General features: G+C 69.9%; 55 protein-coding genes, 1 tRNA gene and 1 pseudogene. 42 read left to right on the top strand and 15 right to left on the bottom strand.

The genetic code is table 11. The features are described 5' to 3' along the window. Positions 1-256: 256 nt before the first annotated feature. The 11 genes from GSE44_RS17530 (at position 257) to cysE (ending at position 9,294) form a co-directional block, all read left to right on the top strand. Complete coding sequence (locus tag GSE44_RS17530; protein ID WP_159350128.1) at positions 257-730, top strand: Rrf2 family transcriptional regulator; 474 nt, start codon at positions 257-259, stop codon at positions 728-730. Then, positions 727-1,812 (top strand): cysteine desulfurase family protein, encoded by a 1,086-nt coding sequence (locus GSE44_RS17525; protein ID WP_159350127.1) that lies wholly within the window; start codon positions 727-729, stop codon positions 1,810-1,812. Before GSE44_RS17530 ends, GSE44_RS17525 begins: the two co-directional genes overlap by 4 nt. Positions 1,813-1,880: 68 nt before the next feature. Continuing rightward, positions 1,881-3,068 (top strand): cysteine desulfurase family protein, encoded by a 1,188-nt coding sequence (locus GSE44_RS17520; protein WP_159350126.1) that lies wholly within the window; start codon positions 1,881-1,883, stop codon positions 3,066-3,068. An 8-nt stretch (positions 3,069-3,076) separates the two neighbouring features. Continuing rightward, entirely contained in the window at positions 3,077-3,403 is a 327-nt protein-coding gene (locus GSE44_RS17515; RefSeq protein WP_159350125.1) for a ferredoxin family 2Fe-2S iron-sulfur cluster binding protein, read from the top strand. Then, entirely contained in the window at positions 3,403-4,113 is a 711-nt protein-coding gene (gene tenA / locus GSE44_RS17510) for a thiaminase II (RefSeq protein WP_159350124.1), read from the top strand. The genes GSE44_RS17515 and tenA overlap by 1 nt, the downstream gene beginning before the upstream one ends. After that, positions 4,110-5,210, top strand: coding sequence for a tRNA 2-thiouridine(34) synthase MnmA (mnmA, locus tag GSE44_RS17505; RefSeq protein WP_159350123.1), 1,101 nt, complete (start codon positions 4,110-4,112; stop codon positions 5,208-5,210). The genes tenA and mnmA overlap by 4 nt, the downstream gene beginning before the upstream one ends. Positions 5,211-5,239: 29 nt before the next feature. Next, positions 5,240-5,316: transfer RNA gene (locus GSE44_RS17500), tRNA-Met, on the top strand. A 284-nt stretch (positions 5,317-5,600) separates the two neighbouring features. Next, positions 5,601-6,854, top strand: a complete 1,254-nt coding sequence (locus tag GSE44_RS17495) for a D-amino acid dehydrogenase (RefSeq protein ID WP_159350122.1) — start codon at positions 5,601-5,603, stop codon at positions 6,852-6,854. 145 nt (positions 6,855-6,999) lie between these two features. Next, complete coding sequence (locus GSE44_RS17490; protein WP_159350121.1) at positions 7,000-7,641, top strand: peroxiredoxin; 642 nt, start codon at positions 7,000-7,002, stop codon at positions 7,639-7,641. Positions 7,642-7,645: 4 nt separating this feature from the next. Continuing rightward, complete coding sequence (locus GSE44_RS17485; protein ID WP_235924910.1) at positions 7,646-8,635, top strand: cysteine synthase A; 990 nt, start codon at positions 7,646-7,648, stop codon at positions 8,633-8,635. A 23-nt stretch (positions 8,636-8,658) separates the two neighbouring features. Beyond that, a complete protein-coding gene (gene cysE / locus GSE44_RS17480) occupies positions 8,659-9,294 on the top strand; it encodes a serine O-acetyltransferase (RefSeq protein ID WP_159350119.1) in 636 nt (211 codons plus the stop codon). Between the two features lie 45 nt (positions 9,295-9,339). On the opposite strand, the gene GSE44_RS17475 is transcribed toward cysE, so the two are convergent. Together GSE44_RS17475 and GSE44_RS17470 are read right to left on the bottom strand one after the other, a co-directional pair. Next, a complete protein-coding gene (locus GSE44_RS17475; protein ID WP_159350118.1) occupies positions 9,340-10,215 on the bottom strand; it encodes an alpha/beta hydrolase in 876 nt (291 codons plus the stop codon). Between the two features lie 141 nt (positions 10,216-10,356). Next, positions 10,357-12,504: a malate synthase G gene (locus GSE44_RS17470; RefSeq protein WP_159350117.1), complete on the bottom strand. Its 2,148-nt coding sequence runs from the start codon at positions 12,502-12,504 to the stop codon at positions 10,357-10,359. A 144-nt stretch (positions 12,505-12,648) separates the two neighbouring features. Between GSE44_RS17470 and GSE44_RS17465 the strand changes: the two genes are divergently transcribed. The 7 genes from GSE44_RS17465 (at position 12,649) to GSE44_RS17435 (ending at position 20,695) form a co-directional block, all read left to right on the top strand. Then, positions 12,649-14,280 carry a gamma-glutamyltransferase gene (locus GSE44_RS17465; RefSeq protein WP_159350116.1) on the top strand — a complete coding sequence of 544 codons (1,632 nt, stop codon included), beginning with the start codon at positions 12,649-12,651 and terminating at the stop codon, positions 14,278-14,280. Between the two features lie 67 nt (positions 14,281-14,347). Then, positions 14,348-15,328 (top strand): Bug family tripartite tricarboxylate transporter substrate binding protein, encoded by a 981-nt coding sequence (locus tag GSE44_RS17460; protein ID WP_159350115.1) that lies wholly within the window; start codon positions 14,348-14,350, stop codon positions 15,326-15,328. A gap of 129 nt (positions 15,329-15,457) precedes the next feature. Beyond that, positions 15,458-16,858, top strand: coding sequence for an amidase (locus GSE44_RS17455; protein ID WP_159350114.1), 1,401 nt, complete (start codon positions 15,458-15,460; stop codon positions 16,856-16,858). An 82-nt stretch (positions 16,859-16,940) separates the two neighbouring features. Next, a complete protein-coding gene (locus GSE44_RS17450; RefSeq protein ID WP_159350113.1) occupies positions 16,941-18,128 on the top strand; it encodes a M20 family metallopeptidase in 1,188 nt (395 codons plus the stop codon). Positions 18,129-18,144: 16 nt separating this feature from the next. Next, complete coding sequence (locus tag GSE44_RS17445; RefSeq protein ID WP_159350112.1) at positions 18,145-18,429, top strand: hypothetical protein; 285 nt, start codon at positions 18,145-18,147, stop codon at positions 18,427-18,429. A 38-nt stretch (positions 18,430-18,467) separates the two neighbouring features. Further along, positions 18,468-19,664 carry a diaminopropionate ammonia-lyase gene (locus GSE44_RS17440; protein ID WP_159350111.1) on the top strand — a complete coding sequence of 399 codons (1,197 nt, stop codon included), beginning with the start codon at positions 18,468-18,470 and terminating at the stop codon, positions 19,662-19,664. A 32-nt stretch (positions 19,665-19,696) separates the two neighbouring features. Further along, a complete protein-coding gene (locus tag GSE44_RS17435; protein WP_159350110.1) occupies positions 19,697-20,695 on the top strand; it encodes a Bug family tripartite tricarboxylate transporter substrate binding protein in 999 nt (332 codons plus the stop codon). Positions 20,696-20,774: 79 nt separating this feature from the next. Here GSE44_RS17435 and GSE44_RS17430 read toward each other — a convergent pair whose 3' ends face one another. Further along, positions 20,775-22,202: a M20 family metallopeptidase gene (locus GSE44_RS17430; RefSeq protein WP_159350109.1), complete on the bottom strand. Its 1,428-nt coding sequence runs from the start codon at positions 22,200-22,202 to the stop codon at positions 20,775-20,777. A gap of 14 nt (positions 22,203-22,216) precedes the next feature. After that, positions 22,217-23,476 carry an ABC transporter substrate-binding protein gene (locus GSE44_RS17425; RefSeq protein WP_159350108.1) on the bottom strand — a complete coding sequence of 420 codons (1,260 nt, stop codon included), beginning with the start codon at positions 23,474-23,476 and terminating at the stop codon, positions 22,217-22,219. Between the two features lie 157 nt (positions 23,477-23,633). Here GSE44_RS17425 and GSE44_RS17420 point away from each other — a divergent pair, with 157 nt between their 5' ends. From GSE44_RS17420 to GSE44_RS17410, 3 genes are read left to right on the top strand one after another with little or no spacing between them, the layout of a single operon-like run. Continuing rightward, entirely contained in the window at positions 23,634-24,638 is a 1,005-nt protein-coding gene (locus GSE44_RS17420) for an NAD(P)H-quinone oxidoreductase (RefSeq protein ID WP_159350107.1), read from the top strand. A gap of 10 nt (positions 24,639-24,648) precedes the next feature. After that, positions 24,649-25,509 carry a DMT family transporter gene (locus GSE44_RS17415; RefSeq protein ID WP_159350106.1) on the top strand — a complete coding sequence of 287 codons (861 nt, stop codon included), beginning with the start codon at positions 24,649-24,651 and terminating at the stop codon, positions 25,507-25,509. 10 nt (positions 25,510-25,519) lie between these two features. Further along, positions 25,520-26,272: an alpha/beta fold hydrolase gene (locus tag GSE44_RS17410; protein ID WP_159350105.1), complete on the top strand. Its 753-nt coding sequence runs from the start codon at positions 25,520-25,522 to the stop codon at positions 26,270-26,272. 10 nt (positions 26,273-26,282) lie between these two features. On the opposite strand, the gene GSE44_RS17405 is transcribed toward GSE44_RS17410, so the two are convergent. Beyond that, positions 26,283-26,927: a DNA-3-methyladenine glycosylase family protein gene (locus tag GSE44_RS17405; RefSeq protein ID WP_159350104.1), complete on the bottom strand. Its 645-nt coding sequence runs from the start codon at positions 26,925-26,927 to the stop codon at positions 26,283-26,285. A 9-nt stretch (positions 26,928-26,936) separates the two neighbouring features. Then, positions 26,937-28,340: an L-lactate permease gene (locus tag GSE44_RS17400; RefSeq protein WP_159350103.1), complete on the bottom strand. Its 1,404-nt coding sequence runs from the start codon at positions 28,338-28,340 to the stop codon at positions 26,937-26,939. Positions 28,341-28,479: 139 nt separating this feature from the next. Between GSE44_RS17400 and GSE44_RS17395 the strand changes: the two genes are divergently transcribed. Genes GSE44_RS17395 through GSE44_RS17385 form a run of 3 tightly spaced genes read left to right on the top strand, consistent with a single transcriptional unit; the run spans position 28,480 to position 32,676 of the window. Further along, positions 28,480-30,021, top strand: coding sequence for a glucan biosynthesis protein (locus GSE44_RS17395; RefSeq protein ID WP_235924908.1), 1,542 nt, complete (start codon positions 28,480-28,482; stop codon positions 30,019-30,021). Next, complete coding sequence (gene mdoH, locus GSE44_RS17390; RefSeq protein WP_159350102.1) at positions 29,997-32,159, top strand: glucans biosynthesis glucosyltransferase MdoH; 2,163 nt, start codon at positions 29,997-29,999, stop codon at positions 32,157-32,159. Before GSE44_RS17395 ends, mdoH begins: the two co-directional genes overlap by 25 nt. A 7-nt stretch (positions 32,160-32,166) precedes the next feature. Then, on the top strand, positions 32,167-32,676 hold the full coding sequence (locus GSE44_RS17385) for a 2'-5' RNA ligase family protein (RefSeq protein ID WP_159350101.1): 510 nt from the start codon (positions 32,167-32,169) through the stop codon (positions 32,674-32,676). Between the two features lie 6 nt (positions 32,677-32,682). Here GSE44_RS17385 and GSE44_RS17380 read toward each other — a convergent pair whose 3' ends face one another. Together GSE44_RS17380 and GSE44_RS17375 are read right to left on the bottom strand one after the other, a co-directional pair. Further along, positions 32,683-32,940, bottom strand: a complete 258-nt coding sequence (locus GSE44_RS17380) for a hypothetical protein (RefSeq protein WP_159350100.1) — start codon at positions 32,938-32,940, stop codon at positions 32,683-32,685. Positions 32,941-33,016: 76 nt separating this feature from the next. After that, the gene (locus GSE44_RS17375) at positions 33,017-34,180 is read right to left on the bottom strand and encodes a M20/M25/M40 family metallo-hydrolase (RefSeq protein WP_159350099.1); all 1,164 of its coding nucleotides are present in this window, start codon (positions 34,178-34,180) and stop codon (positions 33,017-33,019) included. Positions 34,181-34,290: 110 nt separating this feature from the next. Between GSE44_RS17375 and GSE44_RS17370 the strand changes: the two genes are divergently transcribed. Further along, entirely contained in the window at positions 34,291-35,028 is a 738-nt protein-coding gene (locus tag GSE44_RS17370; RefSeq protein ID WP_159350098.1) for a hypothetical protein, read from the top strand. Between the two features lie 5 nt (positions 35,029-35,033). Further along, positions 35,034-35,768 (top strand): aspartate/glutamate racemase family protein, encoded by a 735-nt coding sequence (locus GSE44_RS17365; protein WP_159350097.1) that lies wholly within the window; start codon positions 35,034-35,036, stop codon positions 35,766-35,768. Here GSE44_RS17365 and GSE44_RS17360 read toward each other — a convergent pair. Further along, entirely contained in the window at positions 35,765-36,514 is a 750-nt protein-coding gene (locus GSE44_RS17360) for an alpha/beta hydrolase (protein ID WP_159350096.1), read from the bottom strand. The genes GSE44_RS17365 and GSE44_RS17360 overlap by 4 nt on opposite strands. Positions 36,515-36,610: 96 nt before the next feature. Here GSE44_RS17360 and GSE44_RS17355 point away from each other — a divergent pair, with 96 nt between their 5' ends. The 5 genes from GSE44_RS17355 to GSE44_RS17335 all read left to right on the top strand — a co-directional run bounded on the left by GSE44_RS17355 (position 36,611) and on the right by GSE44_RS17335 (position 41,609). Beyond that, complete coding sequence (locus GSE44_RS17355) at positions 36,611-37,738, top strand: glycosyltransferase family 4 protein (protein ID WP_159350095.1); 1,128 nt, start codon at positions 36,611-36,613, stop codon at positions 37,736-37,738. Beyond that, complete coding sequence (locus GSE44_RS17350) at positions 37,735-38,649, top strand: glycosyltransferase family 9 protein (RefSeq protein WP_159350094.1); 915 nt, start codon at positions 37,735-37,737, stop codon at positions 38,647-38,649. Before GSE44_RS17355 ends, GSE44_RS17350 begins: the two co-directional genes overlap by 4 nt. A 113-nt stretch (positions 38,650-38,762) precedes the next feature. After that, on the top strand, positions 38,763-39,755 hold the full coding sequence (locus tag GSE44_RS17345) for a TRAP transporter substrate-binding protein (protein ID WP_159350093.1): 993 nt from the start codon (positions 38,763-38,765) through the stop codon (positions 39,753-39,755). Positions 39,756-39,764: 9 nt separating this feature from the next. Then, positions 39,765-40,301 (top strand): TRAP transporter small permease, encoded by a 537-nt coding sequence (locus GSE44_RS17340; protein WP_159350092.1) that lies wholly within the window; start codon positions 39,765-39,767, stop codon positions 40,299-40,301. A gap of 6 nt (positions 40,302-40,307) precedes the next feature. Next, complete coding sequence (locus GSE44_RS17335) at positions 40,308-41,609, top strand: TRAP transporter large permease (RefSeq protein WP_159350091.1); 1,302 nt, start codon at positions 40,308-40,310, stop codon at positions 41,607-41,609. Positions 41,610-41,696: 87 nt separating this feature from the next. Here GSE44_RS17335 and GSE44_RS17330 read toward each other — a convergent pair whose 3' ends face one another. Then, entirely contained in the window at positions 41,697-42,017 is a 321-nt protein-coding gene (locus GSE44_RS17330) for a hypothetical protein (protein ID WP_159350090.1), read from the bottom strand. 147 nt (positions 42,018-42,164) lie between these two features. Here GSE44_RS17330 and GSE44_RS17325 point away from each other — a divergent pair, with 147 nt between their 5' ends. Together GSE44_RS17325 and mscL are read left to right on the top strand one after the other, a co-directional pair. Continuing rightward, entirely contained in the window at positions 42,165-43,448 is a 1,284-nt protein-coding gene (locus tag GSE44_RS17325; RefSeq protein WP_159350089.1) for a TAXI family TRAP transporter solute-binding subunit, read from the top strand. Next, the gene (gene mscL, locus GSE44_RS17320; protein WP_159350088.1) at positions 43,445-43,915 is read left to right on the top strand and encodes a large conductance mechanosensitive channel protein MscL; all 471 of its coding nucleotides are present in this window, start codon (positions 43,445-43,447) and stop codon (positions 43,913-43,915) included. The genes GSE44_RS17325 and mscL overlap by 4 nt, the downstream gene beginning before the upstream one ends. Before the next feature lie 6 nt (positions 43,916-43,921). On the opposite strand, the gene GSE44_RS17315 is transcribed toward mscL, so the two are convergent. Then, complete coding sequence (locus GSE44_RS17315; RefSeq protein ID WP_159350087.1) at positions 43,922-45,214, bottom strand: DUF445 domain-containing protein; 1,293 nt, start codon at positions 45,212-45,214, stop codon at positions 43,922-43,924. Positions 45,215-45,303: 89 nt separating this feature from the next. Between GSE44_RS17315 and GSE44_RS17310 the strand changes: the two genes are divergently transcribed. The 8 genes from GSE44_RS17310 to GSE44_RS17275 all read left to right on the top strand — a co-directional run bounded on the left by GSE44_RS17310 (position 45,304) and on the right by GSE44_RS17275 (position 51,092). Further along, on the top strand, positions 45,304-45,453 hold the full coding sequence (locus tag GSE44_RS17310) for a hypothetical protein (protein WP_159350086.1): 150 nt from the start codon (positions 45,304-45,306) through the stop codon (positions 45,451-45,453). Further along, positions 45,450-46,181, top strand: coding sequence for a metal ABC transporter ATP-binding protein (locus GSE44_RS17305; RefSeq protein ID WP_159350085.1), 732 nt, complete (start codon positions 45,450-45,452; stop codon positions 46,179-46,181). Before GSE44_RS17310 ends, GSE44_RS17305 begins: the two co-directional genes overlap by 4 nt. 4 nt (positions 46,182-46,185) lie before the next feature. After that, on the top strand, positions 46,186-47,055 hold the full coding sequence (locus tag GSE44_RS17300) for a metal ABC transporter permease (RefSeq protein WP_201306119.1): 870 nt from the start codon (positions 46,186-46,188) through the stop codon (positions 47,053-47,055). Positions 47,056-47,125: 70 nt separating this feature from the next. Then, a complete protein-coding gene (locus tag GSE44_RS17295; RefSeq protein WP_159350084.1) occupies positions 47,126-47,344 on the top strand; it encodes a hypothetical protein in 219 nt (72 codons plus the stop codon). Between the two features lie 158 nt (positions 47,345-47,502). Next, a complete protein-coding gene (locus GSE44_RS17290) occupies positions 47,503-47,862 on the top strand; it encodes a RidA family protein (RefSeq protein ID WP_159350083.1) in 360 nt (119 codons plus the stop codon). A 2-nt stretch (positions 47,863-47,864) separates the two neighbouring features. Next, entirely contained in the window at positions 47,865-48,671 is an 807-nt protein-coding gene (locus tag GSE44_RS17285) for a hypothetical protein (RefSeq protein WP_159350082.1), read from the top strand. A 261-nt stretch (positions 48,672-48,932) separates the two neighbouring features. Continuing rightward, entirely contained in the window at positions 48,933-49,931 is a 999-nt protein-coding gene (locus GSE44_RS17280; protein ID WP_159350081.1) for an NAD-dependent epimerase/dehydratase family protein, read from the top strand. A gap of 15 nt (positions 49,932-49,946) precedes the next feature. Then, positions 49,947-51,092 carry a DegT/DnrJ/EryC1/StrS family aminotransferase gene (locus tag GSE44_RS17275; RefSeq protein ID WP_159350080.1) on the top strand — a complete coding sequence of 382 codons (1,146 nt, stop codon included), beginning with the start codon at positions 49,947-49,949 and terminating at the stop codon, positions 51,090-51,092. Positions 51,093-51,469: 377 nt separating this feature from the next. Here the strand turns inward: GSE44_RS17275 and GSE44_RS17270 are convergent, their stop codons facing one another. From GSE44_RS17270 to GSE44_RS17265, 3 genes and pseudogenes are all read right to left on the bottom strand, one after another. Then, complete coding sequence (locus tag GSE44_RS17270) at positions 51,470-52,303, bottom strand: putative bifunctional diguanylate cyclase/phosphodiesterase (RefSeq protein ID WP_268893663.1); 834 nt, start codon at positions 52,301-52,303, stop codon at positions 51,470-51,472. Positions 52,304-52,336: 33 nt separating this feature from the next. Then, positions 52,337-52,642 (bottom strand): annotated as a pseudogene (locus GSE44_RS26790) (diguanylate cyclase domain-containing protein); the annotation flags it as partial. 42 nt (positions 52,643-52,684) lie between these two features. Next, positions 52,685-53,317 (bottom strand): ISAzo13 family transposase, encoded by a 633-nt coding sequence (locus GSE44_RS17265; protein ID WP_159350079.1) that lies wholly within the window; start codon positions 53,315-53,317, stop codon positions 52,685-52,687. Between the two features lie 167 nt (positions 53,318-53,484). Here GSE44_RS17265 and GSE44_RS17260 point away from each other — a divergent pair. Beyond that, positions 53,485-54,995 (top strand): ISNCY family transposase gene (locus GSE44_RS17260; protein ID WP_159350078.1). Its coding sequence is split into 2 segments (ribosomal slippage): positions 53,485-54,370 and positions 54,370-54,995, totalling 1,512 coding nucleotides; the frame shifts between segments, so codons are not numbered across the junction. Here GSE44_RS17260 and GSE44_RS17255 read toward each other — a convergent pair. After that, the coding region (locus GSE44_RS17255; protein WP_408015119.1) for an ISAzo13-like element transposase-related protein at positions 54,992-55,122 on the bottom strand (131 nt) is incomplete at its 5' end. The genes GSE44_RS17260 and GSE44_RS17255 overlap by 4 nt on opposite strands.

Genomic DNA, 55,122 nt, shown 5'->3' with positions numbered 1-55,122 from the left:
GGAAGCGGCCGGGAAACATCGGGTGTCGGGAGTTGCCGTACGAGGCGAATGCCTCGCACTGGCCACGGGGTTCCGAACCGAGCTCCGGGGATGCCATCTGCCCCGTGCGGCCTTACGGTGCGCGGGACGAGCCCAATATAGGGAGCGCAATGCGAGATTCATAACCAAATCATGGCACGGGCTCACCTTTCAGTGCGCATGGCTGCCCGCCATGCCACACCGGCATCCCCCCGCCCTATGCGGCGGAGGGGCTGAGATGCGGCTTTCCACCCGCGGCCGCTATGCCGTCATGGCACTGACAGAGATCGCCCGGCGCGATGCGGGCGGTCAGAACGGGGTGCCCGTGACGCTCGCCGAGATCGCGGCGGCGCAGCTGCTCTCGGCCGCCTATCTGGAACAGATCTTCGGTCGGCTGCGCCGGGCGGGGCTGGTTGACTCGGTCAGGGGCCCAGGTGGCGGCTACCGCCTGGCCAAGCCTCCCGCCTCCATTTCGGTGGCCGAGGTGGTGGATGCCGTCGACGACACGATTACCGGCGGTGATGCCCTTTCGGACGCCCCGCCGGACCAGCGCGACCTCTGGCGCGAGCTGGGCGAGCAGGTGCGCCTCTTCCTCGCCGCCATCACCCTGGCGGATGTGGTCCAGGGGCGGACTTTGGGCCGGGCGGTGCCGGTGCCCGGCGCCCTTTCCGACTTCGAGGATGACGAGCCCCGCCGGCGGGAGGCGGGATGAGCCTCTATCTCGATGCCAATGCGACCGAGCCCCTGCGGCCGGAAGCGCGCGCCGTCGCCCTGGCGGCAATGGAGCTGGTGGGGAACCCTTCCTCGGTCCATGCCGACGGGCGCGCGGCGCGGCGCGTGCTGGAGGAGGCGCGAAGCCGGGTCGCCGCCCGATTCGGGGGCTCGGCCCGGGATGTCGTCTTCACCTCGGGCGGAACGGAGGCAAATGCGCTGGCCATCATCTCCCTGCGGCAGGGCCGGCGGGTGCTGGTTGGGGCGACCGAGCATCCGGCGGTTCTGCGCGCAGCCGAGGGGGCTGGGATGCTTCCTGTCCTGCCCGATGGCACGCTTGACCTGGCGGCGCTGGAGGCCGCGCTGGCGAGTGGCGGACCGGCCCTGGTCTGCCTGATGGTGGCGAATAATGAGACGGGGGTGATCCACCCGGTCGCCGAGGCCGCGGCGATCTGCCGCCGCCATGGCGCGGCGCTCCATCTGGACGCGGTGCAGGCAGCAGGGCGCATGCCACTGGATTTCGCCTCCTCCGGCGCGGAGAGCATGGCGTTGTCGGGCCACAAACTCGGCGGCCCCAAGGGTGCAGGGGCACTGCTGCTGCGTCCGGGGCTCGATCTCGCGCCCCTGATTGCCGGTGGTGGCCAGGAACGCGGGCGCCGTGGCGGGACGGAGGCGCTGCCCGCCATCGCCGGGCTGGGCGCCGCTGCCGAGGCGGCCGATCCGGCGGCGGCGGCGCGGCTCACCCTGCTGCGGGACGCCATTGAAGCCGGGCTGGGTCTTCCGGTGGCCGGATCGGGGGCGCCGCGCCTGCCGAACACCAGCTGCGTCATTCTGCCCGGCGCCCCGGCCGAAACCCAGGTGATCGCGCTGGACCTTGCAGGCATGCGGGTCTCGGCGGGCTCGGCCTGCTCCTCCGGGAAGGTGGCACGCAGCCCTGGGCTGGCCGCCATGGGACTCGGCGATGCGGCGGGCGAGGCAATCCGGATTTCACTTCCCTGGAACGCGCCGGCAGATGCGGCGGCGCGTTTCGTCGAGGCCCATGCGGCGATGCGCGAGCGGCTGGCGTTGCGCCGCGCGGGCTGAGCGGCGCGCGGACCGGACCTGCGCATCCGGCCCTCGTCCCGGCGCCCCGGATCGCCCATCTTGACCTCATGAGGGATGCCGCGAACCACCCTGCCTATCTCGATAACCAGGCCACCACGCCGGTCGACCCGCGCGTGCTCGCCGTCATGAGGCCATGGTGGGAAGCGAATTTCGCTAACCCTGCCAGCATCGAGCACGCCATGGGCCGCGAGGCGGAAGCAGCCGTGGAGCAGGCCCGGGCCCATGTCGCGGCGCTGATCGGGGCCGAGGCGCGAGAGGTGGTCTTCACCTCCGGCGCCACCGAGGCGAACAACCTCGCCATCAAGGGCGCCGCGCGCTTTGCCGCAGCCCAGGGCACGGAACGCCGCCGGATCGTCACGGTCGAAACCGAGCATAAATGCGTGCTGGAAAGCACCCGCGACCTGGCGGCCGAGGGCTTCGAGCCGGTGGTGCTAACGGTCCGCCCGGGCGGCCTGCTGGACCCGGAGGCGCTGCGCGAGGCGCTGGCCGTGCCCACGCTTCTCGTCAGCGTCATGGCCGTGAACAATGAGATCGGCGTGGTGCAGGACATCGCCGCGCTGGCCACGATGGCGCGTGAGACCGGGGCGCTGTTCCACACCGACGCTGCCCAGGCGGCCGGGCGCATCCCGCTGGACGTGAATGCCCTCAGGCTCGATCTTCTCTCGCTCTCGGCCCACAAAATCTATGGGCCCAAGGGGATCGGTGCCCTTTATGTCCGTCGCCGGCCGCGGGTGCGGCTGTCACCGCTGCTGTCGGGCGGCGGGCAGGAGAGGGGGCTGCGCTCCGGCACCCTGCCGACGCCCCTGATCGTCGGCTTCGGCGAGGCGGCGCGGATCGCGCGGCTGGAGGCAGCGCTGGACGAAGGCCGCATTGCCAGCCAGCGCGAGCGCTTCCTGGCGGCGCTGGAGGCCGGCATCCCGGGGCTCCGGGTCAATGGCGACCGGACCCGCCGTGTCGCGGGCAACCTCAATCTCACCCTGCCCGGCGGGGTGGATGCGCAGGCGGTGATGAAGGCCGCACCGGGGGTTTGTGTCTCCACCGGCAGCGCCTGTTCTTCCGCCAGCGTCGAGCCCTCCTATGTCCTCCGGGCGCTGGGCCTGCCCGAGGCGGAAGCACGCGCGACCTTGCGGATTGGCATCGGCCGCTTTACCTCGCCCGCCGAGGTGGATCGGGCCGCGGCTGAACTGGCCCGTGCCTGGCAGGGCCTGCGCCGGCAGGCGGCGGCGGCGGAGTAGGAGAGACCATGCCGAAGATGACCTTCGTCGAGCGGGACGGCACGCGCCGCGAGGTGGAGGCGCCGCTCGGCCTTTCCGTGCTGGAGATCGCGCATAAGCACGGGGTGGACATCGAGGGTGCCTGCGAGGGAAGCCTCGCCTGCTCGACCTGCCATGTGATCGTGGACGGGGACTGGTTCAGCAGGCTGGAGAGCCCGACCGAGGACGAGGAGGACATGCTCGACCTCGCCTTCGACCTGCAGGAGACCAGCCGGCTGGGCTGCCAGCTCATCATGACTGACAAGCTGGACGGGCTGGTGGTGAAGCTTCCCTCCGGCAGCCGCAACGCCGGCTGATGGCATTCTTGTCCTCAGGCCCCTATGGGCGCGAGGGCGGACTGTTCCGCGCGCTGCGTTCGGCGGCGGTGCGGGAGTGGGATGCCTATTGCTGGCACCCTTTCGTGCAGGGCCTGGCTGATGGTTCCCTGCCGCTTCAGGCGTTCCGGCACTATCTCGTGCAGGATTACCTGTTCCTGGTCCAATTCGCCCGCGCTCAGGCGCTGGCCGTGGTGAAGGCCGAGAGCCTGGAGGCCATGCGCGCAAAGGGCGCCGTGGTGCAGGCCATCCTGGCCGAGACGAAGCTGCACCTCGTCTATTGTGCCGAATGGGGACTGGACGAGGCGGCCGTGCTGGCTGAGCCCGAGGCGCCGGAGACGGTCTGCTACACCCGCTGGGTCATGGACCAGGGCTATCGCGGCGACATCCTTGATCTGGAAGTCGCCCTGGCGCCCTGCACCATCGGCTATGGCGAGGTCGCCGCGCGGATCGAGGCGCATCCCGCCCGTCGGCGTGACGGCAATCCCTATGAGAATTGGATCGTCCAATATGCCAGCGCCGAATATCAGGCCGTGGCGCGCGGGGCGGCGGAGCGGCTGGACCGATTGGGCGAAACGCATGGCGGCGCAGCCCGGCTTGCCCCGCTGACGCGGCTTTTTGCCGAAGCATCGCGGCTGGAAGCTGAGTTCTGGCAGATGGGCCTGAATGCCGCGCGGAACGAAGCCCCATGAGAATCCTGGTCGCCATGTCCGGCGGCGTGGACAGCAGCGTCGTGGCCGGCCTCCTGGCCGAGCAGGGCCATGACGTCATCGGCGCCACGCTCCAGCTCTATGACCACGGCGCCGCCGTGCAGAAGAAGGGCGCCTGCTGCGCCGGCCAGGACATCCATGACGCGCGCGACGTGGCCGACCGGCTGGGCATCCCGCATTACGTACTCGATCGCGAGAGCCGCTTCCGCGACGCCGTGATCGGCGATTTCGCCGACAGCTACGCGCGCGGCGAGACCCCCATCCCCTGCGTCCGCTGCAATCAGACGGTGAAGTTCCAGGACTTGGTGGCCCTAGCGAAGGACCTCGGTTGCGAGGCCCTGGCCACCGGCCATTACGCCCGCCGCGTCGAGGGGCCGGATGGCCCGGAACTGCGCCGCGCCGCCGATCCGGCGCGCGACCAGTCCTATTTCCTGTTTGCCACCACGCGCGAGCAGCTGGCCTTCGCCCGCTTCCCGCTTGGCGACATGCCGGACAAGGCGGCTGTGCGGCGCGAGGCCGTGCGGCTCGGGCTGGCGGTCGCCGAGAAGCCGGACAGCCAGGACATCTGCTTCGTCCCGAGCGGCCGCTACCACGATCTCGTCGCGAAGCTGCGGCCTGAGGCGGCCGAGTCGGGGGAGATCGTGGACCGCGAGGGTCATGTGCTCGGCCGGCACCAGGGCATGGCGCGCTACACGGTCGGGCAGGCGAGGGGCCTCGGCCTGCCGGGCGAGGCCGGGCTGCGCGTGGCCGCGCTTGACCCGGCGCGCCGGCGGGTCGTGGTGGCTCCGGCCGCCTCGATCCCAGTGACGAGCGTGCCGGTGGGCGAGGTCAACTGGCTCTCCGAGCCGCCCGCCGTGGCCTTCCGCGCGGAGGCGAAGTTCCGTGCCCGCGAGGTTCCGCAGCCGGTGACGGCGGTCTGGGACGCCGAGGCCCGTCGCCTGATCGTGACGCCGGATCAGCCTGTGATTTCGGCACCAGGGCAGGGCTGCGTGTTGTATGATGGCGACCGGGTGCTGGGCGGTGGTTTCATCCGGCCCGGGCGCGTTGCGCCGGTTGACGCCAGCGCGCCGGCAGCCTAATTCGCGCCTCCCGGCAGGTGGCGATCTGCGGCGGGGTAGCTCAGCTGGTTAGAGCACGGCACTCATAATGCCGGGGTCACCGGTTCAAGTCCGGTTCCCGCTACCAGAATTTCCGCCACCTGCCGGTTCCCCTAAACCTCGGTTGCTCATCGCCTGCGCTTGCGCCTGCGGGGAGAGCAGCTTTGCCATGCCAGACGTGCGGGTGGCGAGCGGATCGAAGCGCCGCTGCCTGGACGAGGGCCAGCAAGGGCGGTCGGCCCATCGAATCACGGGATCGTCCAGCATCGATGTCCGCGGCGCCGGTCAGGGGTCGGACAGCCGGTCCCGGCGTTGGCCTTCAGCCGGGAATCACGCAAGGTCCCGCGGAGCATTCGTCCCCAGGAGTTCTGTATGAAGGTCCTCGTCCTCGGCAGCGGCGTGATCGGCGTGACCACCGCCTGGTACCTCGCCCGCGCAGGACATGAGGTGGTGGTGATCGATCGGCAGGACGGCGCCGGGAAGGAGACGAGCTTCGCAAATGCGGGGCAGCTCTCCTATGGCTATTCCTCGCCCTGGGCCGGGCCGGGCGTGCCGGCGAAGGCGGTGAAATGGCTGCTGATGCACCACCGCCCCTTCGTCTTCTGGCCTCGCCCGGATTGGGAGATGATCTCCTGGCTCTCCAGCATGGCGGCGAATTGCACGGAGCGCGCCTACCGCCGCAACAAGGGGCGGATGGTGCGCGTGGCCGAATACAGCCGCATTGCCCTGGCGGAGCTGCGCGCCGAGACGGGAATCGAGTTCGACCACCGCGCGCGCGGCACCGTGCAGCTCTTCCGCACACAGAAGCAGCTCGACCATGTCGGGGACGACACCGCTGTGCTGGACCAGTACGGCGTTCCCTGGGAGTTGCTGGATCCCGCGGGCTGCATTGCGGCCGAGCCGGCACTGGCGCGGGTGAAGGATCGCTTCGTCGGCGGGCTGCGCCTGCCGCAGGACGAGACGGGGGACGCGTTTCTCTTTACCCAGCGGCTGGCGGAGCTGGCGCGCCAGGCCGGGGTGAAACTCCATCTCGCCGTCAGCATCGCCGGCATCCGCGCCGAAGGCGGCCGCGTGGCCGCCGTGGAAACGGATCACGGAGACTTCACCGCGGACGCCTATGTGGCCGCGCTGGGCAGCCACACCCCGGCCATGCTGCGGCCCCTCGGGCTGCGCCTGCCGGTCTATCCCATCAAGGGCTATTCCCTGACGCTGCCGGTTACGGAAGACGCCGCCGCCCCCGTCTCCACCGTGATGGACGAGACCTACAAGATCGCCATCACCCGGTTGGGCGACCGCATCCGCGTTGGCGGCACGGCGGAGATCGCTGGCTTCAGCACCAGCCTGCGCACGCCGCGGCGAGAGACCCTGGAGCATTCGGTTCGAGACCTGTTCCCGGAAGGCGGAGACATCAGCGCCGCCCGTTTCTGGACCGGCCTGCGGCCGATGACGCCCGACGGAACGCCGATCATCGGGAAGACACCGCTGCCGAACCTGTTCACCAACACCGGCCACGGCACGCTCGGCTGGACCATGGCCTGTGGGTCGGGCCGCGTTCTTGCGGATATCATCTCTGGACGACGGCCAGAGATCGACACCGTCGATCTCGGCCTCGCCCGTTACGGCTGACGCTTCCTCGCGCCCGGCCCTTGGAACCCGGGAGGCGACTGCCGACATGCCGCCCGGGTATTTCAAACCGCGGAAGCCGTGGGTGGAATACGTTCCGGTGCAGTGATAGCGTCGTGGAATAGTTTAAACTACGGAGGATTGTCGCATGGCGCTTCAACTCGGGCAGATCGCCCCCGATTTCGAGGCCGAGACCACCGAAGGTCGCATCCGCTTCCATGAATGGCTCGGCAATTCCTGGGGCGTGATCTTCAGCCATCCGAAGGACTACACCCCCGTCTGCACGACGGAGCTCGGCTACACCGCCAAGTTGAAGCCGGAATTTGACCGCCGTGGAGTGAAGGTGATCGGCCTTTCGGTCGATACGCTGGACCGTCACGAGGGCTGGAACGCCGACATCGCCGAAACCCAGGGTTCGGCGGTGAACTTCCCGATGATCTCGGATGCGGACAAGAAGGTCTCCACCCTTTACGGGATGATCCATCCGGAGGCCGACGCCGCCGTGACGGTGCGGACGGTCTTCGTGATCGACCCGAACAAGAAGATCCGCCTGATGATGGTCTATCCGCCCAGCACCGGCCGCAACTTCGACGAGGTGTTGCGGGTGATCGACAGCCTGCAAGCCACGGACGAGCACAAGGTGGCAACGCCGGTGAACTGGCGCCCCGGCGACAGGGCAATCGTGCTCGCCAGCCTCTCTGACGAGGATGCGAAGAAGCAGTTCCCGCAGGGCTTCACCACCGAGAAGCCCTATCTCCGTTACGTCGACATCAACCAGAACAAGGCCTGAGAGCGTGGTCGCAACCGACTTCTGGGACGCGGTGGGCAACACGCCGCTTATCCGGCTCCGCCGCGCCTCCGAGGAGACGGGCTGCGAGATTCTCGGCAAGGCCGAGTTCATGAACCCCGGCGGCAGCGTGAAGGATCGCGCCGCCGTGGGCATTCTGGGGGAGGCCGTGAAGCGCGGCCTCCTCACCCCGGGGCAGCCGGGCACGGTGGTGGAGGGCACGGCCGGCAACACCGGCATCGGCCTGGCGCTGGCTGCCAATGCGCGCGGTTGGAAATCCATCATCGTCGTGCCCGAGACGCAGAGCCGGGAGAAGATCGACTTCCTGCGGATGATCGGCGCCGATGTGCGGCTGGTGCCGCCGAAGCCGCTTGCCGACCCCGGCCACTACGTCAACACCTCCCGCCGCATCGCTGAGGAACTGGGCGCCGTCTGGGCGAACCAGTTCGACAACCAGGCGAATTACGCGGCGCACCAGGCCACGACGGGCCCCGAGATCTGGGAGCAGACCGGCGGGAAGGTCGATGCCTTCACCTGCTCCTGCGGCACCGGCGGCACCTTGGCCGGCGTCGGCCGGGCGCTGAAGGAGAAGCGGCCGGATGTGCGAATCGTGCTGGCGGACCCGCATGGCTCGGGCCTCTTCTCCTGGGTGAAGACCGGCACGGTCTCGGCCGAGGGAAACTCGATCACAGAGGGAATTGGGCAGGCCAGCAAGGTGCCGGGCAACCTCACCGGCGCGCCGATCGACGATGCAGTGCGCATTTCGGATCCCGAGGCGCTGCAGCAGTGCTTCTCGCTGCTGGCCGAGGAAGGGCTCAGTGTCGGTGGCTCCGCGGGGCTGAATGTCGCGGCGGCGATCCAGGTCGCGAAGGCCATGGGGCCGGGGCACACCATCGTAACCGTTCTCTGCGATGGCGGCGCGCGCTACCAGTCCAAGCTGTTCAATCCGGAATGGCTGCGCGAGCGCGGGCTGCCGGTGCCGCCCTGGCTTGCATGAGCTAGCCGCATGACGGGGCTGGCATGATCCGCGAGGCGCTGGAGATCGCGCGCAGCATTCGCATGCGCGATCCGGCACGGCCGACCGTCGCGGAATCCATCCTCTGCTATGCCGGACTGCATGCGGTGCTCTGGCACCGGCTGGCGCATCGCTTATGGCAGTCGGGCTTCCGCGGGCCCGCGCGCTGCGTCTCGCATTTCGCGCGGTTCCTGACAGGCGTGGAGATCCATCCCGGCGCCCGGATCGGCCGGCGGCTCTTCATCGATCACGGCATGGGCGTGGTGATCGGCGAGACCGCGGAAATCGGTGACGACGTGCTGATCTACCATGGCGTCACCCTGGGCGGGCTGACCACCAAGCCCGGCAAGCGCCACCCGACATTGGCGGATGGGGCGATCATCGGCGCCGGGGCGCAGGTGCTGGGCCCCATCCTCATCGGCCGGAACGCGCGGGTAGGTGCCAATGCCGTCTGCGTCGATCCGGTGCCGGATGGTGTCACGGTGGTTGGCATTCCCGCGCGCCCGCCCGGCAGGGCGCCGGAACAGCAGACCACCGGCTACGGCATCGCGCCCGGCGCACCGGATCCGGTGGCGGAGCAGATCGCCGCGTTGCGGGCCGAGATCGCGGCGCTGCGGCAGCACATTTCTCTGCGGGCATAGCCCGTCCTGCCCGGGAACAGGGCGGTGGTTACGGTGCGGCCCGTCTCAGGCGGTGCGGAGCGCTGAGGCGACCTCCTCGATCAGCCGCGCCGTCGCGTCGATCCGGGCGCCCATCTGCAGGAAGCCGTGGATCATGCCGGGGTAGCGCGTGTGGGTGACGTGAACCCCCGCCTCCCGCAGCCGCGCGGCATAGGCTTCGGCCTCGTCGCGCAAAGGATCGTGCTCGCAGGTGATGATATGGGCCGGGGGAAGATGCGCTAGATCCACCGCCAGGATGGGTGACAGCCGCGGATTCGCACGGCTGGAGGCGTCGGGGGCGAAGGTCTCTCTCTCGAGCGCGAGGGAGTTGCGGCCGGTGGCGCGACCTTCCTCCGTACGGCGGGATGGGTAATCAGCGTCCGCCCGGAAATCGGCATGCGGATAGAGCAGGATCTGGCACCGCAGTCCCGCCCCGGTTTCGCGCGCCGCGGTGGTCGCGAAGGTGCCGCCGATTCCATCCCCGCCGATGGCCATGCACCAGGTGTCCAGTCCTGGGATCCGCCCGGCCGCCACATGGCGGAGCGCAGCGATGCAATCCTCCAGCGGCGCGGGGAAGGGATGCTCCGGCGCAAGCCGGTAGTCCACGTAGACGATGGCCCAGCCAGAGCGATTGGCGATAGCGCGCAGTGGCGAGTCATAGGTCTCGATCGAGCCCGCCATGCCGCCGCCGCCATGGAAGTAGATGAAAACGGGAAGCAGCCCCTCCACCGCGGGACGGTAGACACGCAGCGGCACCGGGCCGGTGACATTCGAGACCACCGTGACTGGCTCGGGCGGCATGGCGAAGCGGGAGAGGGAATCGATCGTCGCGCGATGCTGCCGCGTCCAGGCGAGCAGGTCGTCCGGAGGCGCTCCAGCCTCACCAGCGATCTCGTCGAGCACCTGTCTCGCCTGCCGATCCATGCCGCGCCTCCGATTGATGCGAGAAGGAAATACGCCAGGACGACCGGGCCACCAAGAATTGCGCCGGTGGTGCCCGGAACGAGTAGAGGCGGAACCTCGCGGTCCCGCCCCAGCCGCAGATCAGCCTGCTTTCGCTTCGCGCCGCCGCGCGTGCAGGACGAACTCCGTATAGCCGTTAGGCTGAACCGCACCCTCGAAGACAAGGTCGCAGGCCGCCCGGAAGGCTACGCCCGCGTAATCCTGCGCCATCGGGGTGTAGGCCGGATCACCGGCATTCTGCTGGTCCACCACCTTCGCCATCCGGCGCATCGTCGCCTCCACCTGGGCGCGGTCCACGATGCCGTGGCGCAGCCAGTTGGCAATGTGCTGGGCGGAAATGCGGAGTGTCGCGCGGTCCTCCATCAGCCCGACATCATGGATGTCCGGCACCTTCGAGCAGCCGACGCCCTGGTCGATCCAGCGGACCACATAGCCGAGGATGCCCTGGGCGTTGTTATCCAGCTCCGACTGGATGTCCTCCGGCGACCAGTTGGTGTTCTCGGCCAGCGGGATCGTCAGCAGGTCCGACAGCTTCGCGCGCGGCCCGCCGGCTGCCAGCTCCGCCTGCCGCGCCGCCACATCCACCTCATGGTAATGCAGCGCGTGCAGCGTGGCGGCGGTGGGGGAGGGAACCCAGGCGGTGCTGGCGCCGGCCTTCGGATGCCCGGCCTTCTGCTCGAGCATCGCCGCCATCGCATCCGGCGCGGCCCACATGCCCTTGCCGATCTGCGCATGGCCGCGAAGCCCACAGGCCAGGCCGACATCGACGTTGTTGTCCTCATAGGCCGCGATCCAGGCGGCCTTGCGCATGTCGTTCTTGCGGACGACGGCGCCGGCTTCCATCGAGGTGTGGATCTCGTCGCCGGTGCGGTCGAGGAAGCCGGTATTGATGAAGAAGACGCGCTCCTTCGCCATCATGATGCACCGGGCGAGGTTGACGGTGGTGCGCCGCTCCTCGTCCATGATGCCCATCTTCAACGTGTTGCGCGGAAGACCGAGCGCGTCCTCCACCTCCCCGAACAAGGCAACGGCCCAGGCCACTTCGGCGGGTCCATGCATCTTTGGCTTCACGATGTAGACGCTGCCCGCGCGGCTGTTCAGCTTCTTTCCGCGCAGGTCGTGCAGCGCGATCAGCGAGGTGACATAGGCGTCGAGGATCGTCTCCGCCGTCTCGGTGCCGTCCAGCGTCACCGCATCGGTCATCATGTGGTGGCCGACATTGCGCACCAGCATGAGGGAACGGCCAGGCAGCATGATCTCGCTGCCGCCGGGGGCCTTGAAGCGGCGATCCGGGTTCAGCCGGCGCTCCAGCGTCTGGCCGCCCTTCTCGAAGCTGGCGGAGAGATCGCCACGCATGAGGCCGAGCCAGTTGCGATAGACGCCAACCTTGTCCTCCGCATCCACGGCGGCCACGGAATCCTCGGCGTCCATGATGGTGGAGAGCGCGGATTCCAGCATGAGGTCCGCGACGCCCGCCGCATCGGTCTTGCCGATCGGGTGGCCGCGATCGATCACGATCTCCAGATGCAACCCGTTCTTCGCCAGCAGGATGCCGGTGGGCTCGTCCTCGCTGCCGCTGAAGCCGCGGAACTGGGCAGGATCCCGCAGGCCGGTGCTGGCACCGCTGTTCTGCAGCACGCTCAGCTTGCCGCCTTCGATCCGGTAGGCGGTGGCGTAGGCATGGCTGCCGGTCGCCAGCGGCGCGGCCGCGTCCAACACGGCGCGGGCGCGGGCGATGACGGCGGCGCCGCGCGCCGGGTCGTAGCCACGCGCCTTCGGCCCCTGCTGCGGGATGGCATCGGTGCCATAGAGCGCGTCATAGAGGCTGCCCCAGCGGGCATTGGCGGCATTCAGCGCATAGCGGGCATTGTTGACGGGGACGACGAGTTGCGGCCCGGCCAGGCGGGTGATCTCGTCATCCACATTGGCGGTGGTGACCTGGAAGGGCGGCGGGGCGTCCAGCAGGTAGCCGATCCCGCGCAGGAAGGCCTCATAGGCCTCGCGGTCCACCGGGCGAGCCGGGTTGGCGCGGTGCCATGCGTCGATGCGGGCCTGCAGGGAGTCGCGCTCCGCCAGCAGGTCGGCGTTCTGCGGGCCGAGGCTGCGCAGGGTCTTTTCCATGGCGGACCAGAAGGTGGCGGCCTCCACCCCTGTGCCGGGGAGGGCCTCCTCCTCGATGAAGCGGCGCAGGATCGGTGCGACCTCCATGCCCTGCGTGGTTCCCGCCATGCCGCATCCTCCTGCTGGTCTGCCCGCCAGAATAGCCGCCTAGGCGCGCCGGGCAAACGGCAGCTCATTCGGCACGCCAAACCGCCTTGCCGGGGCGGCGATACGGCGCGACCCTCCGGCCATCGTCCTTGAAGCAGGTAACCGATGCCCGATCTCCACACCCCCCGGATCACCGCCCCCGAACTGTCCGGCTATGTCCCGCCGGCCCATACGAGCCAGCATTGGGTGCTCCGCAAGCCCGCGGCCTCGGGCAAGGGTGGAATCGTCGCCTCGCAGTCACGCGCGGCGGCCGAGGCCGGGGTGGCGGTGTTGGAGGCAGGCGGCAATGCCGCCGATGCCGCCGTCGCGGCCGCCTTCGCCCTGGCGGCGGTGGAGCCCTGGAACAGCGGCCTTGGCGGCATCGGCTTTGCCCTGGTCCATCGGCCGGGCTCCGCGCCGCAGGTGGTAGATTTCGGGCCGGTCGCCTCCCGCAACGTCGATCCCTCGGCCTATCCGCTGACGGGCAAGTGGAAGCAGGACCTCTTCGCCTGGCCCGAAGTGGTCGGCGACGTGAACATCCACGGGCCGCTCTCCTTCGTCATCCCCTCCACGGTGTCGGGCTACGACCTGTTGCGGGAGCGGTTCGGCACGGGGATGGGGCTGGACGCGTTGCTCGGACCGGCCATCGCGCTGGCGCGGCGCGGCCTGCCGCAGGACTGGTACACGCTGCTGAAGATTTCGGCCTCTGCCCGCGTGCTGCGGCTCTATGAGGAGAGCGCGCGCATCTACCTGCCCGACGGGCTGCCGCCCAACCCTCCCTATCAAGGGGCGCCGGGCTTCTTCCGCCTTGGCAAGCTGACCGAGACGCTGGAGCGGCTGCGCGACCATGGGCTGCGCGACTTCTACGAGGGCGGGCTGGCGGCGGATCTCGCGGCCGACATCAAGGCGCTCGGCGGGTTCGTCAGCGCGGAGGACCTCGCGGGCTGCCAGGCCGCGGTGCGCGAGTCCACGCCTATTTCCTGGCGAGGCACCCACACCATCCACACCGCAGGCGGCCTGACCGCTGCGCCCACCATGGCGCGGGTGATCGCGCAGATGGACCAGGTCGCCGTCGAGGGCGGGCTCGAGTCCACCTGGTATCGCGGCTTCGCCAAGGCGATGCGGCAGGGCTATGCGGAGCGGCTGGCCGGGCTCGGCGCCGCCACGGCAAAGGAGAGCGGCGAGACCTGCACAACGCATCTGACCGTCTGCGACAAGGACGGGATGATGGTCTCAGTCACCACCACGCTGCTCTCCTCCATGGGCAGCCGCGTGGTGCTGCCGAAGACGGGCGTGCTGATGAACAACGGCATGATGTGGTTCGACCCGCAGCCGGGCAGCGCCAATGCCATCCGCCCAGGCGCCCGGCCGCTCTGCAACATGAGCCCGGTGACGGTGACGCGCGCGGGGGACGACACCAGCCCCATCCTGGCCGGCGGTGCCTCCGGCGGGCGGCGCATCCTGGCCAGCGTTTGCCAGATGCTGGCCTTCCAGCTCGATTTCGGCATGGGGCCGGAGGAGGCGGCGCATGTGCCGCGCATCGACGTCTCCGGCCCGGATGGGGTGACCGCGGACCGGCGCCTGCCGGCGGAGACGATCGAGGGGCTGGCGGCCGACGGCGCGCTGGAAGTGGTGGAGCATGCCGTTCTGCCGGTGAATTTCGCCTGCCCGAACTTCATTGCCCAGGACGGGCAGGGGGCGACGGGGATCACGGATGTGCTCTCGCCTTGGTCGGCGGCGCTGGCCGCGGAGGCCTAGCGGCACGCCTTTTGCGACGCCTGCGGAATGACGGGGCCGTCGGCCCCTCCTTTCGCAGGGGTCGCACATGCTTCATCGACGTTCCCTCATCGCCGCCGGCCTGGCAGGTCTTGCCCTGCCGGCGGTGGCGCGCGCGCAGTCCGGCTGGAAGCCGCGTCAGCCGATCCGCCTGATCGCCACCTTCCCGCCCGGGGGGCTGGCCGATGTGGTGGCGCGGCTGGTTGCACCCGTCATCGCCCAGAACCTCGGCGGAACCATTGTGGTCGAGAACCGCCCGGGCGCCGGTGGCACCATCGGTGCGGATGCCGCGGCGAGGGCGGCGCCGGACGGGCATACGCTGGTCATCAGCCATGCCTCACCCAACGGCATCGCTCCCGGCATCTACCCGGCCCTGCCCTATGACCCCGTGCGGGACTTCACCCATATCGCCATGCTCTGCGATACGGCGAATGTGCTGATGGTGAAAAGGGGCTCGGCGACACCGGACCTCGCGGCCTTTCTCGACAAGGCGCGTGGCCCCGGTGCCCGCTACGGCTCATCCGGCATCGGCTCCATCACTCATCTGATGGGCGAGGTGCTGACCCGCGAAGCCCGAGCGCCGAAGCTGGACCATGTGCCCTATCGCGGCAGCGCGCCCGCCATGCAGGACCTCTTCGCGAACCATATCGAGAGCGTCTTTGATCCACTGACGACGAATGTGGCGATGATCAAGGATGGCACCGTCGTCGCCCTGGCCGTCTCGGCCGCGCAGCGCGTGCCGGCGGTGCCGGATGTGCCCACTTTCGCCGAACAGGGCCTGCCGGCCCTGACCGCCACCACCTGGATCGGCATCTCGGGCCCCAGGGGCTTGCCTGCCCCGGTGGCGGATGTGGTGCGGGAGGCGACGCTGGCTGCCATTGCCCAGCCGGAAATCCTGGCGAAGCTGGCCGATCTCGCCTCCTACACGCCGCCAAAGCCGCTGGTGGGGGCGGCCTACACGGCCATGATCGCCAAGTTCGCCTCGGACTGGACTGCTGTGGCGAAGGGGGCAGGAATCACCGCCTCCTGACCGGAGGCCGCCCGATGCCAGACGCGCCGGCGACCCGTCCTCGGCGCGCTCTCGCAACGACGCACCCGCGGGCTTCCTCGGGGCGGGCGGCGGGTCCATCCTGGCGGCACATTTCCCGTCAGGACACGCATGACCGCCACCGACCCCGCGCTCATGAATGCGGAAACGCTTCTTGCCCTTTATTCCCGTCGCGCGCTGAGCCCCGTGGAGGCGTTGAAGGCCGTGACGGAGCGCGTGGCGCGGCACAATCCCTCGATCAACGCCTTCGCCGTGATGAACCCCCATGCGCTGCGCCAGGCCGGGGAGAGTGAGGCTCGCTGGGCGGCCGGGCGCCCCCTTGGCCCGCTGGACGGGGTGCCCTGCACGGTGAAGGACCTGCTGAACATGGCGGGATTTCCCACGCGCCGCGGCAGCCGCACCACCGATCCGCGGCCGCAATCCGAGGATGCCCCGGCGGTCCTGGGGCTGAAATCGGCGGGCGCTGTCATCATCGGCAAGACGACCACCACCGAATTCGGCTGGAAGACCCCTGGCGACTGCCCGCTCCACGGCATCACCCGCAATCCCTGGGACTTCAAGCGCACGCCGGGCGGGTCCTCTTCCGGCGCGGGGGCGGCGGCGGCCTCGGCCTTCGGGGCGCTGCATATCGGTACGGATGCGGGCGGGTCGATCCGCATCCCGGCAGCCTATTGCGGTATCGTCGGTTTCAAGCCGAGCTACGGGCGGGTGCCCCAGTGGCCGCATGGCGCCTTCTCCGCCGTCGCCTGCGCCGGGCCGATGACGCGCACGGTGCGGGATGCCGCACTGATGCTGAACGCCATTGGCCGCGCCGATGCGCGGGATCCGCTTTGCATGCCCGATGATCCGCGCGAATGGCGGGTGGGGATTGAGGACGGGGTGCGCGGCATGCGGATCGCCCTCGTCCGCCGCTGGGGCTACGAGCCGCCCTTGGATGCCGATGGCGAGGCCGCGCTGCAGCGCGCCGCCGACACGCTGCGGGCCGAGGGCGCGCTGGTGGAGGAGGCTGATCCGGAACTGCCCGACACCCGCCAGATCTTCGGCCGCGTCTGGGGCGTCGCCCTGGCGAAGCTTGTTGCCTCCACGCCCGAGGAGAAGCGGGGCGATCTGGATGGCGGGCTGGAGGAGGTGGCCCGGCGGGAGGGTGGCGTGAGCGCCATCGACTTCCTGGCCGCCGACGGCATGCGGGTGGAAGCGGCGCATCGCATGAGCGTCTTCCACCTGCGCTACGACCTGGTGCTGACTGCCGCAACCCCCACCGCCGCCTTTGCCGCCGACCAGCCCACGCTGAAGCCCACCGAGGCGCTCTGGCGGGACTGGGCGCCCTGGACCTTCGCGCAGAACCTCACCCGCCAGCCGGCCATCGCGCTTCCGGCCGGGCTGGACCAGGAGGGCATGCCGCGCGCGGTCCAGGTCGTGGCGGCCCAGGGCCGCGACGACCTCTGCCTGCGGGGCGCAAGGGCGCTGGAGCGAGCCCTGGCCATGCCGGAGCCGAATCCTATGGCCGCCTGATACGGGAGGGGCGGGGGGTTGCGCCCCCGCCGCGCCCGGTCCATCCGGGACCGTCCGAAGAACGCCCGCGATGGAGGCCCCGATGAGCACCACCACCGAACAGCCCGTGCTGGACTGGCTCGCCGGCCGCCAGGGCGAGATGCTGGCCTTGCTGGAAGCCATGGTGAACATCGATGGCGGCTCCTACGACAAGGCCGGGGTGGATGCGGTCGGCCAGCAGGTGCGCCGCTTCCTCGAGGCCCATGGCATCGCTGTGGAGACCCTGCCGCAGTCCCGTTTCGGCGATTGCATCCGCGCCAGCCTGCCGGATGGCGAGGATGGCGGCGGCGAGGGCAATGCGCGCCGCAACATCGTGCTGATGGGCCATCGCGACACCGTCTTCCCCAAGGGCGAGCCCGAGCGCCGACCCTTCCGCCTCGAGAATGGCCGCGCCTATGGCCCCGGCGTTGCCGACATGAAGGCCGGGCTGGTGATGAACATGTTCGTCATGGCCGCCTTCAAGGCCGCAGGCGGCGCGCCCGGCCCGCTGGTCGGTCTGTTCACCGCGGATGAGGAGATCGGCTCGCCGGAGGGCCGGCCGGTGATCGAGGCCGAGGCGCGCCGCGCCCGCGTGGTGTTCAACTCCGAGCCCGGCCGGCCCAGTGGCGGAGTGGTCACGGGCCGCAAGGGTGGCGTCTTCATGGTCGTGGACATTGAGGGGCGCGCCGCGCATTCCGGCGGCAATTTCGAGGAGGGGATCAGTGCCATCGGCGAGATGGCGCAGAAGATCACCGCCATCCACGCGCTGACCGACCTCAAGCGCGGCATCACGCTGAATGTGGGCCTGGTCAGCGGTGGGCAGAGCGTCAACACGGTGGCGCCGCAGGCCCAGATGCAGATCGACCTGCGCTATGTCGAGCCCGCCGACCGCGAGGAGGTGATGGGCAAGATCCACGAAATCATCGGCCGCTCCTTCGTGCCCGGCACACGCGCCAACCTGACTATCCGGGGCGAGTTCCTGCCCCTGACCCAGACCCCTGCCGCCGGCCGCGTCTTCCAGATGTATCGCGAGGCCGCGGCCGAGAGTGGGCTGTCCATCACTGGCGAGTTCTCCGGCGGCTGTGCCGACAGCGGCTTCACCGCCGCCATGGGGGCGCCCACGCTCTGCGCGGTCGGGCCGGTGGGCGGCAAGGCGCATAGCCCGGATGAATATCTGGAGGTGGCGAGCCTGGTGCCGCGCGCCCAGGCCCTCGCCCGGGCCATCCTGCGGCTCGACCGGGCCGGGCTGTGACCCTTCGGCTCCAGCCGTGAGGGCCAGCCTGCGGGCGCTGGCGGTGCCGCTCCTTCTCCTCGGCGCGGTGGGGGAGGGGCCTTCGCCCGCCTGCGCGGCGCGGGCGGAGCAGTCTCAGCCTGACCGGCCCCGCCGGAGTTGTGCCGGGGGGCGGGAGACGGTGGCCTTCGGCCGCCTGCTGGTGGATTATGGTATCGCCACCCTGCAATACGGCATCGGCATCGTGCTGATCTTCCTCGGCCTCATTGTCATGGCGCTGGGCTATCTGCTGATGCTGATCGACCTGCTCTTCTGCTGGTAGGATTGTCCGCGGGCGCCGCTCGTGGCCATTTGCCGCGCATGACCGGCCACCCGTTCCGCCTCCTCCCCAACCCCCGCCATGGCGTTCCCGGCGTCGTCGTGCTGCCCGAGGGTGGTTGGCGCCGCGCCCGTGCTGCCATCACCGCTTGGCCGGGCTACGCCCCCACGCCGCTGATTGCGCTCGGGGATGTCGCGTCCGCGCTGGGGCTGGCCACGGTGCACTACAAGGACGAGGCGCCGCGCTTCGGCCTCGGCTCCTTCAAGGCATTGGGCGGCGCGCATGCCGTCTCGCGCGTGATGGCGCAGGAACTGGCGCGGCGCGGCGTCGCCAAGGACGCCACGCCCGGCGAGTTGGAATCCGGCCGCTACGCTTCGGAGACGGCCAGCATCACCATCACCTGCGCGACCGATGGCAATCATGGCCGCAGCGTCGCCTGGGGCGCCCGGCGGTTCGGCGCGCGCTGCGTGATCTTCGTCCATCGGGGCGTGAGCCAGGGCCGCCGCGACGCCATTGCCGCCTTTGGCGCCGAGGTGCGGGAGGTGCCGGGCAATTACGACGATTCGGTCCGTGCTTCCGACGCTGCGGCCCGGGAGGGCGGCTGGCTGCTCGTCTCCGACACTTCCTGGCCCGGTTACACGGAGGTGCCGCGAGACGTCATGCAGGGCTACCGACTCATGGCCGAGGAGGCGCTGGATGCCCTGCCGGCGGCACCCACCCATGTCTTCGTTCAGGGCGGCGTCGGTGGTGTTGCGGCTGCCGTCTCGGTGGCGCTGCGGGCCCGCCACGGCCGCGGGCCACGCCTGATCGTCGCCGAGCCAGAGCGCGCCGCCTGCCTGCTGGCCAGCGCCGAGGCCGGTGCGCCCACTGCGGTGCCCGGCGAGCTGGACACGATCATGGCGGGCTTGGCCTGCGGCGAGCCGAGCCTGCTGGCATGGCAGGAGCTGGAGCGGGCCGCCTTCGCCTTCATGGCCATTCCGGATTCCGCCGCGATAGCCGCAATGCGGCTCCTGGCCGGGCGCGAGTTGCCCATCGAGGCCGGGGAGAGCGGCGTGGCGGGTTTGGCTGCCTTGGCCCTCGCTGCGCAGGACCCTGCCGCACAGGCTGTGCTGGGCCTGGGGGAGGGCAGCCGAATCCTGATCTTCGGGACGGAAGGCGCCACGGATCGTGGTCTCTATGAGCGCCTCGTGACCGCGCCGGACGTTGACACGAGCCCCATCGCGCCCCTTTTGGGGTGACGATTTATCCACCCTCCGGGAAAGACGTTCCGATGATCCTGCGCCGCCACCTCATCGTGGGGGCCGCCGGCCTCGCCGCCGCGCCGCTTGCTGCCCCCGCCCTCGTCGCCTCCGCCCGCGCCCAGGGCAGCTGGCCCAATGCTCCCGTCCGCTTCGTGGTTCCCTTTGCCGCCGGCGGCCCGACCGACGTTCCGGCCCGGCTGATCGCGGATGAGCTGTCGAAGATGCTGCCCCAGCGCGTGATCGTGGAGAACCGCACCGGCGCCGGCGTGGTCGTCGGCTCAGACGTGGTCGCGAAGGCGCAGAAGGATGGCCAGACGCTGCTCTACACCACCATTGCGCATGCCGCGTTGCGTTCGATCTTCCCGAGCCTGCCCTTCGATCCGCTGGCCGATTTCAGCCCGGTCGCGCTCACCGGCGTCATCCCGATGCTGATGATGGTGAACAAGGATCTTCCGGTGAACTCGCTCCCGGAGCTGATCGAGCTCTTCAAGAAGAACCCGGGCAAGTACGACTACGCCTCCACAGGCAACGGCGCCGCGCTGCATCTGGCGAGCGAACTGTTCCTGAAGCAGGCCGGCGGCCTCAAGGTGAACCACGTTCCCTATCGCGGCTCGGCCGCCGCTATGCCGGACCTGCTGAACGGCTCGGTGGTGATGATGCTGGACGTCGCCAACTCGGCGCTGCCCTTCGTGACGCGCGGCGAAGTGAAGGGCTTGGCCATCTCCGGCATGAACCGCCTGCCCCAGGTGCCGCACATCCCCACCTTCAACGAGGCGGGCGTGCCGGGCTACGAGGCCTATACCTGGCACATGGTGATGGCCCCCGCCGGCACGCCGGAACCGATTGTGAAGACGGTGAACGAAGCGATCAACAAGGTGATGGCCATGGCGAGCGTGCAGGAGCGCCTCTCCGCTCTCACCATGGAAACCCGCTCCAACACCACGCCGGCAACCGCGAAGAAGTGGCTCGACGATGAGATCGCCAAGTGGGAGCCGATCATCAAGGAAGCCGGCATCAAGGCGAACTGATCCCGGCATTTCGCGGGTTCGGGGGGGCGCCAGCCTCCCGCCAGGGCCCAGGGGCATAAAAGCCCCTGGGCCACTCAGCTCAGACCCCCTGGCCCATCGCCTTGATCGGCGGCGCCAGGTCCTTCGGTAGCGGCGAGGCATAGGGCTGCCCGCCCGTGCGGTCCTTGAACTCTGCCTTGGCGCGCTCGATGAGGGCCGGATCGCGCAGCGCGTCCACCGCCGTTCCCGCCATCACCTTCGCCACATGCACCATGCCCTTATGGGCTGCCGGTGACTTGCCCTGGGCGGTCAGCTGCCAGGAGTGGAAGGGCGTGCCGATCGCGCAGGTGGCGCCGCGCGCCTGCACCGTGGGCACCGTCCAGGAAACGTCGCCCACATCGGTGGAGCCGACGCCGCCTTCGCCGCGGTTCTCCAGCGGCACGATGATGTCGCAAAGGGATTTGCCCTTCTCGACCTTCAGACCGTGGCGGCGATGCGCGGCGGCGATGTCCTGCTCGGTCAGCGTCGACTGGATCTGCGCGGCGTACTCCTTGTCCGCATCGTCCCATTGCGGCGGGCCGAGCCGCTGGAAGTTGTCGTGCATCGCCTTCTCCAGCGGCGAGTTGCCGAGGAGGTTGGAGACGGCGCTGACCACGCTGGTCTCGACCCGCGTCTCGGTCATCAGCGCGGCGCCTTCGGCGATCTTCTTAACGCGGCCGACGAGAGTGTTCAGCTCTGGCAGGTCGCGCGCGCGGATGAGGTAGCGCACCTTCGCCTTGGACTGCACGACGTTCGGCGCGATGCCGCCGCCATCCAGCATGGCGTAGTGGATGCGCGCATGGTCGGGCATGTGCTCGCGCATGTAGTTCACGCCGACATTCATCAGCTCTACGGCATCGAGCGCGGAGCGGCCCAGCTCCGGTGCGGCGGCGGCGTGGGAGGCACGGCCGTGGAAGGTGAAGTCGATGCGCGTGTTGGCGAGCGAGACGGCCTCGTTCACGCCCGAGAAGGAGGCGGGATGCCAGGAGATGGCGATGTCGACATCGTTGAAGATGCCATCGCGCGCCATGAAGCCCTTGGCGGCACCGCCTTCTTCGGCGGGGCAGCCATAGTAGCGGACGCGGCCGGGAATGTTGTTCTCCTTCAGCCAGTCCTTCACCGCGGCGGCGGCGAGCAGCGAGGCAGCGCCGAGCAGATTATGGCCGCAGCCATGGCCATGGCCGTTCGGCTCCACCTCCTGGTGCTCCGCAATGCCCGCGACCTGCGAGAGGCCCGGAAGCGCGTCATACTCGCCGAGAATGGCGATGACGGGACCGCCCTCGCCATACTCGCCCATCACGGCGGTCGGGATGCCGGCGAGGTTCTTCTCGATGCGGAAGCCCTCCTTCTCCATCATCGCCAGGTGCTCGGCCACCGAGCGCTTCTCGGTGTAGGCGATCTCCGGCATCTCCCAGACGCGGTCGCTGAAGGCCGCATAGTCCTCCTTGCGCTCGTCCACGGCGCGCCAGACCCGTTCGTCATTCCGCATGCTGCTGTACTCCTTCAGTCGGTTCCGAGGCGTGCGCGCGGCCTTGCCACGGCGGCAGCCTCCGGGTGGATGGTCACGAGGCGCCCGTCTTGCCACTGCATCAGCCAGGGGCGGGCTCGGGAATTCTGTCCCCGCTCGTCGAAGGCTGCACCCCAGCCGGTGGCTGTGGTGCCCTCCGCCACGTCCGTGGCGAGCACGGCGGCGCGGACCTTCTCCTTGTCCGTGCCGCCCGCCCGCTGGATGGCATCGAAGGCGACCTGGGCGCCGAAATGGTTCGCCAGGCTATGACCCGAGCGCGGGTCGGAACCGTAGCGGCGTTTATAGGACTCGGCGAAGGCCGCATTGCCCGGGGCGACGCGGTCGGAGATGGCGTAGTGGGTGAAATCAACGTTCATCACCCCCTCGAAGGCCGGTCCGAGCGAGCGTGCGGTGTCGCTCAGGCTGTAACCCGCGCCGCTGCCGATGATCATGCGCGGCCGCCAGCCCGCCTCGCGGAGGTTGCGGAAGAGGAGGATCACGTCGTTCTGGTGCGCGGCGTGGAGCAACACGTCAATGGATGCCTCCCGTAGCCGCTGCACGGCGGGGGCGAGGTCCGTGCTGCGCACCGGGTAGCCGATCCGCTCCGCCACCTCGATACCTGCGTCCCGCAGCTGCGCGGCCTGCAGCTCGGCGACCGAACTGCCATACAGCCCGTCCTCATGCAGTAGCCCCACGCGCAGCCGGGCGCGCGGAATCTCGAGCAGCGAGGGCAGCACCTCGGCCACCGTTTGCACCCCAACGCGGGCGAAGTCGCTGGCGCGCGGGCAGGTACGGAACACGTTCCGGAACCCGCGATCCATGATCCCGTCCGCGATCGCGCCCAGTTCGAAGAAGGGGATGCCCTGCGTCTCGCTCACCTGCGTGGCGGCGAAGGAGATGGGCGAGGCATAGCTGCCGAACAGGATGGCGGCGCGCTCCTGGCCCATCAGCCGGCGGGTCTCGGCGACAGCCGCAGCTTCGTCAGGCGCATCGGCGCGCAGCAGGCGGATGGGGCGGCCGAGCAGGCCGCCGGCGGCATTGCGCTCCTCCACCGCCATTTCCAGCCCTCGGAAGGATTCATCGCCGAGCAGCGCCGGGCCGCCAGAAAGAGGAAAGAGGGCACCGAAGCGCCATTCCGCGGCCGCGGTGGGCGCATTTCCGGTCGCGGTGCCGGGCGCCTGGGCACCGACGCCGCGCGGCACAGAGGCAAGGGCAAGGGCCGCGAGAAGGCTGCGGCGCTGCGCGGCCGGACGCATCGTCCTTCGCTCCTCTCGCGTTCCATGGGGCGGCTCGATGGTCGCCGCTGGTGCGTCCGGGCGCAAGGCCGGGAAGCGACCATTCCGTCCCGCACCATGCTTGACGAGCCGATGCACCGCGACGACCTTCCGCGCCCCTGCCGGAGGACGCCGCCCCATGCCCAGCCTGCCCGAGACGATGACCTATCTCGCCCATGGGGAGGGCGGCGAGGCCGAAGTGCTGGTTCCGGCCACCGGCCCGGTGCCGCGCCCGGCTAGTGACGAGGTGTTGATCCGGGTGATGGCCGCCGGCGTCAACCGTCCGGATGTCCAGCAGCGCAAGGGCCTCTACCCGCCGCCCAAGGGCGCCAGCCCCATCATCGGGCTCGAGGTGGCCGGGGAAGTCGTCGCGGTCGGCCCCGCGACTACACGCTTTCGGGTGGGCGACCGTGTCTGCGCCCTCACAAATGGCGGTGGCTATGCCGAGTTCGCGGTCGCGCCCGAGGCGCAGTGCCTGCCCTGGCCGGAGGGATACGATGCCACCCACGCCGCCGCGGTGCCGGAGACCTTCTTCACCGTCTGGGCGAACCTGTTCGGCCACGGCCGTCTCGCCAGCGGCGAGGTGATGCTGGTGCATGGCGGCACCTCGGGCATCGGCTCCACGGCGTTGCAGCTTGCGCGCGAGTTCGGCGCGCGGCCCTTCGCCACCGCCGGCACTCCGGAGAAGGTGGCGGCCTGCATCGAGTTCGGTGCGGAGGAGGCCTTCGACTACCGGAACCAGGACTTCGCGGAGGAGATGAAGCGCGTCACCGGCGGCAAGGGCGCCAATGTCGTGCTGGACATGATCGGCGCCTCCTATTTCCAGAAGAACCTGCGCGTGCTCGGCACGGACGGGCGGCTGGTGATCATTGCCCTCATGGGCGGGTACGAGGTCGAGAAGGCCGATATCCGGCCGATCATGATGAAGCGCCTCGTGGTGACCGGCAGCACCATGCGTCCCCGCACCACGGCCGAGAAGGGCGCCATCGCCCGCGCCTTGGAGGAGAAGGTATGGCCCGTGCTGTCGGCCGGGCGCTGTGGGCCGCGCATCCATGCGACCTTCCCGCTGCGCGAGGCGGCCGAGGCGCACCGGCTGATGGAGAGCAGCACGCATATCGGAAAGATCGTGCTGACCCTCTCCTGACGAGCGGCGGGTGAACCCGCGCGACCTCCGGCTGCTGCTGCTGGCCGTCCTGCTCTTCGGCGGCGCCTGGCCGATCGCGAAGGACGCGCTGCACGACGCCACCCCGGTCTGGTTCGCCGTCAGCCGCGCCGGGCTGGCGGCACTGTCCGCAGCTTTCGTCCTGCTGGCATTGGGGCGGCTGCGCTGGCCGGGACGGCGGGACTGGCCGACGGTGCTGGCGGTGGGCCTTCTCCAACTCGGCACCTTCTTTGCCCTGTCGCATCTGGCGCTGGCGATCCTCCCGGCCGGGCGCATCGCGGTGCTTGCGAATGTCACGATCTACTGGCTCGTCCCGCTGTCTGTCCTGGTGCTGGGGGAGAAGGTCTCGGCATTGCGCTGGGGCGCCGCCGGGCTCGGCCTCGCCGGGGCTGCGGTGCTGATGGGCCCATGGGCGATCGACTGGTCGCATGAAGGGGTCGTCCTCGCGCATGGGATGCTGGTCATGGCGGCGCTCGCCTGGAGCATCGCCATCGTCATCACGCGCCGCCTGCCGCCCGCCCGCCCGATGGTGGAGCTGCTGCCATTCTGCTTCGGTACGGGCACGCTCCTGCTGGTTCCACTCGCCCTGCTGCGGGAGCCGGGCGGCGGGATCGGCCTGAGCGCCTGGCCGCATGCTGCCTTCATGGGGCTGATCGCCGCGCCCATCGGCACATGGAGCATCATTGAGGCCGGGCGGCGGCTGCCTTCCACCGTTGCCTCGGTGGGGTTCATGCTTGTGCCCGTGCTGGGTGTCGCGCTCGGCGCGGTCTGGCTCGGGGAAGACGTGGGGTGGGACGTGTGGCTGGGCGGCGCGCTGGTCGCAGGAAGCGTCGTTCTGGCGGTGCGCGGCTGAGGGGGTGCCGATGATCCTGAATGCTATCGAGGCCGGGGAGGGGCGCCCGATTGTGCTGCTGCACGGCCTGTTCGGGCAGGCGCGGAACTTCGGCGCCCTGCAGCGGCGGCTGGCCAGCGCGCGGCGCGTCATCGCCTTCGACATGCCGAACCACGGCGCGAGCCCGCATGCACCCGGGATGGACTATCCTTCCATGGCCGCCGCTGTAGCGGAGAGCCTCGCTGCACGCGGGATCGCCCAGGCCGATGTCATGGGTCATTCCATGGGCGGCAAGGCGGCGATGATGCTGGCGCTGACGATGCCGGATCTGGTCGCGCGCCTCATGGTTTCCGACATCGCGCCCGTCACCTATCCGCCCCGCTGGACGGAGCTGATGGAGGCCATGCGCGCCGTGCCGGCTGGCGCCACGCGGGCACAGGCGGATGCGCTCCTCGCCCCTGTCGAGGCGGATGCGGGTGTGCGTGCCTTCATTCTGACCAACCGCCGCCCGGATGGCTCCGGCTGGCGCATCGGGCTGGAGGAGATCGCCGGCTCGCTTCCGGCTATCATGGGCTGGACGCCGCCTGAGGCCGTCCCCTTCGGAAAGCCGGTGCTCTTCGTTTCCGGGGAGCACTCGCGCTACATTCGGCCGGAGAACCGGCCAGCAATCCGGCAAGCCTTCCCGGCCGCGCGGTTCCTGGCGGTGAAGGGCGCGGGGCACTGGGTGCATGCGGACCAGCCGGAAGGCTTCGCCGCGGTGATGGAAGGCTTCTTTCCGCCCTGACGCGGGTGCCTCAGATGGCCGCCGGTGCCTTGAAGCGCCCATCCTTGCTGAGATCCGCCGCGCGCCAGAGATACCAGGCCGCCGCCGAGCGGAAGGGCGCCCAGGCTTCCCCAACAGCCGCAAGTTCCTTCGGCTTCGGCTGCGTCTCCAGCCCGGCCGCGATGCGATAGCCCTCGCGCACGCCGAAATCGTCCACCGGCAGGATGTCGGGGCGGCCGAGGGTGAAGATCAGCAGCATCTCGACGGTCCATCGGCCAACGCCGCGCAGGGCGACCAGCCGCTCGATCAACGCGGCATCCGGGAGGCGCGCGGCGGCGCGGCGGGTGGGCACCCAGCCCGCCGCTGCCTTATGCGCGATGTCGAGGATTGCCGCCTGCTTGGCACCGGAGAAGCCACAGGCGCGCAGCGCGCCCTCGGGCAGGGCGAGGACCTGCTCGGGTGGCGGGAAAGGATGGTGGGGTATGTGGGCTATCAGCCGGTTCAGCATCGCCTCGGCCGCGCGCCCATGCACCTGCTGATGGGCGATGGCGCGGATCAGGGCCTCATAGGGCTCGCGATCCTTCACCGGCTTCAGGCGCATCGGCCCCACCTGTGCGATGACGGGGCCAAGGACGGGATCGGCGGCGAGGTGCTGGCGGGCGGCGCGGGCGCTCATGCCCCCTGCCTAAGGCACTCCGCGCAGGATCGCCACCGCCCCCCAGCCGGTGAGCAGAACGGAGAGCATCACTGGCAGCGTGGCGCGCCAGAGGGCCGGTGGGCGGGTGCCGTCGGCGAGCAGGCCACAGACCATGGCCGTCATGGCAAAGGAGAACACTGCGCCGGCGCCGCCGGCGAAATTGTGGATGCCAGGGGCCAGCCAGGGCGGCAACCCGGCGGCAAGGCCCAGCCCCGCCTGCACCGGCATGACCGCGGAGGCGGCACCGACATTGCTGCCCGTGACCATCCCGCCGAGAAAGCCCAGGGGCGGGACCGCATAAGGTGCCCAGCTTCCCAGGCTCGCTGCGATGGTCCCGGCCAGCGCGGCCGCCACGCCGGAACCGGCCAGCCAGCGGCCGAGCAGCACGTAGAGGATCATGGCGCCAGCGGGGCGCCGCATGCGCGAGAGGGCATCCCGCAGGCGAAACAGGCCGCCTGTGCGGAAGGCCAGGAAGCCCAGCGAAACCGTCCAGAGCACCACGGCCACATGGGTGATGGGCAGTCCGGGAAGATCGGCGAAGGGCTGCCAGGCCGGTGCACCCTGCCAGGAACGGGCGAGCAGAAGGCAGGCGGTCAGCAGCACCCAGGGGCCGATAGAGGCCAGGGCGCGCTGCCGCGCCGCCGAATCGCGCGGCGGGGCCAAGTGCCAGAGCGCCGGCAGCAGCACGCCCCCGGCCGCGACCACCCCCACCGTCTCCGCCGGCATGAAGCGGGCGGCGAGCAGCACGAGCGCCGAGACAGCGGCCTGCAGGCCCGTCTGGGCGAGGCGCTCGGCGCGCGGCACCTCGATGCCGGCGCGCCGCAGCAGCATCCAAAGCACCGGCGGGATGGTCAGCAGCCAGATGGAATGCGGAAGGGCGGTGACGAGCGACATCTCCGCCACTGGCCGGTGCGCCAGGGCGGCGCCGAGGGCCATTCCAGGGCCCAGCCCGCCCCAGGGGGCGAGCCAAAGGCCGAAGAGCGCCATGGCCCCGGCCGGCGCCCCGCCGATCCCCATGGCCCGCAATCCGCCTAGGGTGAAGACCGCCCCGACGCCGAAGCCGGTCACGCTCTCCACGAAGGAGCCGGCGAGGATCACCAGATAGGCCCGGCGGGCCGACGGCGGAACTGGCTCCGTCGCGTGCGGCGCGGCGGCCATGCTGAAGAGCAGCCCGCCCGACAGGGTGGCGACCGGCAGGATACCGAGGAAGCCGGCGCGCAGCGTCTCCAGCACGAGGAAATTCCGCAGCGGCAGGCCAGGCGGCAGCGCGGCCGCAATTCCCGGCAGGGAGGTCACGAGCGCGAGCAGGCAGGCGGGAATCGGCGTAACCCGGCCCGACCCCAGCAGTGCCATCAGCAGCACCAGCGGCAGGGCCTGAAGGAAAGTCACCATCGACGGGGAGGGAACTCCGGTCTTGCCGTGCCCGGCGGGACACGGCATCGGCATATCGCGGCGGCGGAGGAAACCATCGCCGCCGGGCCCGTTCTAGGCCCGTCGACTTCCAACATATGATCATTAAGCGGAGAACCCCTTGAACCGCCGCGCGCTCCTTGCGGGCCTCACCATGGCCGGGCTTCTGCCCTGGATTCCCGGCACCCTCTCGGACCGCGCGGAGGCCGCCGACGCCCCGGCGCGTCCCTTCGACGACACCACCGTGCGCCAGATGGCGCGCGACCTGGCCGCCAAGCCCTATGCCGCGCCCGATGAACGCCTGCCGGGCGGTCTCGCCGATATCGGCTACGACCAGTATCGCAGCATCCGCTATGACGCGCAGCGCGCGCTGTGGCGCACGCAGAACCTGCCCTTCCAGATGCAGCCCTTCCACCGGGGCTTCCTGTTCAAGCAGAAGGTCGAGCTGTTCGAAGTGGCGGACGGGCGAGCCACGCCCATTCCCTATGATCCCTCCGCCTTCACCCTTTCGGAGGTGGGCGGGCCGCCCTCGGGTGATCTCGGCTTCGCGGGCTTTCGCCTGACCAATCCCATGAACCGGCCGGATCATTTCGACGAAGTGGCTGCTTTCGTCGGCGCCTCCTATTTCCGCGCCGTCGGCAAGGGGCATGTCTACGGGATCTCTGCGCGCGGGCTGGCCATCGCAACCGCCGAGCGTTCCGGGGAGGAATTTCCGGTCTTCCGCGCCTTCTGGCTGCAGCGGCCGCAGGCCGGGGGGAACTCGGCGGTCGTGCACGCGCTGCTGGACAGCCCGAGCACCACCGGCGCCTTCCGCTTCACCATCCGGCCCGGCGAGGAAACGGTGTTCGACATCGAAGCGCGGCTCTATCCGCGTGTGGCAATGCCGACGGCCGGAATCGCTCCGCTCACGAGCATGTTCCTGCTGTCGCCGCTCGATCGCGGCGGCGTGGATGACTACCGCACGGCCGTGCATGATTCCGACGGGCTGATGCTCTCGACCGGGCGCGGCGAGGCAATCTGGCGGCCATTGGCCAATCCGCGCGAGCTGCAGACCAGCGTTTTCGCCGATGCGAATCCGCGTGGCTTCGGGCTAATGCAGCGCCGGCGCGCCTTCAGCGACTACAACGACCTGGAAGCGCGTTACGAGAAGCGGCCCGGTGCCTGGGTGGAGCCGATCGGCGACTGGGGCGAAGGCGCGGTGCATCTGATCGAGATCCCCACACGCGAGGAAATTCACGACAACATCGCCACCTTCTGGCGCCCGAAGGAGCCCCTGCGGCCCGGCCAGGAATATAGCTATGTCTATCGCCTGCACTGGGCGAGCGGCGCCGCCTTCGGTGCAGCCGGCAACCCGGCCCCGGCGCAGTTCGACGAGGCGCGACAGGGCGGCAAGCCGCAGACGCCCGGCACGCGGCTCTTCGTGCTCGAGACCAAGGGCGGCCGGCTGGCCGCACTTCCCGAAGGGGTGCAGCCGGTGCTGGACGTCTCGTCCAGCACCGGACGTATCGAGAACGCCGTGGTGCAGCGCAATCCCGAGACCGGAGGCTGGCGCATCTCCTTCGAGTTGGTGCCGGGCAATGAGCGCCTGGTGGAAATGCGCGCCTTGCTGAAGAACGGCGAGGTGCCGCTGACCGAGACATGGCTATTCCGTTGGACGCCGTGACCCTGATGGAGGCGCGGCTGGCCAGCGGCCTGCCGGCCATGCCGGACGAGGCGCCGCTCGCCATGCCGGTGCAGGACCTCCGCATCCGCCCGGACCGCGTGGCACCGCCGGACACGGCTCCGCGCGGCATGGCGCTCCGCCGCATCGCCATCTTCTGCGCCACCCTGCTGCTGACGCTGTTCGGCGCTCGGGAGATGGCGCTGGTGCTGGACGTCTCCACGCCCTTCACGCCGGGCGCGGCGGTGCTTGCGCTCTTCGTGCCGCTCTTTGCCTGGATCGCCCTGTCCTTCGTCAGCAGCCTCTGCGGCGTGGCCAGCATCGTCGCGCGCGGGGGCCGCGGCCTCGGGATCGATCCCGAGGCGCCGCTGCCAGTGCTGCACGGCCGGACCGCGTTGCTCATGCCGGTCTACAACGAGGATCCGCGCCGCGTGCTGGCCGGGCTGGAGGCGATGCAGGAGGCGTTACGCGAGGTTGGCACAGCGGATTCCTTCGACATCTTCATCCTGAGCGACACGACAGATCCCGATGCCTGGGCGCGGGAGGAGGAGGCTTTCCTTGCGCTGCGGGCGCGCGCCGGCGCCAATGCCCGCATCTTTTACCGCCGGCGGCCGCGCAACACAGACCGCAAGGCCGGCAACATCGCCGATTGGGTGCGGCGCCATGGCGGCGCTTATCCCCAGTTCCTGATCCTTGATGCGGACAGCGTGATGTCGGCCGAGGCGCTGATCCGCCTCGCCGCCGCGATGGAGGCGCATCCGCGCGTCGGGCTGATCCAGAGCCTGCCGGTGATCGTGAACGGCCGCTCGCTCTTCGCGCGGATGCAGCAATTTGCCGGGCGGCTCTACGGCCCCGTCATCGCCCATGGCATCGCCTTCTGGCACGGGGCAGAGGGCAATTACTGGGGCCACAACGCGATGATCCGCACCGCGGCCTTCGCCGAGGCCGCGGGGCTCCCGCACCTGCCCGGACGCAAGCCTTTCGGCGGCACGATCATGAGCCATGATTTCGTGGAGGCCGCGCTGATGCGGCGGCGGGGTTGGGCCATCCATTTCGTGCCCGCCCTGCCGGGTAGCTACGAGGAAAGCCCGCCGGCGCTGTCGGACCTGGCGATCCGTGACCGGCGCTGGTGCCAAGGCAACCTGCAGCACCTGGGCGTGCTGCCGACCCGCGGGCTGCATCCGGTCAGCCGCAGCCATCTGCTCGTCGGGATCGGCTCCTACATTACCGCGCCGCTCTGGCTGCTCTTCCTCGTCTGCGGCGTGCTGCTCGCCCTGCAGGCGCGCTTCGTGCTGCCGGTCTATTTCCCGGCCGGGCCCGCGCTGTTCCCGAATTGGCCGGTATTCGATCCCGTCCGCGCGAAGTGGGTGTTCATCGGCACCATGGGGTTGCTGCTGGTGCCCAAGCTCCTTGCCTGGGCCGCGATGCTGATGGACCGCTCCTGGCGGCGCGGACATGGTGGGACTGTCCGCTCCCTGGTCAGTGTCGTGATCGAGACGGTGCTCGCCGGGCTGCTGGCGCCGGTGACGATGCTCACGCAGTCGGTGGACGTCGTCTCGATCCTTTCCGGGCGCGACTCAGGCTGGTCGGCGCAGACGCGCGACGATGGCCGCCTGCCGATGCGCCAGGTCGCGCGGCTGTACTGGCAGCACACGGTCTTCGGCATCCTTTTTGGCGTCGCCGCCTTCCTCGTCTCGCCCTATCTCGCGGCATGGATGTCGCCCGTGGTGATTGGGCTTGCCCTTGCCATACCGCTTGCGACCTGGACGGCGCGGCGGAGCGCCGGCCAGGGGCTGCGCCGCGCCGGGCTGCTGCTGATCCCGGAGGAGCGCGAGCCGCCCTCAATTCTTAGCCGCACCCTGGCCTTGCGCATCGAATGGGACCGGCTCGCGCCGGAGGGGGAGGCACTGGAACGCCTCCGGGCGGATCCCGCATTGCTGGCCGCGCATCGTGCCATGCTGCCGCCGCCCGCGCCGCCCCGTCCGGATGCCGTCGACCCGAACCTCGCCATCGGGCGCGCGCGGGTCGCCGTCGCATCCTCGGCAGCGGAGGCGCTGGCCGCGCTTACCCGCGCGGAGAAGGCGGCGCTGCTGGGAGATCAGGAGGGGCTGAACGCGCTGCTCGCCCTCCCGGCCCGCTGAGGCCGAGTTGCCGGCCGCACCGCTGATCCTGACGCTGCGTTTCGACACTGCGAGCTTTGCCCAGCTGGACGCGCTCCGCCGGGCGCATTTCCCGCCCGAGCGAAACCACATTCCGGCGCATCTGACGCTGTTTCACGCACTGCCCGGCGAAGCGGAGGATGAGGTCTCCACCCACCTCCGCCGGATCTGCGCAGAAACGGCCGTGCAGGCGCTGCGGGTCGCGCGCCCGCGCTCCCTGGGGCGCGGCGTTGCGCTCGATGTGGAGGCGCCGACGCTTGCGGTGCTGCGGGCGGAGCTGGCCCGGCACTGGGCGGCATGGCTGACGCCGCAGGATGCCCAGGCTTGGCGCCCGCATGTCACCATCCAGAACAAGGTGTCGCCCGGTTCGGCGCGGGCGTTGCTTGATGCAATGGTGCCCGGCTTCGAAGCCTGGGCGGCGCGCGGTGAGGGGCTGTTGCTCTGGCGTTACCGCGGCGGCCCCTGGGAAGCCGCCGCGGAAATCCCTTTTACCGGCTGAGCGGCCTCAGCGAGAGACGCGGCGTCGTGCGGTCCGGCGCGGCTGGCTCGCCTGCACGGCCTGGCCCCGCGCGGCGGCGGCGCGTTGGCGGACCTGCTCGTTGCGCGTCATCGGCACGCCCTGGCGGTTGAAGTCGGAGCTCGGCGCCTGGCCCGCCGACCAGCCGGGCCGCGAGACCGCACCGGTGGCGCCCTGGGCGAGGGCGGGCGCGGCAGCGAGCAGTCCGCCAAGGGCGAGGAGGGTGAAAGCGAGGCGCTTCGTCATTGCGGAGTCCGAATTGATGTGCGGCGGCGATAAGTCGCTCGCCGCAACATCACGCGCAAGCACGCGGCAGGACGCCTCAGACGCTTGCCAGCAACCCGGCCAGCAGCTTCGCACGCGGAACGAGGCTGTCCTCCCGGAGATACTCGCCCAAGGTGTGGTAGCCCGCGCCAAGCACACCGAGCCCATCCAACGTGGGGATGCCCATGGCGCCGGTGAAATTGCCGTCCGATCCGCCGCCTGCGCTCTCATGCGGCAGCTCGAAGCCGAGGCGACGCGCCATGCCTTCCGCCTGGGCGTGCAGGGCCATCACCGCAGCGTCCGGTTCCCAGACCGGCCGGGTGACGCCACGCCGGACCTCGAGCGAGACATCGGCGGCCGAGGCGGTAAGGCCGAGCATCTTCTCGACCGCCCGGTCCAGATCCTCCTGGCGCTTGGCCATGCTCAGCGCCTCGGCGTCGCAATGGGTGGCCACGCAATTCACCCATTGCCCGCCATGGATCACGCCGACGGAATAGGTGGCTGCATCGGTGGTCATGGTCTCGATGGCCAGGATCTGGCGGCACATCTCGCGGATGGCCGAGCGGCCGTCGGAGAGCTTCGCCCCGGCATGGCTGGGGCGGCCAGTGGTGCGAAGGTTGAAGCGGGCAATGGCGTAGCGGCCGGTGACCACGCCGCCCATGGCATTTCCGCCCTCGTCCGGCCGCCCGGGCTCGGGCACCAGCACCACGGCGTGGCGCGCGGCCTCCGCCTCGATCAAATCCCGGGTGGAGGGAGTGCCGACCTCCTCGTCCGGGGTGAGCAGCACTGTCACGGGGCGGGAGGTGGCAATGCCGGCCCGGGCAAGCTCCCGCAGCGCCTCGAGCGCGAGGAGGGTGCCCCCCTTCATGTCGCAGATGCCGGGGCCGTAGCAGCGCCCATCCTCGCGGCGGAAGGGCAGGGCGGAAAGGGTCCCGACGGGATGGACCGTGTCCAGATGGGCGAGGACCAGGATGCCCGGCTCGTCGCCTGCCGGATGAGGGAAGCGGGCGCGGACGCATCCGCCGAAGCCCATGCGTCCGGGAATCCGCCCCACCCGAGCACCCATCATGGCCAGGTCCCGCCCGGCCAGGTCCATCATGCGGTCCACGGCCACGGCGTCGAAGGTCGGGCTTTCGCATTCGATCCAGGGACGCAGCCGGCCGAGGATGGCTTCGGCATCGAAGGGCAGGTCCAGGGCGGGGAAGGGGGTCAGGGCGTCCATGGAATGCTCCTCTCTGGCGTGGCACCGCAGCCTGCGCGCTTGTGGGCCGGCGGTGAAGCCCAGGCGTGATGCTTTGGCGCCGCCGGGCGGGGCAGGCTAGTCTGGCGGGAATGAGTGACCCCCTGAACATCGCCCCGCGCCGCTTGGTGCCCCTGGCCGGCCAGATCGTCTGGTCGCCTGCCGATCTGGCGACCAACGAGCAGATGATCCCCCTCGGCGCCGAGCATGCGGCCGAGCTGGAGGCGGCTGGCGCGACGCGGCTTGGCGCGCCCGAGGGGGCGACGCCCCGCCTGGACGCGCTGGTGGACGATCTGCGCGGCCGCTTGTCCCACGGGCGCGGCTTCGCCCTGTTGCGCGGGCTTCCGATTGGCGAGGCCCCGGCGGCGCCGCTGCAGGTGCTGGCTGCCCAGCTGGGCACGCCTGTGCCCCCGTCCCCGACGAGTGGCAGCCGGCATGTCGAGGCCTGCGACGCGCTGCTCCTGGGTGCCACCCATCCGGCCACCGCGCGGCTCCGCTCTGCCGCGGCCATCCACAACGCCCTGCTGCGCAGCGACCGTGCCGCGCTGGCGGCCCTCTATGAAGCGCGGGGGGAGCCGGCCGTGCCCATCTTCTCCAATGACGGTGTCTTTGCCGCGCGCTGGGACGACGAGACCCTGCCGCCCGATCGCCTTCCGGCGGCGCTGGAGGAGGCGATGGGCGAGCCGCTGTCGCTAAGCCTGCGGGTGGGGGACATCCTCGCGATCAATCCCTTCCTGGTCTGGGCGGATCGGGTGGCGGGGGCCGAGGCCGCGGCCTGTCGCGAGACGCCGTCGCGGCTGGATTGCACCGCCTTCGCATCGCTTCGTTAGCAGAGATGCGGATTCTGGTTGCCAATGCCAACACCACCGAGGCCATCACCGCGCGCTGCGCCGAGGCGGCACGCGCAGCGGCCTCGGCCGGGACGGAGATCCTGCCCGGTACACCGCGCTTCGGCCCGGCGGTGATTTCATCCGGCCTCGAGAATGCAATCGCCGCCCATGGAATGCTGGACCTCCTGGCGGAACATGCGGGGCGAGTGGATGCCGTGGTACTGGCGGTTTCGCTCGACACCGCCCTGCAGGCAGCGCGGCAGCTCATGCCATGCCCCGTGGTGGGCATGACCGAGGCCGCCTGCCTGACCGCCTGCATGCTCGGCAACCGCTTCGGCCTGGTCACCTTCGGGCACACCGAATCCTACCGCCAGCTGATCGAGGGGCACGGCCTCTCCGCGCGCCTTTCCGGCCTGGTCGGCGTGGACTTCACGCCGCAACGCGCCCTGACCGACCCGGAGGGCGCGGTGCAGGCGGTGACCGATGGCATCGCCACGCTCGTGGCCAGCGGTGCAGACAGCGTGGTGCTGGGCGGTGCCGCCCTGGCCGGGATGGAGCCGGCACTGCGGGCGACCTCGCCCGTGCCTCTGCTGGACGGAATCATCTGCGGGGTGCGGATGGCGGAAACCCTCGTCCGCCTGGCGCCAACGAAGCCGCGCGGCGGGCCCATGGCCGCCGTGAAGGACCGCGAGTCGGTCGGTCTTTCGCCGGCGCTCGCCGCCCTGCTCCGCGGCGGCTAGGCCGGCAGCGCGTCCAGCGTCCGTACCAGCAGGGCGAGGTCCTGCGGGCGGGAGAGGCGGTGGTCGCCATCCTTGATCAGCGTCAGTTCGGCATCCGGGCCGGGTAGGGCCTCCATGATCCGCAGCGCGTGCCGCCAGGGAACGTCCGGGTCCGCCATGCCTTGGAGCAGCCGGACGCGGCCCGCATAGGGGATCGGTCCCGGCAGCAGCAGGTGGTTGCGGCCTTCGGTCAGCAGCCGCAGCGTGATGGGAATGGGATCGCCGTAGTCGGACGGCCGGCGCAGCACGCCGTCCCGGGCGAGGGTGGCGCGGTCGGTCTCGGTGAACTCCGCGGGCATCAGCACCTCGGTGAAGTCCGGGGCGGCGGCGATGCCGATCACGGCGCGGACGCGCTCCGCGCCCCAGCGGCGGGCCAGGAGCAGCGCGATCCAGCCGCCCATGGATGATCCCACCAGCAGGAGTGGACCAAGTGCCTGGGCTTCGATGACCAGCGCTGCGTCCTCCAGCCAGGCGCCGATCGTGCCCTCCTCGAAGCTGCCGCCGCTGATGCCGTGGCCGGAATAGTCCAGCCGCAGGAAGGCGCGGCCGCGGGCGGCGCAGGCATCGCGCAGGTAAAGGGCCTTGGAGCCCTCCATCTCCGAGCGGAAGCCGCCGAGGAAGACGATGGCGGGACCGGTGCCGGGGAGGGCCGCCCAGGCCAGGTCCACGCCATCGGGGCGGGGGAGGGTGCCGCGTATCTCGTTCATGGCGCCGCCCTAGACCCCGACGCTGCCTCGGCACAAGCGCGCGGGTTTGAGCGCCCGGCGTGACGCGCTCCGCCATGCCCTGTAAGGGGCAGCGCCATGTCCGCGCCCCCGCCCACCGTCCTGCAGGTGCTGCCCGCCCTCGGCCAGGGGGGGGTCGAGCGCGGCACCATCGAGATTGCCCGCGCCCTGGTGGAAGCTGGTGGCCGTGCGCTGGTCGCTTCGGCTGGCGGGCCGATGGTGGCGGAACTGGAGGCGGCCGGGGCCCGGCACCTGACCCTGCCACTGGACCGGAAGAAGCCGGCGGCGTTGCTCGCCAATGCGGCCGCGCTGCGGCGCATCGCGCTGGAGGAGGGAGTGCGCATCATCCATGCCCGCAGCCGCTTCCCCGCCTGGTCGGCGCTGATGGCGACCCGCGGGAGCGGGGCGCGCTTCGTCACCACCTATCACGGCAGCTACAACGAGGGTTTTCCGGGCAAGCGGCTCTACAACTCGGTAATGGCGCGGGGCGAGCGGGTGATCGCGATCAGCGCCCATATCGCGGCGCTGGTGCGAGAGCGCCATGGCGTGGACCCGGCCCGCCTCCGCATCATCCCGCGTGGCGTGGACCCGGCGCGCTTCGATCCGGAGACCGTCGCTCCCGCCCGGCTCCAGCTGCTGCGCCAGCAATGGGCCCTGCCGGCCGACCGCCCCGTCATCCTCATGCCGGCGCGGCTGACGCGCTGGAAAGGGCAGGCGGTCCTGCTAAGCGCCGCCGCCATGTTGCAGGAGCCACGGCCGCTCATCGTCCTCGCCGGTGACGCCCAGGGCCGGGATGCCTATCGCGCGGAACTGGAGAAACTGGCCGCGGAAAACGGTGCGACGGTGCGCTTCGCCGGCCCGGTGGCTGACATGCCGGCGGCCCTGGCCTTGGCGGATCTGGTCGTCCATGCCAGCACCGATGCCGAGGCCTTCGGCCGCACCATCGTGGAGGCGCAGGCCATGCGCCGTCCTGTCATAGCCTCCGATCTCGGTGCGCCGCGCGAGACGGTGGAGGAGGGCGTTACCGGCTGGCGCGTGCCGCCCGGCGACGCGGCGGCCCTGGCTGGCGCCATCACCCGCGCCCTGGCGATGAGTTCCGCCGCGCGCGCCGCGATGGGTGAGGCGGCGCGGGCGGCCGTGCTCGCGCGCTACACCACCCGCGCCATGCAGGAGGCCACGCTGGGCGTGTACCGGGAGCTAGCATGAGCGGGCATATTCTCGTCATCAAGCTGGCGGCGCTGGGTGATTTCGTGCAGGCCTTCGGCCCCTTTGCCGCCATCCGCGCGCATCACCCTGAGGCCCGGATCACCTTGCTGACCACCCCCCCCTTCGCGGAGCTTGCGCGGCGTAGTCCCTGGTTCGACGCGGTGTGGGATGATGGCCGGCCGCGCAGCACGGACTTGCGCGCGAGCCTCTCTCTCGCGCGCCGCCTGCGCGCGGGCCGCTTCGACCGTGTGTACGACCTGCAGACTTCGTCCCGCTCCTCGCGTTACCGCTGGCTGACGGGCCGCGCGCCGGAATGGTCGGGGATCGCACGCGGTGCCAGCCACCCACATGCCAATCCGGGCCGAGACCTGATGCACACGGTCGAACGGCAGCACGAGCAGCTCCGGATGGCCGGGATCGCGCATTTCCCGGAGCCGGACCTCGCCTGGCTGGATTCCGACCTCTCCGCCTTCTCCTTGCCTCCGCGCTTCGCCCTGCTGATCCCCGGTGCCAGCCCGTCGCGCCCCGGCAAGCGCTGGCGGGGCTTCCCCGCCCTTGCGGCGCGGCTTGGAATGCCAGCCGTGGTGGCGGGCGGTCCCGCCGAGGCTCCGCTTGCCGCCGCGATCCGCGAGGCCGCGCCAGATGCGCTGGACCTGACGGGGCGGACAAGCCTGTTCCAGTTGGCCGCCGTGGCACGCCGGGCGGCGCTCGCGGTTGGGAACGACACCGGCCCCACCCATCTCGCGGCCATGGCCTGCCCGACCCTTGCGCTGTTCGGCGGGGAAAGCGACCCGGCCCTCTGCGCGCCGCGAGGCCCGGCCGTGGAGGTGCTGCGCTGCGAGCCGCTGGCCGGGCTGCCGCCCGACCGGGTGGCAGAAACGGCCCTCCGCCTCGTGCGGGTGCTGTCTTAAGCGGCAAGCAAGGGCGGTCGCCGGCCCCCGCGGCAGAACCCCTCCCTTGCATCGCGCCCCGGGCGGAGCCGATGATCCACGCTGGAATCGAACAACCGCAGCGGAGCAGGGACATGGTCTTCACCCGTCGGAACCTTCTGGCGGCCAGTGCCGCCGGCACCGCCGCCCTCTCGGGCACTGGCTCCGCCCGCGCGCAGGGCACTCGCTGGCAGTTCGCCACGCCCTATGCGGACACGAATTTCCACACGAAGAACATCCGTGCCTTCGTGGAGGAGGTGCAGAAGGCGACCAATGGCGCCTTGCAGATCCAGCTGCACACCAATGGCTCGCTGCTGCCCATGCCCCAGATCAAGCGCGGCGTGCAGCAGGGCCAGGTGCAGCTCGGCGAGATCCTGCTCTCGAATTTCGGCAACGAGGATCCGTTCTTCGAGGTGGATGGGGTGCCGCTGCTTGCGCCCAGCTTCGATGCGGCGGTGAAGCTTGCCAGCCTCGCGCGCCCTTATGTCGAGGCGCGGTTCCAGCGCACCGGCCTTTCCATCCTCTACAACGTGCCCTGGCCCCCCGGTGGCTTCTACACCAATGCGCCCATCGAGAACCTCGATGCTCTCAAGGGCATGCGCTTCCGCACCTTCAACACCATGACCAACCGCTTCGCGGCGCTGGTTGGCGCCAACCCCACGCTGGTACAGGCGAGCGAAGTGGCGCAGGCCTTCGCCACCGGGGTGATCAGCGGCATGGTGACCAGCGCCGCGACCGGCGTCGACACCCAGGCCTGGGACTACTGCAAGGTCTTCACGCCGGTGAACTTCAGCTACACGAACAACATCGTCTTCGTCGGCCGCCGCGCCTTCGAGGCCCTGCCGGCGGCCCAGCGCACCGCGGTGACGGATGCCGCGAAGGCCGCTCAGGCACGCGGCCTGCAGATGGCGCGTGACTCCGAGAAGGAGGCGCAGGACACGCTCGCCGCCCGCGGCCTCAAGATCCAGGAGCCGAGCCAGGCGCTGAAGGATGGGCTGATGCGGATCAGCGCCACGATGACCGACGAATGGGTCGCCAAGGCCGGCGAGGACGGCAAGAAGCTGATCGAATCCTACCGCGCCGCCTGAGGGCGCGGGATGCTTCGTCGGGGGCTGGACGCCCTCTATGCGGCGGGCGCGGCTGTGGCCGCGCTTTCGCTGTTCGGCATCTTCCTAGTGATGATGGCGCAGGTCGCGCTGCGCTTCCTGAACCGGCAATTTCCCGGGGCCGACGATATCAGCGCCTATCTTTGCGTCGCGACCACCTTCTTCGCCCTCGCCCTGACCTTCAAGCGGGGCGAGCTGATCCGCGTCGGGCTGCTGCTGGAGCGGCTCTCCCCCGGCCCGCGTCGCTTCATGGAGATCCTGGCGCTCGCCCTCGCCGCCATCGGCAGCGCCTATGCGGTGTGGTGGACGGCGGATGATGTCCTCTTCTCCTGGGAGATCGAGGACCTGGCGCAGGGGCCGCTGCCGATCCCGCTCTGGATCCCCAAGCTCGCCATGCCCCTCGGCGCCGGGATCCTGCTGATTGCCGTGCTGGACGAACTGGCGACGGTGCTGCGGGGCGAGCGCCCTAGCTACGTGGTCGCGGCCGAGGAACGGACCGCGCGCGGCGATTTCTCGGCGGAGGTGTGAGGGGCGATGGAACTTTTGGAACTCTCCGCCCTGCTCCTGCTGCTGCTTGGCCTGCTGCTGGCGGGCGGGCTGTGGATCGGCATGGCCCTCGCCGTGGTGGGCTTCGTCGCCGTCACCTTCGTGCATCCGCAGCCCGGCACCTACCTCGCCAGCGCCTTCTGGGAAGCCACCGGCTCCTGGACGCTGGCCGCGCTGCCGATGTTTGTCTGGATGGGGGAGATCCTGTTCCGGACGAAGCTGTCGGAGGAGTTGTTCAACGGCCTGGCCCCCTGGGTCCGCCGCATTCCAGGGCGGCTCCTGCATGTGAACATTCTCGCCTGTGGAATTTTCGGCTCGGTCTCCGGTTCCTCCGCCGCCACCTGCGCCACCGTCTCGAAGATCGCGCTGCCCGAACTGAAGCGGCGCGGCTATGACGAGGATGTGGCGATCGGCAGCCTCGCGACCTCCGGCACGCTTGGCATCATGATCCCGCCCTCCATCATCATGGTGGTCTATGCCGTGGCGGCCGAGGTCTCGGTCGTGCGGGTCTTCATCGCCGGCTGCATCCCGGGGCTGATCGTGATGCTTCTGTTCAGCCTCTATATCGCCGTCTGGGCGTTGCTGAACCCGAAGAAGCAGCCGCCGCCCGACCCGCGCATGTCCTTCATGGAGAAGTTGCGAGAATCGGCGCAGCTCATCCCCTGCGGCATCCTGATTGTGGCCGTGATCGGCAGCATGTTTGTTGGCTGGGCGACGGCGACGGAGGCTGCGGCCTTCGGCGTGCTAGGCAGCCTGATGCTGGCCGCCGTGACACGCTGCCTCACCTGGGAGAGCTTCCGTGACAGCCTGACGGGCGCTACGCGGCTGTCCTGCATGATCATGTTCATCCTGGCCGGCGCGGCCTATCTCACGAAGGCGATGGCGCTCACCGGAATTCCGGCTGCGCTGGCGGCCGCCGTGGCGGGGCTCGGCCTTGGCCCCTACGGCATCATCGCCATGCTCACGGTGGTCTATGTGCTGCTGGGCACCGCGCTGGACGGCACCTCAATGATCGTGCTCACCACCTCCATCGTCGTGCCGATGATCCAGCAGGCGGGGTTCGACCTCGTCTGGTTCGGCATCTTCATCGTGCTGCTGGTGGAGATCGCGGAGATCACCCCGCCCGTAGGCTTCAACCTCTTCGTCATGCAGACGATGACAGGGAAGGAGCAGACGGCGGTGGCGAGGGCGTCCATGCCCTTCTTCCTGATGCTGGTGGTGACGGTTGCCATCATCACCGTCTGGCCGGTCACCGTGACCTGGCTGCCGGATGTCCTTCTGAACCGCTGAATGCGGAAAAGCGCCGCCGGGAGAACCGACGGCGCTTCGGATACGCAGGCTGAGCCGGGGCCGGCTGCGCGGCCACGGCCCGCGAGATCACCTGACGGGGCGCAGCGACCCGTCCGGCATACGCTCGTACACGCCGCCGCCGCCCATGAAGGCGCCATCCGGATCGTTCTCGGCCCGGCGCTCGGCGCGCATCTGGCGGCGCATGGCGCGGCGCTCCTGGCGCATGCCGTGGCGTTCGCGGGCGTGCATGGGCGGGGCGGAGCCAGTCATGTCTGAACCGGACATACTGCCTGAGGGAGACTGCTGCATCGGGGTGCCCATGCCGCTCTGGGCCTGGGCGACGGATCCGGTGGCTACGACGGCGGTGAAGGCGAGTGTCGCGGCAAGTGCCGTGAATGTCCGGGACATGGTGGTCTCCTCAATCTTGCGACCCGGCGATCCGCCGCGGGGGCGGCCGTACCGGGTTGGGGAGGCAACGTGGCGCCCACACATCAGGTTGCGCGTCTCACATTTCGCGGCCGGCAACCTGGCGAGCAAAACGCCGTTGCAGCACGCATGTGGCAAGCCGTTAAAGCCTTCTTCCGTTCCTGGGGCCTGGTTATCCTGGCGACCATTGTCGGCCTGGCAATCGCCTGGCGTTTCGTCTCACCGGCTCCGCCGGAAACCGTGCGCTTCGCCGTCATGTCCGATCCCCAGAGCGCCTACAACCTTGCTGTGGACGAATATGCAAAGGGGCTGGAAGCGGAGAAATTCAAGGTCGAGCGCGTTCCGACCCAGGGCTCCGCTGATAACGTGCGGCTGCTGCGCGAGGGGCGCGTCGACCTCGCGCTCGTGCAGGGCGGCGTTCCTTCAGCGACCGGCAAGGACCGGCTGGTAAGCCTCGGCCAGGTCTTCTTCGAGCCTGCCTGGGTCTTCGTCCGAAGGGGCCAGCAAGGTGGCAGCCCGGTGCAGGCCCTGCGCGGGCAAGCCGTGGCGGTCGGGCCCGAAGGAAGTGGCACGCGCCTCCTCGCCTTCGGTCTGCTCGCGGCCAATGGGCTCGGCGCGGACGCGATCCAGGCCGTTCCCCTTGTCGGTGAGCAGGCAGCGGATGCGCTGGTGAACGGGCAGGTACAGGCAGCCGTCTTCGTCGCGGCGCGTCCGGCGGCGGCGATCAACCGGCTGATGCGTACCGAGGGCATCGAGTTGCTGAACTTCGGCAGCCGGGCGGATGCCTATGCCATCCATCTTCCCTACCTCACGCCCGTGCGCCTGCCCAATGGTGGCCTGAGCCTGGCCGAGGACCTACCCCGTGGCGACGTGACGCTGATGGCGCCCGCCACTTCGGTGCTTGCCCGCGACGACCTGAATCCGCAGATCGCTGCGTTGATGATGCGGATCCTGCGCGACACGCATAAGGGCCGCACGCTGTTCTCGCCCGAGGGCCGCTTCCCCTCCGGCCTGAACCACGAGGTTCCGTTGCAGGAGGATGCGGCACGGTTCTACGAGAAGGGCGTCTCCTTCCTGCAAACCTATCTGCCCTTCTGGGTGGCGGTGACGGTGGAGCGGCTCTGGGTGTTGCTGATCCCGCTGGTGACCCTGCTGCTGCCGCTGATGCGGATAGCGCCGGCTATCTACACCTGGCAAATCGAACGCCAGCTCTGGGCGATCTATGACAAGGTGCGGAAGGTGGACGAAGAGAGCGAGACGGGACTCTCGGTGCGGACCATCGCGCAACTGGATGCGCTGGACCAGGAGGCCGCGAAGCTTAAGCTTCCCGACTCCTATGCTGACCGGATATACGAATTGCGGCGACACATCGCTTGGCTACGCCGCCGCAAGGTGGAACCGGAGGCCGCTTGATACCTGTCAAAACTCCTGGCTGGCTCGGCGACTTCAAGGCCTTCATCGCCCGCGGCAACGTCATTGACCTTGCCGTCGGCGTGGTGATCGGCGCAGCCTTCACCACCATCGTTTCCAGCCTTGTTGAGGATTTGCTCAATCCCGTCATCGGCCTGCTGGTCGGCGGGATCGACTTCTCTAATCTCTTTGTCGTTCTGTCCGGCGAAAGAGGGCCGTCTCTCGACGCGACGCGTCAATCGGGCGCGGCGGTGCTGGCCGTCGGCAAGTTCATCAACGCCGTCATCAAATTCGTCATTGTCGCCTTCGCGGTCTTCTGGGTCGTGCGCCTCGTTGGTCGCCTCTACGCCGCGCCGGAAAAGGTGGTAGGCCCGACGAAGGACCAGATCCTGCTGGAGCAGATCCGCGACGAGCTGCGCGCCGCCCGCAGCGGTTTGGAAGGCAGCGCGCCACCCCGTGGGCTGCTCTGAGCCGATTCAGAACGCCACGCGCCCGAAGATCGCGTGCAGCAGGGCGAACAGCACCCCGCCCGCCAGAGCACCGACCACGGTGCCGTTGATCCGCACATATTGCAGGTCGCGGCCGACACGCAGTTCGATCTTATCCACCACCGTCGCCGTGTCCCAGCCGGCTACCACTTCGGCGATGAAGCCGGCAATCCGTCCCTGCGCCGCCGGCAGCACGGCCAGCAGCGCGGTTTCGGCGCCCCGGTTCAGCCGGGCCCGCGCCGCCTCGTCCTGATCCAGCATGTTCGCGAGATTGGTGAGCAGGCCGGCGATGAGGGTCACGGTCCGGCCCTCCGGCCGCGCCGCATCGGCCTCGAGCGCTGCGCGGAGGCGGGTCCAGGCATCACCCAGCCAGGTGGCGACCGCCGGATGTGCCAGTGCCTGCCGCAGGGCGGTGCCGATTGCTTCGGCCCGGGCGGGGTCCTTCTCCAGCCGATCGATCTCGGCCTCTACCCAGGCCTCAAAGGCGGCGCGGAGGTCACTGTCACCGGGCTCCATATTCTCCAGCTCGGCATTGAGCGCGGAGAGGACGCGGCGAGCCACAGCGGCGCCGGCGACCCAGCCAACCAAGACCCCGCCCTCGGCCCGCACCCGCTGGGAAATGGCCGCCTTGAGGCTTTCCTCCTTGGCGGCGACCAGCGCCTTGATCTGCGAGAGGGCAAGGCCGAACACCTCCTGATGGCGTCCCCCCTTGACAAGCAGCCGCAAGGTCCGCGCCGCCAGCCGGGCGGCCGCTGGGCCGGTGACCATGCGCGGGAGGAGGCGCAGCAGCAGCCGGCGGGCACGGCCATCCTCCAGCGTCGTGAGGAGGCGGGGCAGGGCGGCGGCGATGGTTTCAGCCGTGGGGCGAACATGGTCCGGGTCCGAGAGGAAGCGCCGCAACAGGGCAGGGGCGTCGATCCGGCCGACCACGCGGCGGATCTCGGCTTCGGTCATCACATGGTTCGCGACGAAGCGGCCCAGCCCCTGCCCCAGCCGTTCCTTCTGCTGCGGGATGATGGCGGTATGGGGGATCGGTAGGCCAAGGGGGTGGCGGAACAGGGCCGTCACTGCGAACCAGTCGGCCAGTCCGCCGACCAGCCCGGCCTTGGCCGAGGCCTGGAGCAGGTCGGTCCAATACCCCAGCGGCAGGGCATAGGAGCCGATCGTGATCCCGGCCATCCCGGCCAGGAGCCCGTTGGCCAGGGCCCGTTGCCGCCCCAGCCTCTCGCGCAAGACCGTCTCATCGGGCTGAAGGCGGGGATCGGCGGGGAGGTGCGTCATATCCATCGTGAGCCGGAGAGTGGCGACGCGGTAGCGGCTTCTCCAGGGCTTGACGGGCAGGGGCGTTGAACCTGGTCGGAGGAGGGCGTATGTTATGTCGTAACGCCATGCCCCTCCGCCTCCCCTTCCAACTCGACGATCCCCTGGCCCTTTCGGCCGGCGCCCTGCCGCGCCTGGGCTGGGCCGTGCTCATCTCGGCGCTGCTTTGGGGTGCTGTGTTCTGGGCCATTTCCGCATGAGCGACGCGATCCGGCTGCGCGATGTCACGCTGTCGCATGAGCGCCATCCGGCGGTGCACCATCTTTCGGGCGAATTCGCGCCGGGCAGCCTGACCGCCATCGTTGGACCGAACGGGGCGGGCAAGACCACCCTGCTGCGGGCCATCGCCGGGCTTCACAAGCTGGATGGCGGGCGGATCGAGCGGCCGTCCCAGCACATCGCCCTACTGCCGCAGATGTCCGCCCTGGACCGCAGCTTCCCGATCGCCTGCCTCGATGTGGCGATGCTCGGCCACTGGTCGCGCAGCGGCGCCTTCCGGGCCATTGCCCCGGCAAGCCGCTTCCAGGCAGAGTCAGCGCTTGAGGCGGTGGGCCTCGCCGGCTTCGGCCGCCGCCCGGTCGGCAGCCTGTCCGCCGGGCAGTTCCAGCGCCTGCTCTTCGCCCGGCTGCTGGTGCAGGACGCGCCGGTGATCCTGCTGGACGAGCCCTTCAACGCCGTGGACGCCCGCACCGCTGCGGACCTGCTGCGGCTGGTGCGCGAATGGCATGGGCAGGGCCGCACCGTCGTCGCCGTGCTGCACGACATCGACCTTGTGCGGCGGGAATTCCCCGAGACCCTCCTCCTCGCCCGCGATCCCGTGGCCTGGTGCGGGACGGAGGAGGCGCTGACCGCCGCGAACCGCCTCCGCGCCCGGATGATGGCCGAAGCCTGGGACGCCGAGGCCGGCCCCTGCGGCATCGCCGCCTGAGGTCTTGCTCCAGGACCTTCTGATCGCGCCCTTCGCCGAATTCGGCTTTCTGCGGCGCGCCCTCGTCGGCTGCCTCGCCCTTTCGGTCGCGGCGCCGCCGCTCGGCGTCTTCCTCATGCTGCGGCGGATGAGCCTGACGGCCGATGTGCTCGCCCATGGCATCCTGCCGGGGGTGGCGGCCGGGTTCATCCTGGCCGGGCTCTCGGTCACGGCCATGTCGCTCGGTGGGCTGGTGGCGGGGCTGGTGGTGACGCTGGGTGCGGGCGCGATCTCCCGCGCCACAGGGGGGCGGGAGGATTCGGCCCTCGCCGCCCTCTATCTCGTTGCCCTGGCGTTGGGCGTGACCATGGTCTCGGCCTCGGCGGGCTCGGTGGAGCTGACACATCTCCTCTTCGGCAGCGTGCTGGGGGTGGATGATCCGGCGCTGTTCATGATGGCGGGCGTCGCCACCCTTACGCTACTGGGGCTGTCCCTCGCTTGGCGGCCGCTGGTGCTGGAATGCTTCGATCCCTCCTTCGCCGCGGCGGAGGGCGCCCGGGGCGGCGCCTGGCACCTGCTCTTCATGGCGCTTGTGGTGCTGAACGTGCTGGCCGCTTTCCAGGCGCTCGGCACGATGATGGCGGTGGGGCTGATGATGCTGCCGGCCGTCGCCTCCCGACATTGGGCACGGGGGGTGGGGGGCATGGCCTATGCGGCGGTGCTGATCGCCATCCTTGCGTCGCTCGCTGGCCTCCTCGTCTCCTACCACCTCGACGTCCCAACCGGCCCGGCTGTGGTGCTCGCGGCCGGAGCGGCCTGGATGGCCTCGGTGCTGGCTGGGCCGGTGGACGGGGTGCTGGCCCGGCTGGTGCGGCACCGGCACCTCACCGGCTAGAAGACCCCCGGCCGCAACCACGTTCCTTGCCCGGCGCTGCCATTCCGTACTGCGGAAGGATGAGCGAGCAATGACATCAAAGTGGCATGACCAGCTGCGGCAGGCCGCGGAGACGCGCGGGACCGTGACGATCCTGTGTAGCGAGGGCGAGAAGGACGACATCGCTTCGGCGGCCCATCAGGTCGGCCAGGCCTTCGGTCTCCAGCCGCAGCTCGACCGCAACCCGGCCAATGGCATGCGCGTCGGCTTCCGGCCGGAGAGCGGCGAAGGTCAGCCGCCACTCAGCTAAAGCATTCCCCGCTTACTTCGAACTCTCCAACCTGTCGTCCGACGAGCGGGTCCGCGGATCCGGGCGATCCCGCCCGACCGTGGGCCGCTTCGGCGTCAACGGACTTGCCCCGAGGCGATCCCATGCCACCTTGCGCGCCCATTGAAGGAGAGAGTCGCATGGATATCCGCCGTCTGGCCGAGGAGGAGCGCCTGAGTGGCGCAGTGGTGTCCGGGGGGTTCGTCTTCCTCGCGGGCCAGGTTGCCGATGACGCCACGCTGGATGCCGAGGGCCAGACTGCCGACATCCTTCGCCAGATCGACGCGCTTTTGGGCGAGGCCGGCACGGACAAGTGCGCCCTGCTCCAGGTGCAGATCGTCCTGGCCGACATTGCGGATGCCCCGGCCATGAATCGCGCCTGGGACGCCTGGCTGGACCGCTCGGCCAAGCCCGCGCGCATGACCATCCAGGCGCCGCTGGTGAACCCGGCCTGGAAGGTGGAGATCACCGGCATCGCCCGCGCCCCCCAGATCCCCTGAGCATGCGCCGCTTCGGCCCCTTGCCCGCAGCTTTCTCCGGCGGGCGGACCTGGCTGCGCCCCTTCCTGGCCATGATGGGGCTGGGCGCGCTGGTGGCGGCCGGGGTGGGGGATGGTGGGGCATGGTTCTCTCTCGCGGTGCTCGGCTCGGCGGCGCTGGGCTTCGGGGTGCTTTTCGCCCTATGCCCGCGCGGCCTGGCCTTCGCCCTTGGCGCCGGGGTCGGCTTCGCGACCTATGCGGCGCTGTTCACCGTCCTTGGCCGCTCCGCCTTCCCGGACGCGCCGGGCCCAGCTGTGGGCGTCGCCTTCTTCCTGCCCGTCGCCGCCTTCCTCACCGCGGTGATGCGCCGCCGCGCCCCGCTTCGCCGGATCGTCGAGCGGGGCGACGTCCCGGATGAGCGCCATCTCCGGCGGATCGGTCACTACTTCCTGGTCATGGCCGTGATCGGTGCAGCCAGCCTCTCGCTTCCCGTGAATCGCTTGCCGCCGAAGGGGCAGGGGATGGCGCTGCTGGCCGGAACCGGGCTGATCGGCGTTGTTTCGGCCCGGGCGGTGCGCGAGCTGGTGCGGCTGTTGGTGGACATGGCGCAGCTGATGGATGCGCTCAGCCGACGCGCGGTCGCGCTGGTCGTGCCGATTGCGGCCTATGCGGCCCTGTTCTCTCTCATCACCATCGTCTTCGCCTGCCTGTTCCGCATCGCGGACGGGCTCTCACGCCATAGTCTCTTTGCGGGACCGGATGGGCCGATCCGGCTGGGGTTCCGCGATGCCCTGCATTTCAGCGTCGTGACCATCCCCACCGTTGGCTAGGGCGATATCTGGCCGGTCGACGACGGCGCGCGGCTGCTGTCGGCGGTGGAGGTGCTGGCAGGACAGATCCTGCTCCTCTTCGGCTTCTACGAAATCACACGCAACAGGCTCTCCGGATTGGATCCCCCGGATGATCCGGCGGTCCGCGACGACTAGGTCTGGACAAGCGCCCGGTCTGCGCCGCATTTCCGTACTTGTCTCGCCGCCGGCGACCGCAAGAGAGCGGCATGCCGGGCAGATCGTTCGGATGCGGAGTGGGGAATGGACGGAAGCTGGCGCGGCAAGCGGGTGCTGGTCACGGGGGGAGCGGGCTTCCTCGGCTCGGCGCTGTGCCATGCGCTCGACCAGGCCGGGGCCGAGGTGACGGCGCTGGATGCCCTGCTTCCCGGCACCGGGGCGCGGCGCGCCAATCTGGATGGCAGCGGCGCAAGGCTAGTTGCCGCTGATCTGCGCGATGCCGATCTCGCCCCTCTGGTGGAGGGGATCGACGCGCTGTTCAACATGGCCGGCCAGACCAGCCATGCCGGCAGCCAGGCGGATCCCTTCACCGACCTCGCGATCAATGGGATGGCGCAGCTGCGGCTGATCGCGGCGCTGCGGGCCGGAGCGCCGCGAGCGCGGGTGGTGCATGCCTCGACCCGCCAGTTCTACGGCCGGCCGCAGGTCCTGCCCGTGCCGGAGACCCACCCGATCGTTCCGCCGGACGCCAATGGCATTTCCAAATTCGCCGGTGAGCAGTACTGGCTGCTGGAGCACCGCGTGCACGGCCGCCCGGCGACGGCCCTGCGGCTGACCAACTGCTATGGCCCCCGCATGCGGGTGATGGATGCGCGGCAGACCTTCCTCGGCATCTGGGTGCGCCGGATCCTCGAAGGCCAGCCCTTCGAGGTCTGGGGCGGGGAGCAACTGCGGGACTTTGCCTATGTCGATGACGTGGTGGCCGGCTTCCTCGCCGCCGCCGCCGCGCTCGACGGGGCAGCCCCTGCCGCGGGACAGGCCTTCAATCTCGGCGGCGCGCCGCCGACCAGCCTGAAGGACCTGGCCGAGGCCATGATCGCGGCCGCGGGACAGGGACGCTACGAGCTCAAGACCTTCCCTGCCGACCGCGCCGCTATCGACATCGGCTCCTATCATGCCGACGACCGCGCCTTCCGGGTGCTCACCGGCTGGGCGCCCCGGGTGTGCTTGGCCGAGGGGCTGCGCCGCACGGTAGACTGGTTCCGCCCCCATCTTCGCGCCTATCTCGCCGACGAGAGCTGAGGACCGACCCTCCCCATGAATGCACCGACCAGCCTGGTTCCGCAGGCCGATCTTGGCGCCTCCTACCGGGCGCATAAGGATGCCATCGACGCCGCCGTCGCCCGTGTGCTGGCCAGCGGCTGGTACATCCTGGGCCAGGAGGGCAAGGCCTTCGAGGAGGAGTTCGGCGCCTGGCTCTCGGCCGGCAACGGGCCGTCCATGCAGGCCATCGGCTGTGCCAACGGCACGGATGCCATCGCGCTGGTTCTGCGCGGTCTGGGCATCGGTCCTGGCTGCAGCGTCGCCACTGTTTCCCACACCGCCGTCGCGACGGTCGCCGCGATCGAGATGGTGGGCGCGACCCCGGTGCTGATCGACATCGACCCGAAGACCTTCTGCATGGACATGGCAGAGTTCCTGGCCGTGCTGGAGAGCCCGCCGCCCGGCCTGCCGCCGATCCGCGCGGTCATCCCGGTGCATATCTACGGCCATGCCTGCGACCTGGACGCCATCCTCGGCCCCTGCCGCGCGGCCGGCGTCGCGGTGATCGAAGATGTGGCCCAGGCCCATGGTGGGCGGCTGCATGGGCGGATGCTCGGCACGATCGGCGATGCGGCGGCCTTCAGCCTGTACCCGACGAAGAATCTCGGCGCGCTGGGCGATGCCGGCATCACCGCGACGCCGGATGCGCAGCTCGCGACGCGCATGGGCGCAATCCGGCAATATGGCTGGCACCAGCGCTATATCTCGGATGTGCCCGGGGTGAATTCGCGGCTCGACGAAATGCAGGCCGCCATCCTGCGCGTGCGCCTGCCGCTTCTGGACGCCGGCAATGCGCGCCGCCGGGCGGTGGCCGCCGCCTATGACGCCGCGCTGGCGGACGGGCCCGTCGCGCCGCCCTACCGCGCGCCGGGCGTGGAGCATGTGTTCCACCAGTATGTGCTGCGCGTGCCGGGGCGAGAGGCGGTGATGGAGCGGCTGCGGGTGCAGGGCGTGGCGACCGCGATCCACTACCCCGTGCCCGTGCATGAGCAGGCGGCCTATCGCGGCCGCATCGCCACGGGCCCGGCCGCCTGCGCCGAGACTTCCCGCGCGGCGACGGAGGTGATGAGCCTGCCGGTCTTTCCCGAGATGACCGAGGCGCAGGTGGAGCAGGTCTGCGCCGCGCTGCGCACGCTGTAGTTCGGGACGCCGCGCGGGTTGAGCCGCGCGGCAGCGTCCTGTCGCTGTCCGCAAGCGGACTGGCTGCTTTCCGATGCGCGACGGAACAATGTAGCCATTCAGGGCGGTGGGTTGGACCCGGGGCGGGTGTGGGTTGGTTGCGTCTGAAGCACTTGTCAGCCCTGGACTTGCTCTATTTCGCCTCTCCAGGCACCCGGCGATTGCGCCCAGAACCCCCTCGGCAGTGTCGGGCTTGCGCAAGATGGCGGCAGCGCCATTCGCTGATGCCCAGACCGCCGCCTCAGGCAGGGAGCTCAGGATGATGACGGGGATCTGGCGCAGGTCCGGGTCGGCGGCCATGGCCGCGAGCATCTTCCCACCGCCCGGCACCGGCATCATCATGTTGGTGAAGACGAGGTCCGGGCGGCCTCCTGAATGTGGCCTAACCGCTCCATCGGCTCCGCGGTCCGGGCCAGCCGCAGGGCTTCCGCGGCCGGGACAGGTCTGCTGAACAGGAAGCCCTGTCCCTCGTTGTAGCCATCCTGGCGCAAGGCCGCGAGCTGATGGGCCGTCTCGATGCCTTCGGCCGTGGTCGTTATGCACAGCCCGGCGCCGAGGCCCGCGACCGCACGCACAATCGCCTGGGCCTCGGCCCCGCCTGGAAGATCGCTCACGAAGGAGCGGTCCAGCTTGATTTTGTCGAAGGGGAAGCTGCGCAGATAGCCGAGCGAGGAATAGCCGGTCCCGAAGTCGTCCATCGCAATCCGGATGCCCAGGCGCCGCAGCTCCTGAAGCATGGCCAGGTTGCCATTGTCGTCCTGCAGGAGCACGGACTCCGTGGTCTCCAGCTGCAACCGGCCGGGCTGCAGCTCAGTGGCTGCAAGCACCGCCCGCACGGTTTCCACGAGGACCCTGCTCCGGAATTGCACGGGCGAGAGGTTGACTGCGACGCTGATGTGGCACGGCCAGGTCGCCGCCTGCCGGCAGGCTTCCCGCAGCGCCCATTCCCCGATCTGGATGATGAGCCCGGTTTCCTCAGCGACTGGGATGAAGTCGGCCGGGGAGATCATGCCGCGATCGGGGTGGCGCCAACGCAGCAGAGCCTCGAAGCAGCTGATTTCGCCAGTGCTGAGATCGATCAGCGGCTGGTAGTGCAGCTCGAACTCGTCCCTGGCCAGCGCTTCGCGCAGCGCCAGCTTGATCACCTGCCGCGCGCGCAGGCTCTCATCCATGCCGGGTTCGAAGAAGCGGTGAACGCCGCGGCCATCCTCTTTGGCGCGGTACAGGGCCATGTCGGCGGCCTTCAGCAGATCGTCGGGGTTGCCGCCATCGCCTGGCACGAAGGCCACGCCGATACTGGTGCCGATGGCAGCCTGCTGTCCATCCAGCTCGGAGGGCTCGGACAGCACCTCCACGATGCGGCGCGCGAGCTCGTCGGCATCCTCGTTGGAGCGGATAGAGGTCTGGACAATGGCGAACTCGTCACCGCCGAAACGCGCCACCATGTCCGAGCCGCGCACGCATTGCCGCAGTCGGTCGGCCACCTGCCGCAGCAGGGCGTCGCCCACCGGATGCCCTAGGGCACGGCAGAGAACTACCTGCCATGCAGCATCTCAGGCGGGACGTGGTGAGAGGGTGTAGTTCCAAGTGGGGCAAACTGTGTGTAGAGAGAGACGAAGCCGGCGCATGTCATGCTCCGACACCCTCTCTCCCGTCTCGTTGCCGCCGCGCTTGAGGCTGGTGGTGACTTGGAGCCCCGTCACTGTCGTGGTGCCGGCGATGTAGCGTCGGATGGTCTCGAAGCTGCGCAGCGGCACACCGGCCCAGTTGAGGCTGATGTGGCTGAAGAGCCGGTGCTCGACCGGGTTCCACTTCGAGCAGCCGCTGGGGTAATGGCATACTGTGACCTCGAGACCGCAGGTGTCGCAGAGCTGCTCCTGCAACTGCGCCTTCCACACGCGGGAGCGGCAGCTGTTTGACCCACCCGCATCAGCAAGAACAAGAAGGCGCTCGGTCTTGGGGAAGCGTCGCCGCCCTTCGGCCTCCCACCAGTCGCTGATCGCCTCGACGGCAAAGCGCGGCGTGTCGAAGCAGTCGCCGATGCAGACATGACCGCGGTTTGTCGTCAGCTCGTAAATGCCATACGGGATCGCTTGACCCACCGCATCCTGCGGCCAGTCATGCACCAGCACGGCCTCGGCCTTCTGGCACCACGCCCGGCCGGCATTCCTGAAGTTACCGACCATCTCCTTTTTTCTAGGCTGGCAAAGCTGGCTGGCGTGGAGCGTTGTCAGAGCGGTCCTTGGACGAGCTCTGGAGGCGCGGGATGGCCAGGTTATCGGCGCGGGCACGACCGGAGCGAGAGCGGGTGTTGGTTCCTGCCCGGCAAAGCTGCCTCGGTTGCGGCGGCCATATGCGATTGCGCTACGAGAACCGCCGCAGCCTGGTAACGCTGTCCGGGTCGGTGCGGCTGCGCCTGCGGATCCGACGCTGCGAGGCGCCAGGTTGCTCTCGCTTTCACCTCCCCTATCGGCCTGAGGCAGAGGGAGCGATCGCCCTGCCGCAGCACGAGTTCGGCCTGGATGTGATCGCCCTGGTCGGTGTGCTGCGGCACCGCGACCACCGCAGCGTCCCCGAGATCCACGCTGCCCTGCAGGGGCGCGGGGTGGAGATCGCGGAGCGCAGCGTGACCAACCTGCTCGACCGCTACGACGAACTCCTGGCCAGCGCCCTGACCGGCACTCGGCGCCTGCGGCGGGTGCTGAAGGCTCAGGGTGGCGTCATCCTGGCCCTCGATGGGCTGCAGCCGGATGTCGGGCATGAGGTGCTCTGGGTGCTGCGCGACTGCCTTTCCGGCGAGGTGCTGCTCGCGCGCAGCCTGCTGTCGAGCCGGTCGGAGGACCTCGTGCCGCTCCTCGAGGAGGTCGCGGCCGCCGTGGGTGTGCCGATCCTGGGCGTGATCAGTGACGGGCAGACCTCGATCCGCCGCGCGGTGGCCGAGGCGCTGCCTGGAGTGCCGCACCAGCTCTGCCACTTCCACTTCCTCCGCGAGGCGGCCCACCCGGTGTTCGAGGCCGACCGGAACGCCAAGAAGGAGCTCAAGAAGCGGGTCCGCGGCGTGCGGCGCATCGAGCGCTCGGTGGAAGGCTCTGAGGAGCCCGCGGCCGAGGTGGCGCGGGGTTACTGCGCCGCGGTCCGCAGCGCCATCACCGATGACGGTCAGGCGCCGCTGGCCGCCTCAGGCCTGAAGCTCAGGAGCCGCCTGCAAGCCGTGGCTGACAGCCTGGACCGCGTGGCGGAAAAGGGGGCGGAGCGCCGCCGCTCGCGCGGCTGCGCCGACTGATCGGCCAGGGCCTGGAAGGCACCGCCGCCCTCTGGCCCGACATCGAGTGCGTCTATGCCTGGGTGCATCAGGCCGCCCACATCCTGGGCAACCACCAGGAAGAGGACGCCGCCAAGGTCCGGCGGCGCTGGGATGGCCTGCTGGCCGCCATGGCTCGCCACCATGCGCGTGCCGGCCGCCTGGCGCAGGCCGTGGACCACTTCCGCAAGGTCGCCCGCAGCTACCGGCCCGGACTGTTCCACTGCTACGCCGTCGCGGACGTGCCGCGCACCAACAACGCCCTCGAGCAGCTGTTCGCATCCCAGCGCACCCACGAACGCCGCGCAACGGGACGCAGAGGCGCCTCGCCTGCCGCCGTGCTGCGCGGCGAGGTCCGGTTGATCGCGGCAACCGCGACACGGCTGCATCCACCCACATCGCGCACCCTTGGCCAGGTCAGCCGAGAGCGATGGCGTGACCTCCGCCGCCAACTCGAGCCGCGACGCCAGGCACGTACCCTGCGCACCCGGTTCCGCCGCAACCCAGGCGCCTACCTCGCCGAACTCGAACAGCAGGCATGCCAGCCAACTTTGCCAGCCTAGTTTTTTTTGGCATCCACACTGATGATCGGCGCGCCTGCTGCAACGAACTCCGCACGTTGTTCAGCGATGTGGCGGAACTGAGCGTCGCGCTCAGGAGGCGAGGCGCGTGCCTCGGTGCGGCGCGCAT

The organism is Muricoccus harenae (assembly GCF_009848505.1).
Classification (GTDB): Bacteria; Pseudomonadota; Alphaproteobacteria; order Acetobacterales; family Acetobacteraceae; genus Roseomonas; species Roseomonas harenae.
Note: the sequence above shows the minus strand (reverse complement) of the source record. Positions and strands in the feature narration are given on the sequence as shown.

Excerpts from the sequence above, each read along its gene's own strand:
- mnmA (WP_159350123.1), top strand. The coding sequence starts at position 4,110 with ATGAGAATCCTGGTCGCCATGTCCGGCGGCGTGGACAGCAGCGTCGTG.
- GSE44_RS17490 (WP_159350121.1), top strand. The coding sequence starts at position 7,000 with ATGGCGCTTCAACTCGGGCAGATCGCCCCCGATTTCGAGGCCGAGACC.
- GSE44_RS17315 (WP_159350087.1), bottom strand. The coding sequence starts at position 45,214 with ATGACGCACCTCCCCGCCGATCCCCGCCTTCAGCCCGATGAGACGGTC.
- GSE44_RS17455 (WP_159350114.1), top strand. The coding sequence starts at position 15,458 with ATGACCGCCACCGACCCCGCGCTCATGAATGCGGAAACGCTTCTTGCC.
- GSE44_RS17270 (WP_268893663.1), bottom strand. The coding sequence starts at position 52,303 with ATGGATGAGAGCCTGCGCGCGCGGCAGGTGATCAAGCTGGCGCTGCGC.
- GSE44_RS17330 (WP_159350090.1), bottom strand. The coding sequence starts at position 42,017 with ATGTCCCGGACATTCACGGCACTTGCCGCGACACTCGCCTTCACCGCC.
- GSE44_RS17345 (WP_159350093.1), top strand. The coding sequence starts at position 38,763 with ATGGTCTTCACCCGTCGGAACCTTCTGGCGGCCAGTGCCGCCGGCACC.
- GSE44_RS17275 (WP_159350080.1), top strand. The coding sequence starts at position 49,947 with ATGAATGCACCGACCAGCCTGGTTCCGCAGGCCGATCTTGGCGCCTCC.
- GSE44_RS17450 (WP_159350113.1), top strand. The coding sequence starts at position 16,941 with ATGAGCACCACCACCGAACAGCCCGTGCTGGACTGGCTCGCCGGCCGC.
- GSE44_RS17440 (WP_159350111.1), top strand. The coding sequence starts at position 18,468 with ATGACCGGCCACCCGTTCCGCCTCCTCCCCAACCCCCGCCATGGCGTT.
- GSE44_RS17310 (WP_159350086.1), top strand. The coding sequence starts at position 45,304 with ATGTTATGTCGTAACGCCATGCCCCTCCGCCTCCCCTTCCAACTCGAC.
- GSE44_RS17280 (WP_159350081.1), top strand. The coding sequence starts at position 48,933 with ATGGACGGAAGCTGGCGCGGCAAGCGGGTGCTGGTCACGGGGGGAGCG.
- GSE44_RS17400 (WP_159350103.1), bottom strand. The coding sequence starts at position 28,340 with ATGGTGACTTTCCTTCAGGCCCTGCCGCTGGTGCTGCTGATGGCACTG.
- GSE44_RS17515 (WP_159350125.1), top strand. The coding sequence starts at position 3,077 with ATGCCGAAGATGACCTTCGTCGAGCGGGACGGCACGCGCCGCGAGGTG.
- GSE44_RS17335 (WP_159350091.1), top strand. The coding sequence starts at position 40,308 with ATGGAACTTTTGGAACTCTCCGCCCTGCTCCTGCTGCTGCTTGGCCTG.
- mdoH (WP_159350102.1), top strand. The coding sequence starts at position 29,997 with ATGGCTATTCCGTTGGACGCCGTGACCCTGATGGAGGCGCGGCTGGCC.
- GSE44_RS17435 (WP_159350110.1), top strand. The coding sequence starts at position 19,697 with ATGATCCTGCGCCGCCACCTCATCGTGGGGGCCGCCGGCCTCGCCGCC.
- GSE44_RS17325 (WP_159350089.1), top strand. The coding sequence starts at position 42,165 with ATGTGGCAAGCCGTTAAAGCCTTCTTCCGTTCCTGGGGCCTGGTTATC.
- GSE44_RS17525 (WP_159350127.1), top strand. The coding sequence starts at position 727 with ATGAGCCTCTATCTCGATGCCAATGCGACCGAGCCCCTGCGGCCGGAA.
- GSE44_RS17470 (WP_159350117.1), bottom strand. The coding sequence starts at position 12,504 with ATGGCGGGAACCACGCAGGGCATGGAGGTCGCACCGATCCTGCGCCGC.
- GSE44_RS17430 (WP_159350109.1), bottom strand. The coding sequence starts at position 22,202 with ATGCGGAATGACGAACGGGTCTGGCGCGCCGTGGACGAGCGCAAGGAG.
- GSE44_RS17340 (WP_159350092.1), top strand. The coding sequence starts at position 39,765 with ATGCTTCGTCGGGGGCTGGACGCCCTCTATGCGGCGGGCGCGGCTGTG.
- GSE44_RS17405 (WP_159350104.1), bottom strand. The coding sequence starts at position 26,927 with ATGAGCGCCCGCGCCGCCCGCCAGCACCTCGCCGCCGATCCCGTCCTT.
- GSE44_RS17290 (WP_159350083.1), top strand. The coding sequence starts at position 47,503 with ATGGATATCCGCCGTCTGGCCGAGGAGGAGCGCCTGAGTGGCGCAGTG.
- GSE44_RS17365 (WP_159350097.1), top strand. The coding sequence starts at position 35,034 with ATGCGGATTCTGGTTGCCAATGCCAACACCACCGAGGCCATCACCGCG.
- GSE44_RS17265 (WP_159350079.1), bottom strand. The coding sequence starts at position 53,317 with ATGGTCGGTAACTTCAGGAATGCCGGCCGGGCGTGGTGCCAGAAGGCC.
- GSE44_RS17380 (WP_159350100.1), bottom strand. The coding sequence starts at position 32,940 with ATGACGAAGCGCCTCGCTTTCACCCTCCTCGCCCTTGGCGGACTGCTC.
- GSE44_RS17460 (WP_159350115.1), top strand. The coding sequence starts at position 14,348 with ATGCTTCATCGACGTTCCCTCATCGCCGCCGGCCTGGCAGGTCTTGCC.
- GSE44_RS17295 (WP_159350084.1), top strand. The coding sequence starts at position 47,126 with ATGACATCAAAGTGGCATGACCAGCTGCGGCAGGCCGCGGAGACGCGC.
- GSE44_RS17420 (WP_159350107.1), top strand. The coding sequence starts at position 23,634 with ATGCCCAGCCTGCCCGAGACGATGACCTATCTCGCCCATGGGGAGGGC.
- GSE44_RS17355 (WP_159350095.1), top strand. The coding sequence starts at position 36,611 with ATGTCCGCGCCCCCGCCCACCGTCCTGCAGGTGCTGCCCGCCCTCGGC.
- GSE44_RS17375 (WP_159350099.1), bottom strand. The coding sequence starts at position 34,180 with ATGGACGCCCTGACCCCCTTCCCCGCCCTGGACCTGCCCTTCGATGCC.
- GSE44_RS17425 (WP_159350108.1), bottom strand. The coding sequence starts at position 23,476 with ATGCGTCCGGCCGCGCAGCGCCGCAGCCTTCTCGCGGCCCTTGCCCTT.
- cysE (WP_159350119.1), top strand. The coding sequence starts at position 8,659 with ATGATCCGCGAGGCGCTGGAGATCGCGCGCAGCATTCGCATGCGCGAT.
- GSE44_RS17305 (WP_159350085.1), top strand. The coding sequence starts at position 45,450 with ATGAGCGACGCGATCCGGCTGCGCGATGTCACGCTGTCGCATGAGCGC.
- GSE44_RS17410 (WP_159350105.1), top strand. The coding sequence starts at position 25,520 with ATGATCCTGAATGCTATCGAGGCCGGGGAGGGGCGCCCGATTGTGCTG.
- GSE44_RS17350 (WP_159350094.1), top strand. The coding sequence starts at position 37,735 with ATGAGCGGGCATATTCTCGTCATCAAGCTGGCGGCGCTGGGTGATTTC.
- GSE44_RS17370 (WP_159350098.1), top strand. The coding sequence starts at position 34,291 with ATGAGTGACCCCCTGAACATCGCCCCGCGCCGCTTGGTGCCCCTGGCC.
- GSE44_RS17465 (WP_159350116.1), top strand. The coding sequence starts at position 12,649 with ATGCCCGATCTCCACACCCCCCGGATCACCGCCCCCGAACTGTCCGGC.
- tenA (WP_159350124.1), top strand. The coding sequence starts at position 3,403 with ATGGCATTCTTGTCCTCAGGCCCCTATGGGCGCGAGGGCGGACTGTTC.
- GSE44_RS17360 (WP_159350096.1), bottom strand. The coding sequence starts at position 36,514 with ATGAACGAGATACGCGGCACCCTCCCCCGCCCCGATGGCGTGGACCTG.
- GSE44_RS17530 (WP_159350128.1), top strand. The coding sequence starts at position 257 with ATGCGGCTTTCCACCCGCGGCCGCTATGCCGTCATGGCACTGACAGAG.
- GSE44_RS17285 (WP_159350082.1), top strand. The coding sequence starts at position 47,865 with ATGCGCCGCTTCGGCCCCTTGCCCGCAGCTTTCTCCGGCGGGCGGACC.
- GSE44_RS17495 (WP_159350122.1), top strand. The coding sequence starts at position 5,601 with ATGAAGGTCCTCGTCCTCGGCAGCGGCGTGATCGGCGTGACCACCGCC.
- GSE44_RS17520 (WP_159350126.1), top strand. The coding sequence starts at position 1,881 with ATGAGGGATGCCGCGAACCACCCTGCCTATCTCGATAACCAGGCCACC.